Origin of the sequence: Streptomyces sp. NBC_00503 (genome assembly GCF_036346895.1) — a bacterium.
In the GTDB taxonomy this organism is placed as follows: domain Bacteria; phylum Actinomycetota; class Actinomycetes; order Streptomycetales; family Streptomycetaceae; genus Streptomyces.
Window position 1 is genome coordinate 338846 of sequence record NZ_CP107856.1, and the last position, 57671, is coordinate 396516.

A 57671-nucleotide genomic window follows, 5' to 3' on the forward strand; every position below is an offset into this window, starting at 1 on the left:
CCGGCCACGGTCGGGGCGGCCGGCACGGCCGTTCCGCTGGCCGGCTGAGCGACCCGCCGAGCACCACAGCCCCGGAAGGAGAGCTCACCACCATGCGGTTCGAAAACCTGTACCTCGCGGGCATCGCCAGCTGGCTGCCGGAGGTCGTCGACACCGATCAGGCGGTCAAGGAGGGTCTTCTGGACCCGGCCGTCCGAGAGGCGTCCGGCATCGAGTCGGTCGCCGTCGCCGGGAACGTCGCGGCGCCGGACATGGCCGTCACGGCGGCGGAGGCGGCCGTGCGCCGCTCCGGCCGGCGGCCCGAGGAGTTCGCCGCCCTGCTGCACAGCAGCGCGCACTTCCAGGGTCCGGACGGCTGGTCCGCCCAGCACTACATCCTGCGCAAGACCCTGGACCGGCCGATCCCGGCGATCGAGGTCCGCCAGGGCTGCCTCGGGATGCTGGCCGCGCTGGAGCTGGCCGCCCACCGGCTCATCGCCGACCCGTCACGGCCCGCGGTGCTGATCACGGCCGCCGACAACTTCGGTACGCCGATGGTCGACCGCTGGCGGGCGTCCGGCCTGTTCCTGCTGGCCGACGGGGCCGCCGCGGCGGTCGTCTCCTCGGACGGGGGCTTCGCCCGGGTGCTGGCCGCCGGATCGCTCTCGAACCCGGAGATGGAGGAGTTCAACCGGGGCGGCGAGGTGCTCTTCCCGCCGCCGGTGACCCTGGGGCAGCCCCTCAACCTGGAGGCCCGCCGCCAGTACTGGCGGGACCAGTGGGCCAAGGGCGTGCTGCCCCCGATGGGGAACCTGGGGGAGCTGGTCGCGGACGTCGCGGAGCGCACCCTCGAGGAAGCGGGCGTGGCCATGGACCAGGTCCGGCGCGTCGTCCACATCGGGTTCTCCAAGGGGCCGCTGGACGACACCTTCCTGGACCCGCTGGACATCGACGGGGACCGCGGCGTGTGGGAGTTCACCCGCCGCACCGGCCACGCCGGCGCCGTCGACCCGTTCGCCGGGCTCGAGTACCTGCTCACGACCGGCCAGCTGACCACCGGGGACCACGTGATGCTCATCGGCGCCGCCCCGGGCGCCGAGGTGACCTGCGCGGTCATCGAGATCACCGCGCCGATGCCCGACTAGGCCCGCTCCGGGCCCGCACCATCCCGCAAGCGAAGCAGAAGCAGAAGCAGAAGGAGACCTGACAACCATGCTCGACGGCTGCACTCCGCCCGATGCGCGGATCGCCGCGGCCTACCGCGCGAACGGCTACTGGCTGGGCGAGAACCTCTCGGCCCTGCTGCGTTCGTGGGCGCGGCGCCACGACGGCAAGACCGCCCTGGTGCAGGGCGCCACCCGCCTCTCCTACCGCGACCTGGACGCCCGGGTCGACCGGCTGGCCGCCGGCTTCCTGCAGCACGGCATCGCACCGGGCGACCGCGTGGTCGTACAGCTGCCCAACTCCGTCGAGTTCCCGGCGGTCTGCTTCGCCCTCTTCCGGCTCGGCGCGGTGCCGGTGTTCTCACTGACCTCGCACCGCGCCAGCGAGATCCGCCACCTGTGCGAGATCTCGGGCGCCGCCGCGTATGTCTTGCCAGCCCAACACCGCGGGTTCGACCACCTGACGGCGGCGCTGGCACTGCGCGAGGAACTGCCTTCCCTGAACCGGCTGTTCGTCCTCGGCGAGGTGCCGCAGGGCGTCGACGCCACACCGCTGGCGGCGGTGGACGCCGATCCGGTGGAGCTCCCGGAGCCGGAAGCCTCCGATGTGGCGTTCTTCCTGCTGTCGGGCGGTACGACCGCACTGCCCAAGCTGATCCCCCGTACCCACAACGACTACGCGTACCAGACGCGGACCGCCGCCCAGGTCAACGGCCTCACCGACCAGGACGTCTACCTGGCGGCCCTCCCCGTCGAGTTCAACTTCACCTGGGGCTGCCCCGGAGTGATCGGCACCCTGCGGGCGGGCGGCACCGTGGTCCTCGCCGAGGGCCCCACGGCCGACGACTGCTTCCGGCTGATCGAGGAGGAGGGCGTCACCTTCACCTCGCTCGTCCCGACCGTGGCCCAGCTGTGGCTGGAGACCGCGGAATGGTCGGACCACGACCTGAGCACCCTGCGCACGGTCCAGATCGGCGGCGCCCCGCTGTCGCCGGAGCTCGCGGCACGGGTCGGTCCGGGCCTGGGGGTGCGGCTGCAGCAGGTCTTCGGCATGGCGGAGGGGCTGATCTCCTTCACCCGCGCCGACGACCCGCTGGAGGCCGTGGTCGCCACCCAGGGCCGGCCGATCTCGCCGGGGGACGAGGTGCGGATCGTCGGCGAGGACGGGGCGGAACTCCCGCTGGGCGCCACCGGCGAGCTGCACACCCGCGGCCCGTACACGCTCCACGGCTACTACCGGGCCGAGGAGCACAACAAGGTCGCCTTCACCGCCGACGGGTTCTACCGCACCGGCGATCTGGCACGGCTGACCGCCGAAGGGCGCCTGGTCATCGAGGGCCGGATCAAGGACGTCATCGTGCGGGGCGGCGACAAGGTCTCGGCCGGCGAGGTCGAGGGGCACCTCCTCACGCATCCGGCGGTCGCCCGCGCGGCTGTGATCGGGGTGCCGGACGAGTACCTCGGCGAGCGCATCTGCGCCTTCGTCGTCGCCGACGGGCAGCCGCCGAGCCTGCGCGACCTCAAGGAGGCGCTCCAGATCCGGGGCCTGGCCGAGTACAAGCTCCCGGACCGGCTCGAACTCGTCGACGCCTTCCCGCTCACCGGGCTCGGCAAGGTCGACAAGAAGGTGCTGGCCGCGGGCCTCGTCACCGTGGGCTGACCGCCCCCCGTACCCGCCGATCACGACGACGGTGCCGACCGGCGCCGGCCCCCCTGCCCCTGACGCTAGGAGAGCTCTGATGACAGTCCAGTCGGCCGAAGCGGTGACCCAGGTCCTGGGGAAGATCACCGCCCGGTACATGAAGGTCGACCCCGAGACCCTGCTGCCGCAGACCAATCTGGTCCAGCGCGACCTCGGTTCGCTGGAGATCATGCGGATCGTCGGCCACCTGCGCAAGGCGGGGATCCGGGCCGAGGTCATGGAACTGGCGGCGAAGCCCACCCTGGAGGACTGGACGCAGCACCTGCTCGGCATCCTCCCGGCGGACGAGCTCGTGACGAGGCTCAGATGAATGCCGCACTCCCGGGCGACCTGCCCGGACACCTGCCCGCCCGGCCCCCGGCGCTCCTGGTCCGCGGCGGCTGCGTCTACACCGCCGACGCCGACCACGACGGCCGGATGCTGCCCGTCGGCTCGGTCCTGGTCGTGGGGGACACCGTCGCCGCCGTGGGCACCACCGCCGAGGTGGACGCCGCGGCCGAGGCGCTGCCCGCCGCGATCCGGGAGGGGCTGCGGACGATCGACGGCAGCCGCCACATGGTGCTGCCCGGCTTCGTCAACGCCCACTGGCACGAGATGTTCGCCATGCGGCTGCCGTTCAAGGGGGCGCTGCGCGACCCGCGGGACGTCACCGACGAGCCCGGCATCATGGCGCGGGGCGGCGACGCCCGGAAGATCTCCATGCTCTTCGACAACTTCCAGAACCTCTCCGACGGCCTGACCCCCGACGAGGCCGAGGCCGTGGCCGCCTACTCCCTGTGGACGCAGCTGCGTTCGGGGACCACCGCGCTCGGCGACGTCGGCTCCTTCAACCGCCCGGAGGCGCTCGCCGCCGCCGCCCGCCGGATCGGCATCCGGGCCTCCGTCAGCTACTGGACGGGGGACTCGGTCTGCGCCCCCGGCGAGAGCCGCTACCGCCGCACCCGCGACACCGACGCCGTACTGGCCCGGCTGGAGGGCCTGCTCGCCGACTGCGCGCGGGACACCTCGGGACTGGTACGGGCCCAGGTGAGCGCCTCCTACATCACCAATGTCAGCGACGAGCTCGGCGAGGGTCTGGGCAAACTGGCCCTGGCCTACGACGTCCCGTTCGCCACCCATGTCGGCGCGCTGCGCGACGAGGTGGACGTCGTACGGGCGTACTACGGCACCACTCCGGTGCGCCGGCTCGCGGAACTCGGCCTGCTGACGGACCGGCTGATGGCGGTGCACTGCGCCTTCCTGGACGAGCACGAGCGCTCCCTGCTGCTGGCCGCGAAGGCCCACATCAGCCACTCCCCCGCCAAGTACGGGCCCACGGGCGAGTCCACGGTCACCGAGACCCGGGCCATCCCGGAGCTGCGCCGGGCGGGGCTCGACGTATCGCTGTCCACGGACGGCGGTTCCCTGCCGATCGGCGGGATGCCGGAGGCGATGCGCGCCGCCTGGCAGTCGCACACGGAGCTGTTCGCCGACAACACGGCGCTGCTCCCGACCGACGCGCTGGCCATGGCCACCCGGATCGCGGCCCGCGGGCTGCGGTGGGACGGGATCGGCTCCCTGGCCGCCGGTCAGCAGGCCGACATGGTGCTGGTGCCGGTCGACGACTGGCGCTACCTGCTCAATCCGCGGCCGCTGGAGGGTTTCTTGAACCTCGGCGGGTCCACGGACGTGGAGACCGTGATCGTGGCGGGCCGGGTCCTGATCGAGGACGGGCGCAGCGTCCACCTCGACGAGGAACAGCTGTGCACCGACTACCTGGACGCCCTGGCCTCCTTCTCGACGCGGACGCTGGGCATATCCGGCGAGGTCGTCGCGGGTGTGCTCGGGGCCTCCCGGCGCCGAGGAGGGACGATATGAGCGAGTACGCGCACAAGACCGCCCTGGTCAGCGGTGCGGCCGGCGGGATCGGCGCGGCGGTGGCCACGGCCCTGGCCGAGCAGGGCCGCGCGGTGGCCCTGCTGGACCGCGACGCCGCGGCGCTGGAGCCGCTGGTCAAGCGCCTGGCCGCGGAAGGCCACCGGGTCCTCCCCGTCCCCGCGGACGTCACCTCGCCCGAGGGGGTCACCGCGGCAGTGGACCGCATCGAGGCCGTATTCGGCCCCGTGGACGAACTGGTCAACTGCGCCGGGGTGCTGCGGATGGGGGCGGTGCTCGACCTCTCCGACGAGGACTGGGAGACCACCTTCGCGGTCAACGCCACCGGTGTCTTCCGGCTCTCCCGCACGGTCGGCCGCCGCATGGCGGCCCGCGGCAGCGGCTCGGTCGTCACGGTGGCCTCCAACGCGGCGGGCACCCCGCGGATGAACATGGCGGCGTACGCGGCGTCCAAGGCCGCGGCGACCATGCTCACCAAATGCCTGGGGCTGGAGCTGGCCCGGTACGGGATCCGCTGCAACACGGTGGCGCCCGGCTCGACCGACACCCCCATGCTCAGCGGGATGTACGACCCGGCCGAGGTCGCCCGCAGCTCGATCGAGGGCCTCCCGGAGAACTTCCGCACCGGCATCCCGCTGCGGCGCATCGCCCGGCCCGAGGACATCGCCGACGCTGTGCTCTTCCTGCTCTCCGACCGCGCCCGGCACATCACGATGCACGACCTCGTGGTCGACGGCGGCGCGACCCTCGGCGTCTGAGACCCCGCCGCCGGAAATCCGCCGTCGGAACCGCGCCGCCCGAACCCCCCGCCGTCCGAAACCCCCGCCGTCCCGACCCAGAAAGGAGATCGTCATGGGCATCCCGGCGATCGCACCGTATTCCATGCCCTCCGGCGGTTCCCTGCCCGTGAACACCGCACGGTGGGACCTCGACCCCCGACGGGCCATGCTGCTCATCCACGACATGCAGGAATTCTTCCTGCAGCCGTTCGGCTCCGGCCAGGAGCCGCTGACCGGCCTGATGGCCAACAGCGCGGCGCTGCGCGACGGTTGTGCCGAGCTGGGCATCCCGGTCGCCTACACGGCGCAGCCCGGCGACATGACCGAGGCCGACCGCGGTCTACTGAAGGACTTCTGGGGGCCCGGCATGACGGTGGCCCCCGCCGACCGGGCCATCACCGCCGCCCTGGCCCCGGCCGGCCAGGACACCGTACTGACCAAGTGGCGACCCAGCGCGTTCTTCCGTACGGACCTGCTGGAGCGGCTGCGCGCCGACGGGCGCGACCAGCTGATCGTCTGCGGGGTCTACGCCCACATAGGGATCCTGACCACCGCAAACGAGGCGTTCGCCCACGACATCCAGACCTTCGTGGTGGCCGACGCGGTGGCCGACTTCTCTCCGGAGTTCCACCGGATGACGGTGGACTACGTGGCCACCCGCTGCGGCATGGCCGTGACCACGCGGGACGTGCTGACGCAGCTGGCGGCCGCGCCCAAGCCGGAGCCGGTCCGTTGACCGGGTACGAGAGCCCGCTGCTGAGCCGGGTGCTGGCGGCCGGCGCACCGCACTTCGCGCTGATCCACCGCCCGGAGTCCGGCCGCGACCGGGTCGACCTGCTCGTCGGCGAGGCCACCGAGGTCCCGGACGCCGCGGGGCTGGACGGCCTGCCGCTCCCGGCGGCCGGCGCCCGCTCGCAGCACGAGCTGCTGGCCCTGCTGCCGTACCGGCAGATCCGCGAGCGCGGCTTCGAGTTCCCCGACGACGGTACGCCGCTGGTCGCCCTGGAGATCCACGACCAGGCGGTGGTGCCCCTGGAGGAGGTGCTGCGGCGCCTTCCCGCGCTGCCGCTGACCACCACGGGCGGCACGTTCGACATCGACGACGAGCAGTACGCGGCGCGGGCGGCCCGGGTGCTGGCCGAGGAGATCGGCCGGGGCGAGGGCGCCAACTTCGTCCTGCAGCGTTCGTACACGGCCACCGTCGAGAACTGGAGCGCCGCCACCGCGCTGTCCTTCTTCCGCAGGATGCTGCTGGGCGAGCCGTCCGCGTACTGGACCTTCGTCGTGCACCTGGGCGACCGCACGCTGATCGGCGCCACGCCGGAGCGCCACGTCAGCCTCTCGGGCGGCGCCGCGGTCATGAACCCGATCAGCGGCACGTACCGCTATCCCCCGTCGGGCCCCACCGTCACCGGGCTGCTCGACTTCCTCGCCGACCCGAAGGAGGCCGACGAGCTGTACATGGTCCTCGACGAGGAACTGAAGATGATGGGCCGGGTCTGCTCCGAGGGCGGGCGGGTGGTGGGCCCGTACCTGAAGGAGATGTCCCGCCTGGCCCACACGGAGTACCTGATCGAGGGCACGACCGATCTGGACGTCGTGGACGTACTGCGCGAGACGATGTTCGCGCCGACCGTGGTGGGCAGCCCGCTGGAGAGCGCCTGCAAGGTGGTCAAGCGGTACGAGCCCGAGGGCCGCGGGTACTACAGCGGCGTCGCCGCGCTGATCGGCCGGGACGCGGCCGGCGAGCGCACCCTGGACTCCGCGATCATGATCCGTACCGCGGACGTGGACCGCTCGGGCGGACTGCGGCTGTCGGTGGGCGCCACGCTCGTACGGGACTCCTCGCCGGAGTCCGAGGTCGCGGAGACCCGGGCGAAGGCGGCGGGACTGCTGTCGGCGCTGGACGGCGCGCCGCAGCCGGCCGCGGCGGCCCCGTCCTTCGCCGGCCATCCGGAGGTCCGCCGGGCCCTGGAGTCGCGCAACGCCCCGCTCGGCCAGTTCTGGCTGCTCGACCCGCGCTCGCGGGCCGAGCCCCGGCGCCACCTGGAGGGCCTGCGGGTCCTCGTGCTGGACGCGGAGGACACCTTCACCGCGATGGCGCAGCACCAGCTGACCGCGCTGGGCCTGCGGGTGTCGATCCGCCGCTACGACGAGGTGTCGGACCTGACCGCCCACGACCTGGTCATCGTGGGGCCGGGTCCCGGCGACCCGCGCGAATCGGGCCACCCCAAGATCGCCGCGATGCGGTCGGCCACGGAGACCCTGCTGCGCAGCGGTACCCCGTTCGTGTCGGTGTGCCTGGGCCACCAGGTGCTGAGCACGGTCCTCGGCCTCGAGGTGCACCGCCGCCCGGTCCCCAACCAGGGCGTCCAACAGAAGATCGACTTCTTCGGCCGGCCCGAACTGGTCGGTTTCTACAACACGTTCGCCGCCCGCTCGCAGACCGCCGCGTTCCCCTGCCCGGTCCGCCCCGGCACGGTGGAGACCTGCCGCGACGACCTCACGGGCGAGGTGCACGCCCTGAGGGGCCCGGGATTCGCCTCGGCCCAGTTCCACCCGGCGTCGGTGCTGACCCAGAACGCCACGGCCATCCTCGCCGACCTGCTCGACGCCGCGCTCGCCCACCGACCCACTGACTGACCCACCGACCGACCCACCGACTGACCGACCCACCGACCGACCGACTCACAGATGGGAGAACGCCCATGTCCCCCGTAGCCACCCAGGACATCACCCGCCAGGACCATCAGGTGGTGGAGCTGGACGCCACCATCATCGACCTGGTCCGGCGCCGCACGGAACTCGTGACGGAGCTCCAGCAGGCCAAGAGCCGCGTGGGCCTGCCCCGGACCCAGCTCGTGCAGGAGACCGAGATGCTGAACAAGTACCGCTCGGCCCTCGGTGCCCAGGGCACGAACCTGGCCCTGCTCCTGCTGAAACTGGGCAACAAGCCGGAGCTCCTGCCCCAGGCCTGGTAAGGACCGACCGCCGCACGGTCCCGAATGACGCGAAAGCACCCTCCCGGGTCCCGGGTGGGTGCTTTCGTCGTATCCGGCACGCCCGTTCGAATAGTCCGGTTCGGCTCGGTTCGGGCGAGTTGCCGCTTGACGAGAACTCAACACCCTCTCGAGATCGCAACGCATATCCCCAGGAGGGCCCGCTTTGGGTTGCAACGCCCTTCACAACCGGCCTAGTGTGCTGAATAAGGGCGTAGGCAGGGTGCAGGGGAAATCCTTATTCGGATTTCGCGCCGATGGGGTTTGCGACATCCTTGCAATTTCACTCCAGTGAATTAAGTGCGATTCTCCGTTTCTCCGTTCTCCTGACCGCATCGGGCCCGCGCAAGGAAGCGCATGGCCGCTGCTTCCGAGCCCTCGCCCATCTGGACACACTGAACCGGGCTCTCCGGATTCAGGAATAGGGAGGATCAACGTGCTCGTTGTGACGGCGCCAGAAGCCCAGCAGTGGCTTATCGAGAAGATCGCCCACAAGCTCGGCGTGGAGCAGAGCGAAGTATCACCGGAGCTGTATTTCGACGAGCTCGATCTCGACTCCACCGAGGCTCTGATTCTCGCCGGAGAAATGGAGAACTGGCTCGGATTCGAACTCGGCACCACCACCCTGTGGTACCACCCGACCATCAAGGACCTCGCCGCCTTCATCGCGGAGGAGTCCGCGACCCGAGCCAAGGAACAGCATGCGGCTGCGTCCTGACCGGACTCCACAGGTCGTACGCCGTCTTCGCGTCGCCACCGGCGACGCGGGCACGGTGTACGTGGTGCACCCCGGGGCGCTGGACGCCGCCGTGCACCAGTCCCTCGCCGAAGCGCTGCCCGACGGCGCGGGACTCACCGTGCTCGACCTGTCCGCCCTCCCCGAGTACTGGCAGGCGGCACTGACCGGCGGCCACGCCGCCACCACGGTCGAGGAACTCGCCGGGCGGCTCGCCACGGAGCTGACGGCCGCCCTCGACGAGCACCCGTACTCCCTCGCCGGCTGGTCCTTCGGCGGAGTCATCGCCCAGTCGCTGGTCGAGCAGCTCCCGGCCGACCGGCGCCCGCGCAGGCTCGTCCTGCTGGACAGCATCGCACCGACCGACGTGTACAAGCCGTCCGACGACGAGCTGGACCCCACCCTGCTCCTCGGATGGTTCGCGCTGTACCTCGGGGCGAAGCGCGGCGCTCCGGTGACCCCGGACGCGGAGCGGCTCGCCGGGGCGAGCATCGAGGACGGCCTACCGGTCGTCCTGGAAGCCGCCGTCACGAGCGGGGCCCTGAAGGCGGACACCCCCATCTTCGGGCTGCGCAAGCTCTACGACACCTACGTGGACGGCCTGCTGCGCAACAACCGCCTGACCGCCCCGTACCAGGCCGCACCGTCAAGCGTGCCGCTGGTCCTGGTCACGGCCGAGGGCAGCCTCATCCCGGACGACCCCACGCTCGGCTGGGAGCCGCTGGCACCCCTGGGGCTCACCACCCACCGGAGCCCCGGCGACCACTACACCATGCTCAGCCGCCCGGACGCAGCCGCCGTAATCGCACAGCTGGTGCACGCCACATAAGCCCGCTCCTGGCAGGCCCCTTCTCCACGATGACCGGCGGATCCCGGCACACAGTGCCGATCGCCCCGAGACCCTGAGAGCTCTGTCGTGAACACTCCGCAGCCCGTCAAGCCACCGTCTGACAGCCACCTTGACCGCCGGCTCGCCAACAGCCCGATCGCCATCGTCGGTCTCTCCGCGCTGTACCCCAAGTCGCCCAACCTCCGTGATTTCTGGGCCAACGTGGTCTCGGCGGCCGACTGCATCGAGGACGTGCCGGACACCCACTGGGACGTGTCCGAGCACTACGACCCGGACCCGTCGGTGCCCGACAAGACGTACTCCACGCGCGGCGGGTTCATTCCGGACGTGCCGTTCAACCCCCTGGAGTTCGGCCTGCCCCCGAACACCCTGGAGGTCACCGACGTCCTCCAGCTCCTCAGCCTCGTCGTCGCGCGCGACCTGCTCAAGGACGCCGGCGCCGACAAGCCCTGGTACGACGCCTCCCGCACGGGCGTGGTCCTCGGCATCACCGGCGCCAACCAGCTGACCCAGCCGCTGACCGCGCGCCTGCAGACCCCGGTCATCAAGGAGGTCGTCCGCAGCTGCGGGCTCTCCGAGAAGGACGCCGAGGAGATAGCCGCCAAGTTCGTCCTCAAGTACGCGCCGTGGGAGGAGAACTCCTTCCCGGGCATGCTCGGCAACGTCGTCGCCGGCCGCGTGGCCAACCGGCTCGACCTCGGCGGCATGAACATGACCGTCGACGCCGCCTGCGCCAGCTCCCTGGGCGCGATCCGCACGGCCGTCAGCGAGCTGCTCGAGGGCCGTTCCGACACGATGCTGGTGGGCGGCTGCGACGCCGAGAACACCATCTTCATGTACCTCTGCTTCAGCAAGACCCCGGCGCTGTCCAAGTCCGGCAACATCCGGCCGTTCGACAAGGGCGCCGACGGCACGCTGATCGGCGAGGGCATCGGCATGCTCGCCCTGCGCCGCCTCTCGGACGCCGAGCGCGACGGCAACCGCATCTACGCGGTGCTGCGCGGCCTGGGCACCTCCAGCGACGGCCGCTTCAAGTCCATCTACGCTCCGCGCGCCGAAGGCCAGATGGTCGCCCTGCGCCGCGCGTACGAGGACGCCGACTGCTCGCCCTCGAGCATCGAGCTCTTCGAGGCCCACGGCACCGGCACCGCCGTCGGCGACGCCACCGAGATCACCGCGCTCACCGCCGTCGTCTCCGAGGCCTCCGACGACCTCGGCTACGCGGCCGTCGGCAGCGTGAAGTCGCAGATCGGCCACACCAAGGCCGCGGCCGGCGCGGCCGGCATGATCAAGCTGGCGCTCGCGCTGCACCACAAGGTGCTGCCGCCCACCATCAACGTGGAGACGCCCAACGCGGCTCTGGCGCCCGGCGCCGGCCCGCTGTACGTCAACTCCGAGGCGCGGCCGTGGATCCGCCACCCGGAGCGGCCCAAGCGCCGGGCCGCCATCTCCTCGTTCGGCTTCGGCGGCACCAACTTCCACTTCGTCCTGGAAGAGCACGGTGACGGTGACGACGTGCAGGTCACCCACACGGTCGCCAAGGTCCACCTGTGGCACGCGCAGGACACCGCCGCGCTGACCGAGGCCCTGGCCGAGGGTGCGCCCGCGACCGGCGGCCCCGCCCCCGAGGGCAGTGCCCGCGTCGCGCTCGTCGCCCGCGGCGGTGAGGAGCTGGCGGCGCTGCGCGAGATCGCGCTCGGCCAGCTGCGCGCCCGCCCCTCCGAGGACGCCTGGTCGCACCCCAAGGGCATCTACTTCCGCCGCCGCGCGGCAGCGCCCGGCAAGGTCGCGGCGCTCTTCTCCGGCCAGGGCAGCCAGTACGTCGACCCCGGCAAGTCGGCCGTCATGGCGGTACCGGCGCTGCGCTCCGCCTTCGACCGCGCCAACCAGCACTTCGAGGGCGTCCAGGCGCTCTCCGCGATCGCCTTCCCGCCCCCGGCGTTCGACCAGGCCGGCCGGACGGCGCAGGACACGGCGCTGCGGGCGACCGCGTACGCCCAGCCCGCCATCGGCGCGCTGTCGGCGGGTCAGTTCCGCTACCTGTCCGACCTCGGCTTCGCCGCCGAGGGCTTCCTCGGCCACAGCTTCGGTGAGCTGACGGCCCTGTGGGCGGCCGGCTCGCTCGACGACGACGCGTTCTTCGCCCTCGCCCGGGCCCGCGGCAACGCGATGGCGCCGCCGGCCGAGGAGGGCTTCGAGGCCGGTTCGATGGCCGCGATATCCGCCCCGGAGGAGCGGGTGGCCGAGCTGCTCGCCGCCCGCGACGGGGTCGTCGTCTGCAACCGCAACGCCCCGGACCAGATCGTGGTCGGAGGCGCCACCGCCGAGGTGGAGCTGCTGATCACGGCGGCCAAGGACGCGGGCCTGCGGGCCAGTCTCCTTCCGGTGTCCGCCGCGTTCCACACCCCGTTCGTCGGCCACGCGGTCGAGGCGTTCCGCGGCAGCGTGGACGCGGTCGAGGTGCGCCGGCCCACCGGTCCGGTCTTCGCCAACACCCGTGGTGCGGTGTACGGGGAAGACGTCGCCGCCAACCGCAAGATCCTCACCGAGCAGCTCATCAACCCGGTGGACTTCGCCGCCCGCGTGGAGGAGATGTACGCGGCCGGGTTCCGGACCTTCGTGGAGTTCGGCCCCAAGGACGTGCTGACCAAGCTCGTGCGCCGGATCCTCGGCGACCGGGAGCACACCGTGGTCGCCCTGGACGCCGGTCCGGGCAAGGACGCGGACGCCGCGCTGAAGCAGGGCGTGGCCCAGCTCTCGGTGCTCGGTCTGCAGCTGGCCTCCACGGACCGCTACGCGGTGGCCGAGGAGGAGGCGGCGCCCGCGAAGAAGGGCATGTCGATCCTGCTCAACGGCATCAACTACGTGTCCCCCGAGCGCAAGGCCGCGTACGACAACGCCCTGGAGAACGGGTACCGCATCGCCCTGCCGACCCTGCCGGCGCCCGCCGCCGCGAGGCCGGTTCCGTCCGCCGCACCCGCCCCGGTGGCTCCGGCCGCTCCCGCGCCCGTGGCTCCGGCCGCTCCCAAGCCGTCTCCGGTTCCGGTGGCGGCGGTGGCCCGGGTCTCCGCGCCCGTCGCGGCCGGGACGGCACTCGCCGTCAAGACCGCTCCGGCCCCGGCCCCCGTCGCGGCTTCGGCGGCTCCCGTCCCAGCCCCCGTCCCAGCTCCCGCCGTCATGGAGACAGCCCACGTGGACAATGACCGCCTGGCCGATCTTGTGGCCGACCACCTTTCCCTGCACGACGACTACCTGAGCGGCCAGTTGCAGAGCGCCGAGCGTCTCGCCGGCCTGCTGGAGCGCGCCGCCGACCAGGGGCAGCTGCCCGAGGTGCTCGACGCGGTCAACGCCGTCAAGGAGCACGGCCTGGACATCGGCCGCAGCCACCTGCGGGCCAACGAGATCCTGCGGGACCTGGCGGGTCTGGAACTGGGTTCCGCCGCGGCCCCCGCCCAGCGGACCACGCTGTCCCGGCAGACCACCTCGGCTCCGCGCCGGGCGGTGGCCCCCGTGCGGGCCCCTGCCGCGCTGCAGGCGGCTCCGGCCGCTCCGGCTCCGCAGGCCCTCGCCCCGGCGCCGGCCCCCGCGCCCGCCCCGGTCCTGGTGTCGGCTTCGGTCGCGGCCCCGGCCGCCGCCCAGGCGCCGACCGCCCTGGCACCGGCCCCGGCTCCCGCACCGGCTCCCGCGGCTCCGGCCCCGGCCCCCGCGGCCCCGGCGCCGCAGCCGGTGGCACCCGCCGCCCCCGCAGCCCCCTCCGGTGCGGCTGTGGAAGCGGTGCTGCTGGAGGTCGTGAGCGAAAAGACCGGCTACCCGGCCGACATGCTCGAGCTCGACATGGACATCGAAGCCGACCTCGGCATCGACTCCATCAAGCGCGTCGAGATCATGGGCGTCCTCCAGGAGCGCGCCAACGCCACCGTTTCGGCAGGCCCGGAGCAGCTGGCGGAACTGCGCACCCTGCGCGACATCGTCGAGATCCTGGCCGGCGCCGACGCCGGTGCGGGCTCCGTCGCCGTCGCTGTCGCCGCTCCCGCCGCGGCTCCCGCGGCCGGTCCGGACGCCGCAAGCGTCCAGGCCGTCCTGCTGGAGGTCGTCAGCGAGAAGACCGGCTACCCGGCCGACATGCTCGAACTCGACATGGACATCGAAGCCGACCTCGGCATCGACTCCATCAAGCGCGTCGAAATCATGGGCGTCCTCCAGGAGCGCGCCAACGCCACCGTTTCGGCAGGCCCGGAGCAGCTGGCGGAACTGCGCACCCTGCGCGACATCGTCGAGATCATCGCCGGTTCCGGTGCGAGCACGGCTCCCGCCACTGCCGCCGCCACCGCCCCCGTCGCCGCCCCCGCGGCCGGTCCGGACGCCGCAAGCGTCCAGGCCGTGCTCCTGGAGGTCGTCAGCGAGAAGACCGGCTACCCCGCCGACATGCTCGAACTCGACATGGACATCGAAGCCGACCTCGGCATCGACTCCATCAAGCGCGTCGAAATCATGGGCGTCCTCCAGGAACGCGCCAACGCCACCGTCACCGCAGGCCCCGAGCAGCTCGCGGAACTGCGCACCCTGCGCGACATCATCGAGCTCATCGCCGGCGCCGGCGGCGATTCCGCCCCCGCCGCTCCCGCTGCTGCCGCCGCTCCCGTCGCCGCTCCCGCGGCCGGTCCGGACGCCGCAAGCGTCCAGGCCGTCCTGCTGGAGGTCGTCAGCGAGAAGACCGGCTACCCCGCCGACATGCTCGAACTCGACATGGACATCGAAGCCGACCTCGGCATCGACTCCATCAAGCGCGTCGAAATCATGGGCGTCCTGCAAGAGCGCGCCAACGCCACCGTCACCGCAGGCCCCGAGCAGCTCGCCGAACTGCGCACCCTGCGCGACATCATCGAGCTCATCGCCGGCGCCTCCGAGCCCGCGGCACCCGTGGCGCAGGCCACCGCCGCCCCCGCGGCGGTCAAGCCGAAGGCCGGCATCGGCCGGGCGCAGGCGGCCCTGGTCACCCTCGCCACGCCCGACCTGCTGGTCGACGCGTACGCGCAGGGTACGGGCGCACTCGTCGTCGACGACGGCTCCGAGCTGGCTCCGGCCCTCGTCGGCCGCCTCACCGCCTCCGGCTGGCGCGTGCACGTGCTGCGCCTCCCCGGTGTGGCCGAGCGGATCACCGGCGTCACGAACCACGCCCTCTCCAGCTGGGGCGTGACCGAACTCGCCGAGCGGGCGGACGAGATCCTGGCCGACCGGGTCGGCCTCGTCATCGACCTCTCCACGGCGCACTACGGCGACTGGTCCGAGGGCGTCCGCCGCCTGGCGCACACCCTGCTCGTCGCCAAGCACGCGGTGGAGCCGCTGGGCACCGCCGCCACCACCGGCCGCGCCACGTTCCTCACCGCCACCCGGCTCGACGGCCGCTTCGGCCTCGGCGGAGTCGCCGAGGAGCTGACCCCCGCCGGTGGTGTCGCCGGTCTGGTCAAGACCCTGGCCGTGGAGGCGCCGGCAGTGTTCTGCCGCGCGGTCGACCTGGCCCCCGGGCTCGACGCCCAGAGCGCCGCGGCCCTCGTCCTCGACGAGGCGTACGACGCCGCCACCGACATCGTGCAGGTCGGCCACGACGGCACGCAGCGCGTCGGCCTCACCCTCGCCGAGCAGCCGCTGACGGCTTCGGGCGCCGAGGTCGCGCAGCTCACCTCCGACGACCTGCTGGTGGTCACCGGTGGCGGCCGCGGCATCACGGCGGCCTGTGTCATCGAGCTGGCCCAGCAGTACCGGACGGGACTGCTGCTCCTGGGCCGTACGCCGCTGGGCGAGGAGCCCGAGTGGGCGCGCGGCATCCAGGACGCGGCCCTGAAGGGCGCGGCCGCCGTGCACCTGAAGGCCACGGGTGAGAAGCCCACCCCCAAGCGGGTCGAGCAGCTCAGCCAGTCCGTGGTGGGGGCCCGCGAGATCCGCGGCACCCTCGAGCAGGTGCGCGCCGCCGGCAGCCAGGTCGAGTACCTGGCGGCGGACATCACCGACACGGCCGCCACCGCGGCCGCCCTGGCCCCGTACCGGGAGCGCATCACCGGTCTGGTGCACGGTGCCGGTGTGCTGGCCGACCAGTTCATCGCCAACAAGAAGGCGTCCGAGATCGAGCGGGTCTTCGCGCCCAAGCTCGCCGGACTGCGCGCGGTGACCGCCGCGCTGCCCGCCGAGGCCCTGCGCCACGTCGTGCTCTTCTCCTCGGTCGCCGGATTCTTCGGCAACCAGGGCCAGTCGGACTACGCGATGGCCAACGAGGTGCTCAACGCCTGGGCGTCCTCGTGGAAGCAGAGCCACCCCGCCGCGCACGTCACCTCCCTCAACTGGGGTGCCTGGGACAGCGGGATGGTCTCCCCGCAGGTCAAGGCCATCTTCGAGGAGCGCGGCATCGTCCTGATCCCGGTGGACACCGGGGCCAAGCTGTTCGCGGAGCAGTTCGCCGCCGACCGTTCGGACGACGTCGTCACCGTGCTCGGCCCGACGACCCCGCTGTCGGAGCCGGAGCGGACCTCCAGCGACGCGCCGGTCACCGTGCGGCGTTCCCTGGCCGCCCTGGCGGGCGACCCGCTGGTGACGGACCACGTGATCGGCGAGTCGGCGGTGCTGCCGGCCGCGGCCGCCATCGGCTGGGCGATCGGCGCGGTCGAGCGCACCACCGGTACCGAGGTGCGCCAGGTGCGCGACTTCACGGTCCAGAAGGGCATCGTCTTCGACGGCAGCCAGCCGCAGGAGATCAGCCTGACGCTGACGCCGGGCGGGGACGTCCTGAAGGCGGCCATCCGCTCGACCGACGCCCAGGGCGCCGTACGGCCCCACTACGGGCTCGCGATCGCCACGGACGCCACGCCCGCCGAGGCCGTCGTCGCCGGACTTCCGGCGCCGGGCACCGGCCGGGACGCAGCGGAGTTCTACACGGACGGCACGCTCTTCCACGGCCCGTCCCTGCGCGGTGTGCGCCGGGTGCTGGCCGAGACGGAGTCCCGGCTGGTCCTGGAGGCCTCGCTGGCCGAACACCGGCCCGACGGAGGCGCCTTCGGCGGCTCCCGCTACGCGCCGGGCACGGCCGACCTGCTCCTCCAGGCGGCTCTGGTCTGGGTGAAGCTGTTCCGCGGCACCGCCGGACTGCCCCTCTCGGTGGGCCGGGCCGATCTGCACCACCCGCTGCCCGACGGCGAGCCCTTCCTGATCGTCGTCGAGCCCGCGGCCGCCGGAAACGGGTCGAGTGCCTCCCTCACGGTCACCGCGACGGCGCCCGACGGACGGGTCCTGACCCGCTTCGACGGTGTCTCGGTCGTCTCGGCTCCCCAGCTGGCAGCCAAGTTCGCCGGCCAGCACGGACTCAGCGGCTGATTCCGCTTCGTATCTGACGCAAGCGGTCGTGTCGGCCCGGACGGTACTCGTCCCACGCGAGCCGTCCGGGCCGGCCGCCCCTCAGAAGGGACCCCAAAGCTCTCATGAGCAAGTACGCGATCGTCGGCCTCTCCTGCCTGTTCCCGGGAGCTGAGACCCCTGCCGAGTTCTGGCAGAACCTCAGCTCCGGGGTGGACAGCCGCAGCGAAGGCGGGGAGGAGGTCTTCGGCCCCGCCCTCGACAACCGGGACACCGACCCCCAGCACGAGATCTACTGCCGTCGGGGCGGCTTCATCACCGACTTCGACTTCGACCCCTCCGGCTACCTCCTCGACCCCGGCCACCTGTCGGGGCTCGACCGGATCTTCCACTGGTCCATGCACGTGGCCAGGGAGGCGCTGCGCGACAGCGGACACGCGGACCGCCCCGAGATACTGGCGCGCACCGGTCTGATCCTGGGCAACTACTCCTTCCCCACCCTCGCTTCGGCCGAGGTCAGCGTGCCGCTGGTGCAGGAGGCCGTACTGGAGGGCCTGCGCCAGGGCGGCCACCCGGCCCTCGGCGCCCTCGCGCCGGGCGGCTCGCAGATCGACGCCAAGGCGCTGAACCCCGAGGACCTGCGTCCCAGCGGCTCCCCGGTCGGTGTGACCGCGACCGCGCTCGGTCTCGGCGGCCCCCGTTACGCCCTCGACGCTGCCTGCTCCTCCGCCCTGTACGCACTGAAGCTGGCCTGCGACCACCTCGCGGCCGGTCAGGCCGACCTGGTCCTGGCCGGCGGCGTCTGCGCGCCGGACCCCACCCTGATCCACCTGTCCTTCTCGGACCTGCAGGCGTACCCGCGCGACGGGTTCAGCCAGCCCTTCGACTCCCGCTCCGGCGGCATCCTCACCGGCCAGGGCGCGGGCATGGTCGCGGTCAAGCGGCTGGCGGACGCCCAGCGCGACGGCGACCGGGTCTACGCCGTGATCGACGGCATCGGCCTGACGAACGACGGCGCCGGACGCCACCTGCTGGTCCCGCAGGGCGGCGGCCAACTGCAGTCGTACGAACTCGCGTACGCGCAGGCCGGCATCGACCCGGCCGGCATCGACTACCTGGAGTGCCACGCCACCGGCACGCCCATCGGCGACGTCACCGAGGCCGGATCGGTGGCCGAGTTCTTCGGCGCCGCCGGCCGGGTGCCGCTGATCGGCTCGGTCAAGGGCAACATCGGCCACCTGCTCACCGTGGCCGGGCTCAGCAGCATGCTCAAGGTCATCCTCTCGATGGGCAACGGCCGCATCCCGCCGACGATCGGCGTGGAGCAGCTGGTCTCCTCCAAGGACGGCGCGGTCGGCGAGGGCACGCTGGTGCGCTCGGCCCGCGACTGGCCCGAGGGCGAGGGCCCGCGCCGCGGTGCGGTCTCCGCCTTCGGCTTCGGCGGCACGAACGCGCACGTGATCCTCTCCGAGCAGGACCCGCAGGCGGCCGCGGCCGAGGCGGGGGCCGAGGCCCACCTGCCCGCCCTCGACGTCGTGGGGCTCGGCGCGCACTTCGGTGCGCTGGGCTCCGTAGAAGAGTTCGAGCGGGCCGTGCACCACGGCTCCGACGCGCTGGTCCCGCTGCCCGAGCGCCGCTGGCGCGGGCTGGACCAGACCCGGGGCGGCTCGCTGGAAACCGCGACCGGGGTGTCGCCCGACGCGCTGCCGCAGGGCGCCTTCGTCGACGGGGTCGGCATCGACCCGGTCGACCAGAAGATCCCGCCGGCGGACCTGCGTACGTACAACCTGCAGCACGCGCTGGCCACCAAGGTCGCCGACGAGGCGCTGCGGGACGCCGGCTACAGCCGTGCCGTCCCGGCCGGGCGCACCTCGCCCGAGCCGCGCCGGGTCGCGGTGGTGGTGGCGATGGAGATGGAGCCCACCACCCACCTGCGGCTGTCCCGCTACACGCTCGGGCCGTTCCTGCGCCAGGAGTTCGAGCGGGCCGGGGTGCCCGTCGACGAGGAGCAGCTGGCCGCGCTGACGGCCGTGGGCCGCGACGCGGTGGTCGACCCGATCACCGCCAACGAGGTCCTGAGCTACATCGGCAACGTCATGGCCAGCCGGATCTCCTCCCTGTGGAACCTGACCGGCCCCTCCTTCACCGTCTCCTCCGACGGTTCGGGCACCGCCGAGGCGCTGGAGGTCGCGCGGCTGCTGCTGCTCGACCCGAGCATCGAGTCGGTCCTGGTCGGCGCGGTGGACCTGGCGGGATCGGCGGAGAACCTGCTGCTGACGCCCGAGGTGGTGGCCGAAGCCGGCCTGACCTTCGGCGAGGGCAGCCGGGGCCGCCGCATCGGCGAGGGCGCGGGTGCCATCGTCGTCACCCGTCCCGGCGAGTCGAAGTCGACGGTGTACGCACGCCTCGAATCGATCGCCATCCGGCACGCGGCCCCGGTCGACGGCGCCCTGCCCGAGGCCGACGCCGCCACCCTGACGGCCGCGGCCGAGGCCGCGCTGACGGCGGCGGGCGTCACGGCCGCCGACATCGGCTACCTGGAGGCCCACGCGGGCGGTACGGCGGCCGCGGACCGGGCCGAGATCTCGGCGCTGTCCCGGGTGTACCCCGCCGAGAACGCCAGTGTGGCCCTCGGCAGCGCCAAGGCGCAGATCGGCGACGCCGGTTCGGCGGCGGGCATGGCCGGGCTGATCCGGTCCGTGCTGAGCCTGCACCACGGCTATCTGCCGGGTACCCGCGGCTGGAGCCGTCCGGCCGAGGAACTGGCCGGGGACTTCGCCGCTTCGGCGCTGTACGTTCCCGACGCCTCGCGTCCCTGGCTGCGGGCGGCGAAGAACGACCGCCGGTACGCGGCCATGAGCTTCATCGGCGGCAGCGGCGCCCACGGGCACCTGGTGCTCTCGGCGGACACCACCCGCGGCTCGGTCGCGGTCTCCGACTGGCGGCGCGCGGACGGACCGGTGCTGCTGCCGCTCGCCGCGGACAGCCTGGACGACCTGCTCACCCTGATCGCACTCCACCGCGACCTGCTCCAAGAGGGCCGCGATCCCTACGAGTTGGGCCACGCGGCGGCCGCCAACCTGCGGGGCAGGGCGCTGCGCGTGGTGCTGGTCGGCAAGGACGCCGACGAGCTGCGGGCCCAGCTGGACCTGGCCTCGCGCGACCTGCCGGGGGTGTACGCCAAGGAAGGCGAGTGGGCCACCCCGGTCGGCAGCTTCTTCACCGCCCGCCCGATCGGCCCGGACGGCAAGGTCGCGCTGGTCTACCCCGGCGCGTTCAACTCGTACCCGGGGCTCGGCCAGGACTTCTTCCGGGCCTTCCCGGGTCTGCTGGACCGCTTCGAGGGCCAGACGGACGAGCCGGCCCGGCTGATCCGCGCCGCGCAGCTGTACCCGCGCACCCAGGTCACGCCCGGGCGCCGGGAGCTGATGGGCATCGAGGCGGGGCTGGGCGAGGACATCCCCTTCATGCTCGCCACCGGCACCAGCTTCTCGATCCTCTACACGGACCTGCTCCGTGAAGTGCTGGGCATCACCGCGCACGGCGGATTCGGCTACAGCCTGGGCGAGTCGAGCATGCTGTTCGCCACGGGCGGCTGGCGTCCGGAGGGCCGTACCGACGGCCTGATCAGCAACACGCCGATCTTCAAGGACCGGCTGTGCGGTCCGCGCCGCACCGTGCGCGAACTGTGGGGACTGCCCGAGGACACCCCGGACGCGGACGTGTGGGCCAGCCATGTGCTGCTCACCGACGCGGCCACCGTGCGCGAGGCGCTGACCCGCTACGACCGGGTGTACCTGACGCACGTCAACACGCACACCGAACTGGTGATCGCCGGCGAGCCGGCCCAGTGCCGCGCCCTGATCAAGGAGCTGGGCTGCCCCTCGGCGCGCTCCCCCGTCAACGTCGTGATGCACTGCCCGGCCGTGGACGCGGAACTGGAGGGCCTCGCCGGTCTCAACGACTACCCGACGGGTTCGACCGGCGATCTGGAGCTGTTCAGCGCGTACGACTACGAGGCGCTGTCCGGCATCGACCGCCAGGAGATCTCCCGGCGCATCGCACACACGCTGCGCTCCGAGATCGACTTCCCCCGTCTGGTGCAGGGCGCCTACGACCGCGGTTTCCGCTACTTCCTGGAGGTCGGCCCGAGCTCGACCTGCTCGCGGTGGGTCAAGGACACGCTCGGCGACTCCGCACACGTGGCCGTGTCGGTGGACCGGCGCGGAGTGCCCGCCGCCAAGTCGATCGCCCAGCTCGTGGCGCGGCTGGTCGGCCACGGTCTCGACGTCGATCTGACGCCGCTGCTGGGGACCCCGCGGGCCACTGCCTCGGTCTCCTCCGCCCGTGCCTCCCGGTTCAAGGTCGGCGGTGCCCGGCCCGTCCCGGCGCGCATCGCCGCAGAACTCGCCGCTCTCGCTTCCGGCGCGTCCTCCGCGTCGCCCGCCACCGCTCCCGTGCCCGTGTCCGCCACCACTCCGGCGCCCGCCGCCACCGCTCCGGTAGCAGCCACCGCCCCCGTCACCCCCGCACCCGTCCCGTCCGTACCGCCGGAGGACCCAAGCCTCATGCCTGCCGACCCGACCTTGGCCGACCCGGAGGTCATCGCCTTCGACGGCGAACCGATCTCCTTCCTTCCGTGGGCGCCTCCGGTGCCCTCCGCCGTCCAGCCGGCCGCCGACCCGGCGCCCCCGGTCCCCGCGGCATCCACGGCTCCCGACGCCGAACTCACGGTCCGTCCGGCTCCGGCCGCCCAGGCCCCGGTCCGCGCCGCTGCCGCCGCTCCGTCCGGCGCCACCGCTCCCTCCGACTCGGCCTCGCCCGCCGCCGATCTGGTCCGTGACATCCGGCGGCAGATGGTCGCCACCCACTCCGTGGTCATGGAGACCCAGCGGATCCTCCAGGACGCCACGCTCAGCCGGGCGGAGGCGCTCCTGGGCGTCCCCTCCGCGGTGCCGGCCGCCCTGCGCGGCGGCTCGGCGCCCGCACTGCCGCAGGCCGCCCCGCAGGCCCTGACCCAGGCCGCGCCGCCGGCCGCCGCACCGGCGCCCGCCGCCGTCCAGGCCCCGGCTCCTGCCCCGGCCGCTCCCGCGGCGCCCCGGATCGTGGAGGCGTCCGCCGTTCTCCCGCCCGCCGCTCCCTCCGCGCCCGCCGCCAAGGCGGACGGGGTGATCTGGGACGAGGCGGACCTGCTGGAGTTCGCCGTCGGCTCCGTCGCCAAGGTGTTCGGCCCCGAGTTCGGTGTGATCGACGGATACGCCCAGCGCGTCCGGCTGCCCGCGCCGCCGTACCACTTCGTCACCCGCGTCACCGAACTCAGCGGCACCACCCACGAGTTCAAGCCCGCGACGATCACCACCGAGTACGACGTCCCCGAGGACGCCTGGTACGCGGTCGACGGCGCCGTGCCGCCGGCCGTCACCGTCGAGGCCGGCCAGTGCGACCTGCTGCTGGTCAGCTACCTCGGGATCGACTTCAAGAACAAGGGCGACCGCGTCTACCGGCTGCTCGACAGCACGCTGATCTTCCGCGGCGAGCTGCCCAAGGTCGGCCAGACCCTGCGCTACGACATCTCGATCGACCGGTTCGTGCACAACGGCGACACCACGCTCTTCTTCTTCAGCTACAAGTGCTACGCCGACGGCGAGCTGATCCTCGAACTCCACAACGCCTGCGCCGGCTTCTTCAGCGCCGCCGAGCTGGAGACCCCGATCGGCGTCGTCATGACCGACAAGGAGAAGGCCCAGCGGGCCGCGCTCCCCCGCGGCTACTTCAAGCCCCTCGCCTACACCGACAAGAACCACCTGGACGCCGCCGACCTCGAGCTGCTCGCCCAGGGCCGCCCCGGTGACGTCTTCGGCCCCGACCACGCCCAGGACCCCGGCATCAACCCGGCGCTGCGGCTGCCGGACGAGAAGCTCCGGATGGTCGACGACGTCACGATCGACCGCAAGGGCGGTCCCCGCGGCCTCGGCAAGATCAGCGCGACCAAGCAGCTCCAGGCCGACGCCTGGTACTTCGAGTGCCACTTCCCGGACGACCCGGTCCTCGCCGGCTCCCTGGTGGCCGAGGGCGCGGTCCAGCTGCTCCAGGTCTACCTGCTGCACCAGGGCATGCACCTGACGCTGCCGGACGCCCGATTCCAGTGCGTCACGGACGTGCCGATCGAGGTCCAGGTCCGCGGCCAGATCACCCAGCAGCACACCGAGATCCGCTACGAGGTCGAGGTCATGGAGCTCACGCTCCTGCCCCGCGCCACGGTCATCGCGGACGTGCTGATCTACCTGGGCGACCTGCCCGTCATCCGGATGAAGGGCCTCGGCCTACAGGTCCTGGAGAAGAAGGGCACCCCGTACCGCCCGGAGGCCGGCGGCATCCCGAAGTTCCTCGGCCGCCGCAACCGCAGCGGCGAAGCCGCGATGATCAACGAGATGCACCTGGCGCACGCCGCCAAGGGCGAGCTGGACATCGCGATGGGACCGGAGTTCGAGGTCTACCGCACCAGCCGGGCGCCGTTCATCCCCAACGGCGCCTTCCAGTTCGTCGACCGCGTCATGTCCCTCAAGGGCACCCGCGGCAACCTGGGCCCCGGCTCGGAGATGGTCACGGAGTACGACTCCCCGCCGGACGCCTGGTACTACGAGCAGAACTCCTACCCCCACATGCCCAACGCCGTGTACATGGAGAGCTCCCTCCAGGCGGCCATCTTCCTCGGCTACTACCTCGGCGCCACCCTCAAGCGTCCCGAGGAGCAGTACGCGATCCGCAACCTCGACGGCCGGGCCACCCTGGTCAAGGACATCGACCTGCGCGGCAAGACCATCCGCCACCACTCCAAGCTGCTGATGACCAGCGCCGTCACCGGCGCCGTCCTGCAGAACTTCTCCTACGAGCTGTCCGCCGACGGAGAGGTCTTCTACACCGGCGAATCGCTCTTCGGCTACTTCAGCGACGCGGCCCTCTCCAACCAGGTGGGCCTGGACAACGGCAAGTACGTCGCCCCGTGGATCGAGACGGAGCAGGTCGCCCCGGACCGGATCCGCCGCATCGAGCTCCCGGCGGGCGCGCCGGCCTTCACCGACCCCACCGGCGGCCACCTGCACCTGCCCGGTGAGCGGTACGCGCTGGTCGACCGGGTCGACCTGGTCGAGGACGGCGGCCGGCACGGCAAGGGCTACCTGCACGGCCACCGCGAGATCCGCCCCGACGAGTGGTACTTCGAGTGCCACTTCCACCGCGACCCGGTGATGCCCGGCTCGCTCGGCGTCGAGGCGATCCTGCAGGCCATGCGGCTGTACGTGATGGAGGAGAACCTCGCGGAGGGCATCGAGAGGCCCCGGTTCGCGATGGCCACCGACGTGGAGATGGCCTGGAAGTACCGCGGCCAGATCCTGCGCCACGACAAGGAGCTCAACTTCGACGTGCACATCAAGGAGGTGCGCCGCGAAGAGGGGCGCCTGCTGCTCATCGCCGACGCGGAGCTTTCCAAGCCGGGCCTGCGCATCTACGAACTCACCGACGTGGCCATCGAGGTCCGTTCCACCGAGGCCTGACGGCCCGCCAGCTGAGCCCTAGGAGCTTCGTTCCCCATGGACACTCTCGAGACCCCTCTCCGGTGGTACGGAGAGCGCAACCCGAGCATCGACCCGGCCGGTATCTACCAAGTGCTGGCCGACCTCGAACACCCGTGTTTCATCACCGTCACCCGTGAGGGCATCGGTGCCGCCGCCGGCGGTTTCGCCACCGCCGACGGCGACGGCCTGCCGCTGCTCGCCGCCGCGCAGCCGCTCCCCCCGGAGCGGCTGGGCTCGGCCTCCTTCCTCGCCGCGCACGGCGTGCGCTACGCCTACATGGCCGGTGCGATGGCCGGCGGCATCGCGTCCGCCGACATGGTGATCGCCCTGGCCAAGGAGGGGTTCCTGGCCTCCTTCGGGGCCGCCGGACTGCTGCCCGAGCACATCGAGAAGGCACTGACCCGGTTCGCCGCCGAGATCCCCGGACTGCCCTTCGCCGTCAACCTGATCCACAGCCCCAGTGAGGACCGGCTGGAGCGGGAGGCCGTCGAGCTCTTCCTGCGCCACGGGGTGCGCTGCGTGGAGGCGTCCGCCTACATGGACCTCACCCCGCACGTGGTGCGCTACCGGCTGGCCGGCCTGCGCCGGGACGTCGACGGCCGGGTCGTCGCCGACAACCGGCTGATCGCCAAGATCTCCCGGACCGAGACGGCCAGCCTGTTCATGCGCCCGGCCCCGGCGGCCCTCGTCAACGCGCTGGTGCAGCAGGGCCTGGTCACCTCCGAGCAGGCCGAGCTGTCCCGCCATCTGCCGCTGGCCGACGACATCACCGTGGAGGCGGACTCCGGCGGCCACACCGACCGGCGCCCGCTGCCCGCGCTGCTGCCGACGATCCTGCGGCTGCGCGACACCATGCAGCGCGAGTACCACTACGCCACCGCGATCCGGGTCGGCGCGGGCGGCGGGCTGGGCACGCCCGTGGCGATCGCCGCGGCCTACGCGATGGGCGCCGCCTACGCGGTCACCGGCTCCGTCAACCAGTCCTGCCTGGAGTCGGGTGCCTCCACGGCGGCCAAGGCGATGCTCGCCGAGGCCGGGATCGCGGACTGCGAGATGGCTCCGGCGGCCGACATGTTCGAGATGGGCGTGGACCTCCAGGTCCTCAAGAAGGGCACCTTCTTCCCAATGCGGGCCCGCCGGCTGTACGAGCTGTACCAGGCGTACGACGGGCTGGAGTCGATCCCCGAGGCCGACCGGACCAAGCTGGAGACGCAGGTCTTCCGCCGTCCCCTGGAGGACGTCTGGCAGGAGTGCGTCAGCTACTTCTCGCGCCGCGACCCGGAGCAGCTGGAGCGCGCGGCCGGCAACCCCAAGCGCCGGATGGCCCTGGTCTTCCGGTGGTACCTGGGGATGGCCTCGCGCTGGGCGGTCACCGGTGACCCGGACCGCGCCATGGACTACCAGGTCTGGTGCGGTCCGGCGATGGGCTCCTTCAACGACTGGGTGACCGGCAGCTACCTCAAGACCCCCGGCAACCGCCGGGTGGCCGAAGTGGCCCACCACCTGATGCGGGGCGCCGCCTTCCACACCCGGCTGGCGCAGCTGCGCAACGCGGGCGTGCACATTCCGGCCACCGCCGCGGACTACCGCCCGGTGCCGCTGGAGACCTCGCCGGAGATGCCATGAGCCTTCTGACCCCGGAGGAACTGGAGGCGCTGCTCGGCGACCCCGCCGACGACGCCAACCCGTACGGGTTCGCCGCGGCCGTCGGCCGTGACGAGCGCGAGGAGTTCCCGGCCGAGTTCTGTGCGGAGCTGGCCGGGGCGGGGTTCCACCTCAACTACCTGCCCAAGGAATGGGGCGGGGCGTTCGAGTCGTTCGACCGCAGTCTGACCCTCGTGCGGTCGGCGGCCCGGCGGGACGTCAACATCATGCCCGGCACGATGTTCAGCATCATCGCGGCGACCTGCCTCCAGCTGCACGGGACGGTGGAACAGCAGCAGCTGGCCGCCGAAATCCTGCGCGGCGGGGGCGCCGTGGGCTTCGCGCTCACGGAGGCGGAGCACGGCAGCGATCTGCTGACCAACCAGGTGCGGCTGAGCCCCGAGGGGCTGCTGGACGGCGAGAAGTGGATGGTCGGGCTCGGCATGCGGTGCGAGGCGGTCTACGTGATCGCCCGCACCGGCGAGCGCGGCCCCGGCGCCTTCTCGGCGGTCCTGCTGGACCTCCGGGAGGTGCCCGAGGGGCGCCTCGAGCGCGTTCCCGCCGCCCGTACCAACGGAATGCGCGGGATCGACCTGGCCCGGCTGCGCTTCACCGGGTTCCCGGTGCCGGACGGCGCCCGGGTCGGCAAGGAGGGCGAAGGACTGGAGGCGGCCGTCAAGGCGCAGCAGGCGGTCCGCCTGATGAGCATGGCCGGCAGCCTGGGCATCGCGGACAGCGCCGTCCGCCTCGCCCTGGACTTCGCCGTGGAGCGCAAGGTGGGCCGTACGGTGCTGACCGCCTCGCCGTGGCCGCGCCGCGAGCTGTCGGTCGCCACGGCCGCGCTCCTCGCCGCGGACGTGGCCTCGCTGACCGCGGCGCGCGGGGTGCACGTGGTGCCGGAGGCCTTCTCGGTCTGGGCCCTCGCCGCCAAGCACGTGGTGGCGGAGGCCTCGGACGAGCTGATCCGGCGGGCCGGAGCGGTGCTGGCCACCCGGTCGGTGCTGCGGGAGGGCGAGGGCGGGGCGGGCCTGTTCCAGAAGCTCCAGCGGGACTCGGCGGTGGTCCGCGTGATCGACGCGAGCACGCTGGCCAACCTGAAGTCCTACGCCGGCCAGGTGCCCACCCTCACCGAGGGTGCGGCCCCGGCCGATCCGGCGGCGGTGGCCACCGTGTTCACCCTGGACGCGGTACTGCCCCCGTACGAGCCCTCCCGGCTCGACATGTTCGCCCGCGGCGTGGACCCCGTCCTCGCCGCGCTCCCGGAGGCGGCCGCGGCCGTCTCCGAGGCCCTGGCCGGGGACGAGGACGGCACCCCCGTGGCCGCCCTGGTGGCGGAGCTCGCCGCGGCCGTCGCCGGCCTCGGCGAGCTGACCCGGGCGGCCCGGCTGCCCGGCGCGGACCCGAACGCCCTGGTGGACGCGGCCGAGCGGTACGCGTGGCTGCACACCGCCGGCTGCGCCGTCCACCTGTGGGCGGCCAACCGCGACCGGTCGCTGTACGGAACGGAGCCCGGCAGCGCCGGCTGGCTGGGCGCGGTGCTCGGCTATCTGCTGGCGCGCGCCGACGGCACGGACCCGCGCGGGCGGGGCGCCGTACTGGCGCCCGGGCTCGACGCGGTCCTCGCGCTGCGGGCGTCGGGCCGGCTGTTCACCGCCCTGCCCGTCCGGCTGGCCACCACGACCCGACAGGAAGAGTCCTGATGTCCAAGTCCGATCTGACCGCACTGGCCGCGGAACTGGAGGAGTACCTCGGCGACCCGCACGACCCGGGCAGCCGGATCTCCTTCAACAGGGTGCTGGACCACGACGAGCACGAGGAGTACCCGTTCGGGTTCGTCAGCCAGCTCCGGCGCTGGGGCGTGCACGAGTACTCACTGCCCGCCGAGCAGGGCGGCCGGGCCGGCAACGTGGAGACCGGGTTCAACCTGATGCGGCTGGTCGCGCGCCGCGACTCGACCACCGCCACCGCGCTGGTGATCACCAACCTCAGCTTCATGCCGGTGTGGATCGCGGGCACCGACGAGCAGAAGAGCCGGCTGATCGCGCACATGAAGCGGGGCGGCGGGCTCTCCTGGGGGCTGACCGAACGCGCCCACGGCAGCGACCTGATCGCGAACGAGATGGTCGCCGAGAAGACCGAGGGGGGCTGGCTGCTCACCGGCGAGAAGTGGCTGATCGGCAACGCCACGGTCGCCGACACGATGGTCCTGTGCGCCCGTACCGGCAAGCGCAACGGCCCCGGGGCGTACTCCCTCTTCATCCTGGACAAGTGGCAGGTGAAGGCCGATGCGGTCGAAGAGCTGCCGGTCGAGAAGCTGCACGGGCTACGGGCGCTCGACCTCAGCGGCCTGAAGCTCAAGGGCGCCTTCGTGCCCGACTCCGCGCTGGTCGGTGGCGAGGGCCAGGGGCTGGAGATCGCGCTGAAGTCCACGCAGGTGGCACGCGCCGTGATCAGCAGCCTGTCGATGTCGGCCGTCGACACCGGGCTGCGGCTCACCCTCGACTTCACCGAGCAGCGGGTGCTGTTCGGCGGAGTGGTCAGCGACGTCCCCTACAGCCGCCGCCAGCTGTGCGAGGCGTTCGCCGACCTGATGATCGCGGACGCGCTGAGCCTGGGCGCGGTCCGCAGCATCCAGGCCGCGCCGGAGCAGCTGAGCATCTGGTCGTCGGTGGTCAAGTACCTGGCGCCGACGCTGCTGGAGAAGACCATGTCGCAGCTGAACGTGGTCCTGGGGGCGCGCTACTTCCTGCGCGCCCACCCGCACTACGGGCCGTACCAGAAGATGCTGCGCGATCTCCTGGTCGCCAACATCGCGGACGGCAACACCGTGGTGAACCTGCGCAACATCGGGCAGCAGCTGGAGGGCCTGCTGGCCACGGCCGGCAGCGCGACGCAGGAGGTCCGCGACGGAGCGGCCGAGCGTGCCGCCACGCTGTTCGGCATGGACCGCGAGCTGCCGGTCTACGACGGTTCCCGGCAGGAGCTGTTCAGCCGTGGCGGCCTGGACGACGCGGTGCTGGCCGGCCCCGACGGGGTGCGCCGGCTCCGGGAGATCGCGAAGGACGCGAAGGAGGCGGACCGCGAGCGACTGCTGGCCGCGGCGGACGTCGCCGAGGAGATGATCGGCCGGATCGGTGTGCTGGCCTCGAAGGCCGCCGAGCTCAAGGCCCGGCTGGGCCGCGGCTTCGGGCAGTCGGCGGAGCTGTTCGACCTGTCCAAGGAGTACTGCCTGGTGCACGCCGCAGCGGCGGTCGTGCTCACCTACGTTCACTCGCACGAGGCGCTCGAGGACCCGCTTCCCAGCGCCGCTCTACTGCTGCTCCAGTTGGAGCGCGTACGCAGGGAGTTGTACCCGCACGAGGCGGTCACGGACCAGTCCGTGATCGACGACGTGATGCAGGTGCTGCGGCATCTGCACCGGGAGAACCGGCTGTTCTCGCACTGGCAGTTCCCGCTTGCAGAGCGCGTCACCGACCTCTCCGCCGCCCGCACCTGACACCGCCGTTGAACCTGACTGTGAAGGACTCTCCCATGTCGCAGAATCCCACTCCCCGCGTCGCGGTCGTCGGCGCAGGCGTCGCCGGGATCTCCGCCGCCTACCACCTGCGGGACCACGCCCAGATCACGATCTTCGAACGGGAGGACCGGCTCGGCGGCCACGCCAACACCGTCGAGGTGGAGGAGAACGGCAAGGTCCTCGGGATCGACACGGCCTTCGTCGTCTTCAACCGTCCCGCGTACCCGAACCTGTTCGGCTTCTTCGACGAGCTGGGCGTGGAGGCGGTCGAGCACCTCGGCGGCTTCAACTTCTTCGACCTGAACAGCGGGCTGGAGTACGGCACCGAGGAGCTCGACCTGAGCGAGGAGGAGGTCACCGCCCGCTACTCGGAGGAGTTCGTCACCATCTGGCACGAGGCCCGCCGCTTCCACGAGGAGGGCCGCCGCGACTTCCTGCGCAAGAAGGCGGACATCCCCCTCGGCGAGTACCTCGACCGCGGGAACTACAGCCAGGCCTTCCGCTACTCCTACGTGATCCTGCTCTGCTCGGCCGTGTGGTCGGTACCGGCCGAGCTGATCTGGGAGATCCCCGCCTCGACCGTGATCGCGTTCTACCTGGGCCACGACGAGGGCGGCCTCGGCGGGCGCCGCGTGGACTGGCGCACCGTCGGCGGCGGCTCCATCTCCTACGTCCGCAAGGCGATCGCCGCGATCGGCGCCGAGCTGCGCACGGCCGAGCCGGTCACCGCGATCCACCAGGCGGAGGACGGCTCCGGGGCCACCGTCACCACGGCGAACGGCAGCGAGCAGTTCGACTACGTCATCGTGGGCGCCCACGCCGACGAGGCCCTCGCGCTGCTGGCCAACCCGAGCCCGCGCCAGAAGGAGGTGCTGACGCCCGTCCGCTACAGCTCCTCGCGCGTGGTGCTGCACACCGACCCGTCGGTGATGCCTCCGACCAAGGACCGCTGGGAGGCGTGGAACTACGGCCAGGTCGAGGCGGGCGGCGAGGCGCGCCAGTACGTCGCCTACTACATGAACAAGCTGCACGGCTTCACCGCCGAGAAGGACTACTTCGTCACCCTCGACTACCCGCTGGAGGTCGACCAGGAGACGGTGATCGCGGAGTTCCCGTACACCCACCCGATCATCGACATCAACGTCCGCAACCTCCAGGCGGACATATACAACGTCAACGAGGGCACGCGGGTGAAGCTGGCCGGCTCCTACTTCCACTCCAAGAAGCTGGGCTGGGACCAGATCGGCTCGCACGAGGCCGGGTTCTCCTCGGGCGCCGAGGCCGCGGCCCAGCTGATCAAGGAGCTGCGGGGCTGATGTCCGCGGAAGGGCCGCGGCGGCGGACGGCCGACTGGTGTTCCTGCGCGAGCCGGCGCAGGGCCATCAGCACCGGTTCCAGGAGGAACGTCAGCACCAGGGCGCGCTCGGCCTGTTCGAGCGGGTCCGCCAGGTCCTGGATCCCGTCGAGGTCCACGGAGGCGATCTGCCCGGCGAGTTCCGCGTACGGGACCAGTTTCTTCCAGTCGTACTCGATACCGAGGTCGCCCAGCGTCTCCAGAGTCTCGGCGATGACCCCCTTGGTGGGGGCGTTGTCCGAGACCTCCCACCCCAGGGAGTCCAGGAGGGCGTCGACCTCGGCCATGCGGGGCCGCGGCGGCTCCGCCCCGGCCTGCGCGGCCGCGGCGGCGCCCGCCGTTCCCGCGGAGCCGAGGACGATGCCGAGGAGCTGGTGGACATCCCCCTCGTGTTCACCGATCCCGCCGAGTACGTCCTTGGCGGCGCTGACGCTCAGCCCCCGGACCCCGACCAGGGCCCGGACGAGCCGGAGCCGCCGGGCGTGCGACTCGTCGTAGTCCGCCTGGTTCGCGGCCGTGGGACGGCCGGGCGGAAGCAATCCCTCGCGGAGGTAGTACTTGATGGTCGTGACCGGCACCCCGCTGCGGCGGCTCAACTCGGAGATGCGCATCTCATCCTGCTCTCGACTAGCTATTGGTCAGTTCCACTCTCTACTATGGATACTGCCACTCCCCAATACTGAAGGCGAGAGTTACGGTGCCGAAACTTTCCTGGAAGAGCAGCAAGCCGCTCCCCACCGACACCCGGGTGTACGTCATGGCCTCGCGCTTCGAGGTGAAGTCCGGCTCCGACGTCCCGCGCTTCTTCCTGCGCGCCCTCTCCGCCTGGGCCCAGCTGAAGACCTCCCCGGGAGCGGTCGAGGCCTCGCTGATCGCCCAGCCCCTCAAGCGCACCTTCTGGACGCTGTCCGCCTGGGAGAGCCGCGACGCGGTCTACGCCTACGCCAGGGCGGAACCGCACCGCAGCATCATGGGCGAGCTCCGCTCCACCATGCGCACCTCCGTCTTCACCTTCTGGGAGCTTCCGCCGGGCGGCCTTCCGCTCGACTGGACCGATGCCAGGAAGCGCCTCGACGAGCAGTTCCTCGCGGACTCCGCCAAGACCGACTCGTGACCCGCACGTCCCGATTCCCGGTCGCGCCCCCCACTCCTGGCCGCGTCCCCCTCAACACTCCCGGCCCGGGGAACCCCCGCCCCGGGCCGGGCTCCCACAGCCGCGCCGCCCAGTGCCTCCGATCGCCCTCCCACCCCGCGGGGACCCCGCGGGTGACCCCTTCTCTTCTGGAGAACCCCTTATGAGCACGCTAGATGGCGGCGCGACTCGCCGCGTCCCGCTGTGGCTGTCGATCGTGGCGGCCAGCGTCCCGATGTTCATGGTCGCGCTTGACAACCTCGTGGTGTCCACCGCCCTGCCCACCCTCGCCCGTGAACTGAAGGCGGACACGCAGGACCTGCAGTGGTTCGTCAACGCCTACGTGCTGGCGTTCGCCTGTCTGCTGCTCACCGGAGCCGCCCTCGGCGACCGCTTCGGCCGCCGCAAGGTGTTCGTCCTGGGCATCACGATCTTCACGCTGTCCTCCATCTACTGCGGCCTCTCCGACTCCACCACCGAGCTGATCACCGGCCGCGCCCTCCAGGGCATCGGCGCAGCCGCCGTCATGCCCCTGTCGATGACCCTGCTCGCGCAGGCGGTCCCCGCCAAGAAGCGCAGCCTGGCCCTCGGCCTGTGGTCCGCGTTCAGCGGCCTCGCCGTGGCCTTCGGCCCGGTCGTCGGCGGCGCCGTGGTCGACGGCATCGCCTGGCAGTGGATCTTCTGGATCAACGTCCCCGTCTGCGTGATCGCCATTCCGCTGGTGCTCAAGGTCCTCGACGAGAGCAAGCTGGCCGGAGCCCGGCTGGACCCGCTGGGCATGGTGCTGGCCACCGGCGGCCTGACCGCCGTGGTCTGGGCGATCGTCAACGGCTCGGAGGACGGCTGGAGCGACGGCCGCATCCTGAGCGCGTTCGCCGGCGGCGCCGTGCTGCTCGTGGCCTTCGTGCTCTGGGAGGCCCGCGCCGCCCAGCCGGTGCTGCCGCTGGGCCTCTACCGACTCCGCGCCTTCGTCATGACCAACATCGTCTCCGCGACGATGTACTTCGGCGTCTTCGGCTCGATCTTCCTGCTGTCCCAGTACCTCCAGATCGCCCCGCACCGCACCCCGTTCCACGCCGGCCTGCTGACCCTGGCCTGGACCCTGATGCCGATGTTCATCGCCCCGCTGGCGGGCGCGTTCACCGACCGGGTCGGCGGCGGCCGCCTCATGGCGCTCGGCCTCTTCCTCCAGGCGGCGGGCCTCGCCTGGATCAACCTGGTGGCCACCGACAACACCCCGTACTCCCACATGTTCGCGGCCATGATGCTCGGCGGCGCCGGCATGGGCTTCGCCTTCGCCCCGACCGCCGCGGTCGTCCTCGGCTCGGTCTCGCAGGACATGCAGGGCAAGGCCTCGGGCGCGAACACCACCTTCCGGGAGATCGGCGGCGCGCTCGGCATCGCCGTGCTCTCCACGGTCTTCGTGCGCAACGGAAGCGCCGCCAGTGCTCAGCAGTTCGTGGACGGAATGCACCCGGCCGTCTGGGTCGGCGTGGTCGTGGTCTTCGTCGGCGGCCTGTTCGCCCTGGCCATCCCGCGCAATGTGGCGCCGCCCGCCGACGCGCAGGACTCCGACGCTTCCGAAGCCGGGAGCGAGGAGGCCCGTACCCCGGCCGTGAGCACGGTCTGACAGCCCCGCCGCGGACCCCGCACCCCGCACGTCACGAGCCCGGCCGACGATCCGTCGGCCGGGCTCGTACGCGTCCCCGCGCGCGGCGGGTCAGCCCGTGAAGAGGGCGTCCTCCACCGCGTCCATGAAGGCCCCGTCCAGCATCGTGTGCACGGTGGTGTCCTTGGCCGTGTCCAGTCCGGTGTCGTGGCAGGCGGTGCTGAGCAGGTAGCGGCCACCGAGCACTTGGTGGGTGGAGAAGGCCCATTCCCCTTGGGCGGCCGGGGTCCCGTCCGGGCCGAGGAGGCCTCCGCTCTCCAGCCCGAAGCCGAATTCGGTGAAGCCCAGTTGCAGCCCCTGGCCCAGAGCCTTGGTGTACGCCTCCTTCAGGGTCCACAGGCGCAGCAGTTCGGAGGCCTGCCGGTCCTGGGACATCCGCTCCAGCTCGGCGTGTTCGGCGGGGGTGCACATGTGCCCGCGCAGCAGTTCGTAGGACATCCTGCGGTCGGCCGGCTCCACGTCCACGCCGATCCGGCCGGTGCGGCCGACGCCGACCGCGATCAGGTCGTCCGTGTGGCTGAGGCTGACGTCGATCTGGTCGAGGCCCCGGATGAAGGGGCGGCCTCCGAGCTTGTACGCGAGGTCGAGTCCGGCGGGCGCGGTGCGCAGCGCGGCGGCGGCCGTGTACTTGATGATCATCCGGGACGTGACGAAGCGGTAGCGGACGGCGGTGTCCGCCGTGTTGCGGTAGCGCTGCCAGTCGCGGCCCAGCAGCGGGCGCAGCTCCGGGTCGGCCAGGGCCGAGGTCAGCCATTCCCCCCAGGTGGCGTACACGACGGCGCTGCCGTTGTTGTCCAGGGCCTCGTGCACCGCGTCCCACGGGCCGTCGGGCCCGGGGACGTGCACGGGCGGCGCGATACGGGGCGGATCCGGCTGGTCCTGCATGGGGAATCGTTCCTCCTGAGCGTTGTGCCGAAGGTCGTGGGGCGCGGTCACCGCACCAGCTCTCGGCCGTCGAGGTCGCAGCTGAAGCCCCCGCGGTAGCGGCGGACGAGTTCGTCCAGCACCTGCTCCAGGCAGCCGTCGGGCAGTTCGGGTACGGCGATGCCCAGTCGTCGGCCGAGCCGGGTCAGGGCCAGGACCGCCCAGGCGGGCTCGGCGAGGAACGGGTCCGAGCCGTCCTGGGCCTCCCAGACGCCGAGCACCGAGGCCGCGGCCAGGACCAGGGCGAAGCGGTCGCTGAGGACGACCACGGCGGGGTCGGTCAGCGCGGCCCGGCCGTCCGGGATGCGCAGGCACCGGGCCCGCAGGTCGCGCAGCTCGTTGACGAAGGTCTCGGCGAGCTCGCCGAGCACGGCCAGGTGGCCGCCGACGGCACGGCTGCCCGCGAGGCGGGCGGCCGAGCCGACCAGCGAGGCGGAGAGGAAGTCGTCACCGCTGGCGATGCCGAGCAACCGGTAGTCGAGCGCCGGCAGTTCGGCTCCGGCGCGGAACAGCTCCGGCGGCGCCTCCTCGGCGCGGAACCAGGAGCGCTCCGCCATGCTGCGCAGCTGGGGCACGATGACGGCCTGGCAGGCCGCCGTGCCCGCGTGGCCGAGCCCGGCCACCGGCAGGTCGCGCATCAGCTTGTCCAGGGACCCGTACTGCGGGCTGCCGTGCTCGTAGCCGTGCGAGCCGAGCACGGAGGACAGCGCCTCCAGGTCCTCGCGCAGCAGGTCCGGGACGACGTACTTGACGGCGGCGGCCAGCACGTGGGCGCGCTCGGGCAGCAGGCTGAGCGCGCGCAGCGCGACCGTGGCCATGCTGTCGCAGGCCAGCAGGTCGGCGAAGACCCCGGTGAGGGGCTTCTGCCAGCGGCGGACGGTACGCCCGTCGCGCCCGGCCGAAACCGCCCGGACCGCGGAGTGCAGGACGGTGTCGGCGGCCGCGACGGCGAGTCCGGGAATCAGGCAGCGGTTGACCTGGAAGGTCCGCAGGGCCAGGGCCACGCCTTCCCCGGGGCGACCGACCAGGGCGCCGGAAGGCACCGGGCAGCCGTTGAACTCCAGGCCGGAGAACAGCCCGCCGCGCATGCCGGGAGTGGGCACCCGGGGCAGCTGCTCCACCCCGCCGGCAGGCAGCTCGTCGGGGCGCAGCAGCAGTACGGAGTGGCTGCGGGGGCCGCGTTCGGGCGAAGTGCGGGCGTAGACGACGTACGCACCCGCACGGGACGCGTTCATGATGACGTCCTTGCGGCCGCTGAGGGTGTAGCCGACCGCGCCGGGGGTGGCGGTGAACTCGTCGCGCAGGATGGCGTTCGCGTGCGCGACCTCGTGGTGCAGGATCGAGACCCGCCCGCCGTCGAGCAGCAGCGCGGCCGTGTCGGCGCGCTGCCGGGGGGTCCCTGCGGCCCAGACGGCGGCGGTGCTGAAGAGCGAGGTGATGCCGTAGCCGAAGCCGAGGGCGACATCGCGGCGGAACACCGGACGCAGGGCCTTGACGAGCAGGTCGGCCCGGGTCAGCCGGCCGCCGAACTCGGCGGGGACGAACTCCGCGCCCAGCCCGCTCGCGGCGAGCAGCCGCTCGGTCGCGGCGGGCGGCTCGCACCGCTTGTCGGCGGCGAGGAGCTCGGCGATGCCGTGCGGGTTGGCCGGGTCGTACGGGTCTCCCAGGAGGGCGTCGAGCCGGGCGGCGCGCCGCAGGGCGGCTCTCTCCTCCTCGAGGGGACCGGCGGCCGGGCCTGCGGCGGCCCGCGTGCTGTGGATGGTCTCGGTGACCTCGGTGGTGGCCATGTGGCGTGGATCAGCTCCTTCGTCACGGGGCTCGGGCCGGGCGGAGCCACGGAGCGGGTCCGTGCCTGTGTACGGGCACCCGTCGTGGCGACGCGCGCTCGACCAGCGTGTCGGGACCGGCTCGACGTCCGGTCGAGCCCGCGTACAGCCCTGACCGGGGAACACCGGACGCGGCGGGCGCGCGAGCCCGTTCTCCCACTGGTCCGGTTCGAGGCGGCTTCGAAGCCCACTCGATCCGCGCGGGAGAAGCTGCGCGGATCAGCACCGGGCGAGTACGGGGAGCGAGCATGGGGACGACGACCGCGACCGGCACCTGGTTGCGCAGGTTCCATCCGGCCGACGACGCGACGGTCCGCATGGTGTGCTTCCCGCACTCGGGCGGCTCGGCCGCCTACTTCTTCCCGGTGTCCCGGGGGCTGTCACCCGACGTGGACGTCCTCAGCGTGCAGTACCCGGGCCGCGCCGAACGGCGCGCCGAGCCCTGTGTCACGGACGTCCGCGCGATGGCCGACCTGGTCGTCGACGAACTGCTGCCGTGGTGCGACCGGCCACTGGCCCTGTTCGGGCACAGCCTGGGCGGGATGGTCGCCTTCGAGGTGGCGCTGCGGCTCCAGGAACTGGGCACCCCGCCGGTGGCGCTGTTCGCGTCCGGCCGGCGCGCCCCCTCGGCGCACCGGGAGGAGCCGTACATGCACCTCGCGGCCGAGGACCACCTGATGGAGGTGGTCCTGGACCTCGGCGGAACGGGCGGAGCGAGCCGGAACCCGGCCGCCGAGCAACTGCTGCGCCTGGCCCTGCCCGCCCTGCGCGGCGACCTCCAGGCCGCCGAAACCTACCGCTACCGCCCGGGACCGCTGCTGACCTGCCCGGTGACGGTGCTCAACGGGGACGTGGACTCCCGGGTCACCCTGCGGGAGGCCACCGCCTGGCGCAAGCACACCGCGGCGGCCACCGAGTTCCGCTGGTTCCCGGGCGGCCACTTCTACCTCGACTCCCACCGGCCGGCCCTGCTCGACCTGCTGCGCGCCGCCCTGCTGCCCGCCCGCTGACCGGGGGGCCGTCAGCGGCGGCCCTCCCTCACGCGCGGCGCGGCTCGGACTCGCCGGTCAGCTGCGCCGAGGCGTCCGAAATCCGCGGGAGAGCCGGTACGGAGCCCCTGGCGCCCCGGATGTGCCGGACCTCCGCCAGCAGCCCCAGCGGCGCCAGCGCCCGCTCCAGGCCGAGCCGGGTCAGCCCCGACCCGCCCGCGGCCACGTAGCCGTCCGGCCTGATCAGCAGCCAGCCGCACGGCTCCAGCCCCAGCGAACGCCTCAACTGCCCGCTGGGGTCGGCCAGCGGTCCGGGCCCGCCCTCGCCGTCGCCCACGGTCCGTACCGACAGCCAGCGGCCGTACGAGGCCGCCGCGGACGCCGCGACGATCGACGCCTCGCCCGGACCTGCCTGCGCCCACACCAGCGACCAGCGGGTGTCGCGCAGTTCGGCGCGCAGCTCCGTAGAGCCCGGGTCGTCCGGGTGGAGGGCCGCGGCCGCGGCCGCCCGGGAACCCGCGGGCAGCCCCGTGCCCTCGCCGGGTGTGGTCAGCGGGCTCTCCGGATAGGCCAGGCGCAGTCCGGACATCCCGCCGAGGACCTTGCGCTGGATGGCGCGGCGCAGCGGCCGCACGTTGCGCACGACGGTGAAGACCACGGGCAGGGCCAGGCCGGCCAGGGCGTCCTTGAAGCGGTGCAGTTTGAACTGGACGAGGAAGGTGGCCTTGCGGGTCGAGCCGAGCAGCGCCTTGCCGACCGGCACGCGTTCCTGCCCGTAGGTGGCGAGGAGTTCGGCCCCCGCCTGGCCGCGGTCCACCATGGCGAGCTTCCAGGCGAGGTTGTACGCCTCCTGGACACCGGTGTTCATGCCCTGCCCGGAGGCGGGGCTGTGCACGTGGGCGGCGTCCCCGGCCACGAAGCAGCGGCCCTCGTCCATGCGCGGCACCATGCGCTGCTGGAAGGTGAAGACGGAGGTCCACTCGGGTTCCCCGACGTGCACCGGCCGGCCGAGCCCGGCACTGAGCTTCTCGGAGAAGCGGCGGGACACCTCCGCGCCGGACCCCGCCGGGTCGCCGGGGCGGCGTACGGGGGCGGTGTCGAGCAGACGCCACCGGCCGTCCTCGCGGTAGGGAACCATCATCAGGGCCTGTCCGCCGGTGTGCACCCAGTAGATGGTGTCGGGCGCCAAGTCCATCTCCACGGACGCGTCCGCGAGTTCCCAGGTCTCGCTGGACTCGCCGATCAGCGGCAGCTTCAGCTGTTTGCGCACGGTGCTGTGGCCGCCGTCGCACCCCACCAGCCAGGGCACCTCGTACTCCTCCACGGAGCCGTCGGGGTGCTCCAGGCTGGCCCGTACGCCGTCGCGGTCCTGTTCGAGGCCGGTCAGCCGCACGCCCCATTCGACGGTGACGCCGAGCCGGCCGACGGCCTCGCGCAGCAGCCCCTCGGTCCGGGTCTGCCCGATGACGACGGTGTACGGGAACCGGGTCGGCATCGACTCGTAGTCCGCTTCGAGGCGGACCAGGCGCCGGCCGCCGGCGTACATCGTGAAGGCCGCGTTCCTGCGGCCCTCGGCGAGCACCCCGTCCACGATGCCCATCTGGTCGAAGGTCTCCAGGGTGCGCGGGTGGACGGCCACGGCCCGGCTGGTGCGGGCCGGTCCCGGGGCGGCGTCGACCACGCGCACGCGCAGGCCGCGGCGGGCGAGTTCGTGGGCGGCGGTCAGGCCGACGGGGCCCGCCCCGACCACGAGCACCCGCTCCTTCCCGGGCTCGGACGGTGCGGCGGCGAAGGTTCGCATGGAGACTGCTCCTCTGGTGTGTGTCGGAAAGCTGGTCGGGTCGCTCACGCGCCGGCTTCCGCCGAGGCCCGGCCGCGGATGCCTCGGCGCAGCTCGCGGCGGTCGGGCTTGCCGACGTGGTTGCGCGGGACCGCGTCGATCACCTCGACGCGGCGGATCTGCTCGAAGGGGGCCAGCCGCCCGTTGGCGGCGTCGACGACGGAGTCGAGCACGTCGAGCAGGCCCTCGGCGGCGGGGTCGCGCAGCACGATGCCGAGCCACACGACCGCCCCGTGCACCGCGTCGGGCCAGCCGGCGACGATGCACTCCGCGACCCGCGGGTCGTCGGAGACGACCGCTTCGACGGCGCTGGGCGAGACGAGCTCGTTGTCGTACTTGAAGACGTCGCCGAGCCGGTCCACCAGGAACAGCACGCCGTCCTCGGTCTGGTAGCCGACGTCCCCGGTGGAGAACCAGCCGTCGGCGTCGACCGGCGAGGGCCCGGCTGCGCCGCTGCCGTCGTCGAGGTAGCCGGCCATCACCTGCGGCCCGCGGACCTGGACCTCCCCGGTGGCGAACACCTCGAGCGGCCGGCGCGATTCCAGGTCGACGACGCGGCATTCGGTGCCGGGCACCACCGGGCCCACGGAGCCGCTCTTGGGGCTGCGCGGGTCCTGGCAGTGCGAGAGCGGGGAGAGTTCCGCCATCCCGTAGCCCTGGACCACGGGCACGCCGAGGCGGTCCGTCAGGGCCCGCGCGGCGGCGGGGGCCAGCGCGGTGCCGCCGGAGAGGACCGCGGTGAGGCTGCGCGGGACCGGGCCGACCGGCCTCCGGTCCCGGGCCAGGGCGTGCAGGCGCGCCGGCAGCCCGTAGTAGTGGGTGGCCGCCGTCTCGGCGGCCAGCGCCAGCGAGGCCACCGGGTCGGGGTCGGTGGCCAGCACCTGGCAGGCGCCCGCGTACACCGCCGAGTTGAGGTGCATCACGTGGTAGAGCGGCAGGTGGTTGAGGGTGACCGAATCCCCGTCGAGGCGGTGTGCGGCGGCGATCTGGGCGGCGTTCGCCACCAGGTTGCGGTGGGTGAGCCGGACGCCCTTGGGACGGCCGGTGGTGCCGGTCGTGAACTGGATGCACACGTCCTCGTCGAGACCGAGGCCGGGGCCGAGATCGAGGCCGGGGCCGGGGCCGAGATCGAGGCCGGGGCCGGGGCCGGGGCCGGGGCCGGGGCCGGTGTCCAGCAGCCGGGCGGCCGGTACGGGCGCCCGGTCGAGGACGGCGGCCAGCGGCAGGCAGTCGCCCGGGACCACCGCGTCGGGCGCGTCGGTGACGACGACGGTGGTCAGGGCGGGCAGCCGGTCGCGCAGCTTGACCAGCAGTTCGGCGGTGGCGGCCGGTACGAACGCCACTTCCACGGCGGCGGCCGCGAAGACGTGGGCCAGCCCGGCCTCCTTGATGAGCGGGTTGACCAGCACCACGGTGTTCCCGCTCCGCGCGGTCCCGTAGTAGGCGGCCGCGAAGACCGGGGTCAGGGTGTTGGCTGTCCCGACCCGGGCGCCGCGGCGGCCGCAGGCGTGCTCCAGGTACCCGGCGAAGCGGTCGGCCTCGGCGTCCAGTTCCGCGAAGGTGACGCTCCGGCCGCCCGGCCCCGCACCGGTGCGCAGCGCGCACCCGGAGGGGTTGCGGACCGCCGCACGGCGCAGCAGGCCGTCCAACGGGAGTTGCGGGTACACGAGTCTCGCCATGGTGCCGTCCTCCTGGCTCCCGAAGGGGCGGCCGCGGCTGCGGCAGGACCCTCACCCTGGCCAGGAACGCTTGAGGAGTCTTCGAAGGCCGCTCGATCCGCGCCGCAGAGACTGTGCAGATCCGACGGAATGGAGCCCGCCATGACGAACGCCCAGATGCTCGCCCACCCCCCGCAGGAGCGTGATTTCAGCCTGGTGTACGCCGAGGTCCAGCAGTTCTACGCGCACCAGATGCAGCTCTTCGACTCCTTCGAGGCGGAGCCGTGGGCGGGTACGTTCACCGAGAACGCCGTCTTCGACGTGCCGACCCTGCCGGCGCCGGTGCGCGGCCGCGCCGAACTCGCGGCGAACGTGCGGCGCAACCGGGAACTGCAGGCCAAGACCGGTGAGCAGCTGCGGCACTGGCTGGGCATGCTCGATGTGCAGCGGCAGGCGAACGGCACGCTGCGCACCCGCTGCTACGCGCTGGTGTACATGACGCCGCGCGGCGGCGAGTCACGGGTGCACCGGGTGTGCGTGATGGAGGACGACCTGGTCCTGTGCCGCGGCCGGTGGCGGGTCAGCCACCGCCTGGTGACGCGGGACGACCTGGCCTGACCGGGCCCGGCGGCCGTGGCCGGCGCTGACTCCGTCGCGCAAGACCCGCAGAACGCACGCGGAAGGCACGCAGAACGCACGCAGCCGCCCGGGAGGACCGGGCGGCGCTGCGGTACAGGGCTGTGCGGAACGTACGGGGGAAGGACTCGGGGGCGCGGATCGGCCTCAGACCGCGGTCCGGGCGGCCAGCACGCGGTTGACCATGTCGAGGTAGCGCCGCGGGGTGTCGGCCTCCTCGAACGCCTCCTCGTCGAGCACGATGGAGAACTCCCGCTCGATGTAGCCGGTGGTCTGCAGGATCGCGAGGGAGTCGTAGCCGAGCTCCACCCAGTACAGGTCCAGGACATCGCCTTCGAGGTCGACGCCCTCCTCCTCACCGGCGCACTCCCGCAGGATGCGGGTCAGTACGCCGAGTTCCAGCCGGTCCATCGTCTACCTCTTTCTCTTCGGGTGGGTCGAGGGGGATCAAGCGCCCGGGGCGCGGACGACGACGGCGGAGTTGAACCCGCCGCGGCCGCGGGCCAGTACCAGGGCGGTACGCAGCCTCGTGCCGGTCCGGGGGGCCCCGGACACCAGGTCGACCGGGCAGTCGGCGGCGGGCGCCGCGGTGCCCGTGGTCGGCGGGATCACCTGGTCGCGCAGGGCGAGGAGGGCCGCCGCGAGGTCGAGGGCGGCGCCTCCCGCGGAGAGCCGGCCGGTCATGGTCTTGGGCGCGGTGACGGGCACCGCGCCGGGGCCGAACAGCGCGGCGATGGCCTCGGCCTCGAGACGGTCGGCCGTGCGGCTGCCCGCGGCGTCCGCGAAGACCACGTCGACCTCGTCGGGCCGGACGCGGGCGTCGGCGAGCGCGAGTTCGGCGGCGGCTCCGAGCCGGGAGGTGCCCCCGCCCGAGCCGGCGCCGGGGCCGGCCGGGTCGAAGGTGGCCGCGTGCCCGGCGATCGTCCCGTACACCCGGGCACCTCGCAGCCGCGCCTCCTCGGCGTCCTCCAGGACGAGGTGGGCGCCGCCCTCGCCGGTGACGTGCCCGCTCGCCTCCTCGTCGAAGGGCAGGTAGGCGCGGGCCGGATCCCCACAGGTGCTGAGTTCGCCGCCCGCGATGTGGGCGGCCCAGCCCCAGGGGCAGATGGCGGAGTCGATGCCGCCGCTCACCACGAGCCGGGCGCCCTTGCGGATCTGGCGGCGGGCGTGCGCCACCGCGTCGAGCCCGCCGGCCTGTTCCGAGACGATGACGCCGCTGGCGCCGCGCAGTCCGTGCCGGATGGAGATCTGACCGCTGTTGACGGCGTAGAACCAGGCGAAGGACTGGTACGCGCTGACGTACTTGCCGCCCTTGCTCCACAGCGCCTGCAGCTCGCGCTGTCCGAACTCGAACCCGCCGTAGGAGTTCGCCGTGACCACGCCCGCCGCGTAGGGCGGCATCGAGGCGGGGTCGGCGCCGGAGTCGTCCAGGGCCTCCTTGGCGGCGGCCAGCGACAGCCGGGTGACCCGGTCGGTCTGCTGGAGCAGCCGGCTGGGCACGTGGTCCTCGTCGACGAATCCGGGCACCTCACCGGCCAGTTTGACGGGGTACGAGGAGGCGTCGAAGCGGGTGACGGGGCGGATGCCGCTCTCGCCGCGCAGGACGGCGGCCCACCAGGCCGCGGTGCCCAGCCCGTTGGGGGCGGCCACACCGATCCCGGTGACGACGGGGGCCGCGGTGGCGGTGGCAGTGGCAGTACTCATCGTGCCGCCTTCACATTCGGACTCGTCAGGATCATCGCGCTCTGGAAGCCGCCGAACCCGCTGCCGACGGTCAGCACCGCGTCGGTGCGCTGCGCGCGGGCGGTGAGCGGGGTGTAGTCGAGGTCGCAGGCCGGGTCGGGCTCGTGCAGGTTCGCCGTCGGCGGCACCGTGTCGTGCTCGATGGCCAGGGCGCAGGCGGCCACTTCGAGGGCGCCGATCGCGCCGAGCGAGTGCCCGATCATCGACTTGATGGAGCTGACCGGCACTTCGCGGGCCCGCTGCCCGAGGCTCTGCTTGAACGCCTCGGTCTCGTGCTTGTCGTTCTGCTTGGTGCCCGAGCCGTGCGCGTTGATGTAGTCGATCCTCCCGGGGGCCAGCCCCGCCTCGCCGAGGGCGGCGGTGATGGCCTCGGCCATCTCCGCACCGTCCGGGCGCAGGCCGGTCATGTGGTAGGCGTTGCTGCGCGAGGCGAACCCGGCGATCTCGGCGTAGATGTGCGCGCCGCGGCGGCGGGCGTGCTCGTACTCCTCGATGACGAGGACGGCGGAGCCCTCGCCGAGCACGAAGCCGTTGCGGGTGGCGTCGAAGGGCCGCGAAGCGGTCGCCGGATCGTCGTTGCGCGTGGAGGTGGCACGGATGGCGTCGAAGCAGGCGGCGGTGATCGGAGTGATGGGCGCCTCGGTGGCGCCGGTCACCATCACGTCGGCGCTGCCCTCGCGGACCAGGTCGGTGGCGTGCCCGATCGCGTCGAGTCCCGAGGTGCAGCCGGTGGAGACCAGGGACACCGGGCCCTGCGCTCCGACGGTACGGGCCACCTCGGCCGCCATCGAGCTGGGCACGAAGTAGTCGTAGAGGTGGGGCGCGGCCTTGGTGTGGTCGACCAGGGCCCGGGTGCCCCGGTCGCTGACGACCCCGTACTCGGCGTCCAGTCCGGTGGTGCAGCCGAGCGCGCTGCCGAGGGTGACCCCGGTCCGCGCGGGGTCGAGGGCCCCGCGGATCCCGCTGTCCGCCAGAGCCTCGCGGGCGCTGACCACGGCGAACTGCGCGGCCCGGTCCAGGCGGGTGCTCTCCTCGGGCGTCAGCCCGTTCTCGAGCGGGTCGAAGTCGGCCTCGGCGGCGATCCGCGAGCGGAAGGTGGAGGCGTCGAAGAGGGTGATGGCGCGGGTGGCCGTACGCCCCTCGGTCAGCAACGACCAGAACTCCTTGGTCCCCGGGCGGCCGGGGGCCACGACCCCGATCCCCGTGATGACGACTCGTCTCATCGCCCTTCTCCCTGTTCTGTGTTCCGGCGCAGCACGATCCGGGCGGCGCGGCCCAGCAGCCGCGGCAGTTGTGGGTCCCGTACGAAGAAGTGGTCGCCCGGCAGCGTCCGGCGGACCAGCCGCCCGGTGGTCCATCCGCCCCACGCGTCGAGCGCCCGGGCGTCCGCGAGGAGGTCCTCGGTACCGTTGACGGCGAGCACCGGGACGGTCAGCTTGCCGGTGGCGGTGTCACGCAGGTCCAGGGCCAGGCGCAGGTCGTCCCGGAGTACGGGCAGTACGCACCGGTGCCACAGGTCGCCGGGGCGCAGCCCGGCCGGGGCCGCGCCGAAGGCCTCCATGACCTGTACCAGTTCGAGGTCGGGCAGTTCCGCCGCACCGGCGAGCGCGGCGGGGGCGTCGGGCGTCGGGCAGGCGCCGATGGCGAGCAGCGAGGGCTGCGGCAGCCCGGCCTGTTCCAGTGCGCGCGCGACGGTGTAGGCGACCAGCCCGCCGAGGCTGTGCCCGTACAGCACGTACGGCACGCCGGGCTCGTCGGCCACCTGGTCGATCAGCGGCTTGAGGTCGGCGAGCAGCTCGCCGCGGGTGGTGACGCGCGCCTCGCGCCGCCGCCGGTCGCGCCCGGGCAGCGGCCAGGCCAGGACCTCGACCCCGTTCCCGGCGGAGGTGCTCCACCGCCGGAACGCGGACACGCCGGCCCCGGCGTGCGCGAAGCAGTGCAGCCGTATGTCCATCGCCGTCCTCCCCCAAACCTCGCTTCGTCGTCCCGACTCTCCCCAACCCCGCTGGAGAGCCGCTGGACCCGCACTCCTACGCGGTGTGTACGAAGCCCTCCGCGTACTGCTTGGCGAGGTTGAGGGTGGCCGTGCTGTTGCGGCCGAGCGCCTCGCGCACGTAGCGGCGGCACTCGGGGATGCCGGCGTCCGCGCCGAGCACCCGGGTGATGTTCTCGGGACGCAGCAGCACGCCGTGGTGCGAGGTGACCCGCACCCCGCTCCCGTCCTCCTCGACCGACCACTCGCCGGTGTGCGCCGCCATCAGCAGCGGCGTCGCCGTCTGCTTGTAGACGATGCGTCCGGCGTGCGGGAAGCAGACCCGGACCGACTCGGTGGTGTGGGACGCGCCGTCCGCGGTGAGGGTGTCCATGGACATCACCTGGATGCCGGGCTCGTCCTCGGTGACGTCGAGGCGGGAGACGTGGGGGACCAGGCGCGGCCAGTCGCGGACCCGGTGGAGGAACTCGTAGACCAGTTCGGCCGGACCGTCGACGCGCACCGAGTCCTTGAAGGAGAGCACCAGGCCGTCCAGGAGCGTCCAGCCCTCGGCGAGCTTCTTCAGATGGGCCAGCTCGGCGCGGCTGTTGGTGTCGGTGGCGCGCTCGACCCAGGCCACGTCCGCGGCGTCGTCGCCGGCGACCGTGAAGTCGTGCAGCAGCGTCAGCCTGGACTGCGAGGGGCTCAGCGCTTCGACCGTCCAGGTGCCCGCCATCGAGGTCAGCGGCTCGGCCGGCACCTCCTGGCGGAAGTCGATGCGGCGTGCCGCCGCGTCCAGGACCCGCCGTGAGGTCCAGGACCTGACGCTGCCGTTGGCCGTGGCCCACATGCGCAGGTGCTGGCGGGTGCCGTCGAAGTCCAGCTGCTCGACGTGGACGTTGGGCGGGAAGTACAGCGGCCACTGGGACGCGTCGGCGATCAGGCCGTAGACCACCCCGGCGGGCGCGGCCACGGTCACCTCGTGCGTGGTGTGGTGGAGTGGACCGGCAGACATCGTGGAGTCCTCTTTCGGGGTCAGAAGTTGCCCAGACCGCCGCAGACGTTGAGTGCCTGCGAGGTGATGGACGAGGCGAGTTCGGTGGTGAGGTAGCCGACCAGCGCGGCGACCTCTTCGGGGGTGGAGTAGCGGCCGAGGGGGATCTTCGCGGTGAATTTCCGCATGACCTCTTCCTCGGAGCTGTCGTACGCGGCCGCGTAGCCCGCCCGTACCCGCTCGGCCATCGGCGTCTCGACGTAGCCGGGGCAGACCGCGTTGACGGTGACGCCGGTCGGTGCCAGCTCGTTGCCGAGGGCCTTGGTGAAGCCGACGACTCCGTGCTTGGACGCCGAGTACGGGGCGCCGAGGACGACGCCCTGCTTGCCCGCCGTGGAGGCGATGTTGATGATCCGGCCGTACGGGGCTCCCTCCAGCCCGCCGTTCTTGAGCACCTCGCGCGTCATCAGGAAGACGCTGTTGAGGTTCGTGTCAATAACGTCGTACCACAGCTCGTCGCTGATGTCGGAGGTCGGTCCGCCGCCGCTGCGCCCGGCGTTGTTGACCAGGACGCCGATCGGGCCGAACGCATCGACCGCCGCGCGGACCAGGGCGGCCACCGACGCGCGGTCGCGCACGTCGGCCGCGGCGCCGTCGACGTCGAAGCCCTCGCCGCGCAGCTCGGCGACGGTCTTCTCGACCTGCTCCTCGGTACGGGCGCACAGGAAGACGCGGTGGCCGCGGGCGGCCAGGTCCCGGACCACGGCGAGACCGATCCCGCTGGTGCCCCCGGTGACCAGGGCGGCCGGCTTCTTCTGTGCACTCATCGGTGTCCCTCCGCAGCGTTGATGCCCTGACCGTGTCCTGGACGCCTCGACGGCGGCACGAACAGGCCTTGAGGACCGCTCGACCCGGGTGGGCGACGGTGGCGGCACGCAGCAGAAGGGAGTCGCACATGAGCGTCCAGGTCGAGGCCACCACCACGGAGATCGCGGACGGGGTGTACGCCTACGTGCAGCCCCACGGCGGCTGGTGCCTGAACAACGCGGGCCTCGTGGTCGGCGCGAACGGGCAGGCCCTGCTCGTCGACACCGTCGCCACGGAGCGGCGCGCACGGCTGCTGCGCGAGGAGGTCCTCAAGCGCGCGGCGCCGCCGCGCGCCCTGGTCAACACCCACTTCCACGGCGACCACACCTTCGGCAACTACCTGTTCCCCGAGGCCGTGCTCTTCGCCCACGAGGAAGCCCGCACGATGATGTCCGCCACCGGGCTCGGCCTGACCGGCCTGTGGCCCGACGTGTGCTGGGGCGAGCTGGAGGTCGCGCTGCCCGATGTCACCTACCGGGACGCGCTGACCCTGCGCATCGGCGGGGTACGGGCCGAGCTGCTGCACCTGGGACCGGCCGCGCACACCACCGGGGACACCGCCGTCTGGCTGCCCGAGCAGCGCGTGCTGTTCGCCGGTGACCTGCTGATGTCCGGGGCCGCCCCGTTCTGCCTGATGGGGTCCGTCTCCGGATCGCTCGCGGCGATGGAGCGGCTGCGGGACCTCGGCGCCGAGACCGTCGTCCCGGGCCACGGACCGGTCGGCGGCCCTGATCTGATCGAGTCCAACGCGGCGTACTTCCGCTGGCTCGCCGAGCAGGCGCGGCTAGGCGTCGCGGCGGGTCTGACCCCGCTCCAGCTGGCCCGCGAGCTCGGCGACGGGCCGTTCTGCGCACTGCTCGACGCCGAACGCCTCGTACCGAACCTGCACCGGGCCTACGCCGAACTGGCCGGTGCGGCGCCCGGCGACCCGCTGGACGTGGGCGCCCTCTTCCAGGAGATGGCCGAATTCAACGGCGGAGTACCTGCCTGCCACGCCTGACGGGTCAGTGGGCCGCACGGGACCGAGCCGCGGATCCAAGGGCCAGGGCCAGCTCACGGGCCGCATCGGCGCTGCCGTCGCCGCGGCCGGCGACCGCGACGGCCGGCGGGTCCCAGCCGTGCGCGGCGATGCGGTCGGCGACCTCGTACGCGACGCCGCCCGTGCCCAGGAAGCAGCCCAGCAGCAGCGGTTCGCCGGTCGCCAGGACGGGGCGCAGCGCCCGTAGGCACGCGGAGGCGTCGGCCGGGGCCGCCACCGTGGTCAGCGCCTCGGGCCCCGGGTAGGAGGCGGCGAGCCGGTCGTAGCAGCCGGGCGGCGCGTCCGCCGGGGGGAGCAGGCAGACCGTGCCCGCCCCGGGGTGGGCCCCCTGGCGCAGGGTGGTCAGGAGGTCGGCCGGGCGGGCCGCCATCGCGGGGACGCCGTCGCCGTCCAGCAGGGCGAGCGCGTCGGCCACGGTCGCGGACCGGCCGGCGGCGGGCAGTCCGCGCAGCAGCCGGGCGGTCTGGGCGAGGACCGCGGCCGCGTCCTCGTCGGCGATCCGGGTGCGGTCGTGGACCGCGGTCAGGACCAGCTCGCCGAGGGTGTCGTAGTGCGCGGCGAGCGTGAGGGGCGCCGCGGTGTGCGGTCCGACGGCCTCGGGCCGCTCCACCCGGATGCCCTGCGCGGCGAGTTCCTGGTGCAGGGCGCCGCGTCCGGGGCGGCCCGGCCGCAACTGTGGCGGAGCCTCGAAGGAGAGCACCGACTCGGTGAGCCCGTCCTCGTACGGGGAGCGGCCCGCCCAGGTGTGGATCTGCCCGGCGGAGACCCACTCGTAGGACGCCATGTCCAGGGCCCGGCCGCCCAGCGCGGCGAGCAGCTGCGCGACGGTGGCGGCCGGATCCACGTCCACGGACAGGGGCAAGGGGTTCCGCAGCGGCGCGGGGAGCGAGGCGACGCCTTCGAGGGGGATGCCGCGGCCCGACACCGCCACGGAGAACGCGACGGGGGTGGGGCCGGGGTCGGGGCCCGCGGCCGCCCGGTGCAGCAGGAGGGCCCAGGCGGCGTGCAGGACCGTGCTCTCGGCGGCGCCGCACCCGACGGCCCACTCCCGGAGCCGCAACGCCTCGTGGGAACGGAGCCGTTCACGGGTGCGGCCGTGGCCGGGCCGGGCGGTGAGGCGGCCGGCGAGGCGGCCCGTGAGGCGGGCGGGCAGGGTCACCGCACGGCGCGGGGGCGCGGCGGCGGACCAGAACGAGCGGGCGGGGCCCAGGTCCTGGGCGGACAGCCAGTTCCGGTGGTCGCGCAGGTCGGGGCGGCGTTCGCCGCCGTGGGGGCGGCCGTCGGCGAGGTAGGCGCGGTAGAAGGCACTGAGGAGGATGTCGAGGCTGCGGCGGTCCAGCAGGGCCTGGTGGTAGGTGATCAGAACCCGGGCGACCGGCCCGATGGCGGGGCCCTCGTCGAGGACGGCGATGCGCAGCGGGCCCGGCCGGCGCAGGTCGAACTCGCGCCTGCGCTCGCTGACGAGCAGGGCCTGCCAGTCGACCGCACCCCGGGTGTGCCGGGTGATGTGCGGGGCGGCGTGGGGATGCACCGCGATCCGGGGCCAGGTGCCCCGCAGGGGGTCGGCCACGGCCGCGCGCAGCACCGACTCGCGGTCGAACACCGACTGCCAGGCGGCGGTGAACCGGTGCGGGTCCAGGGGCCCGTACCAGCGCCAGTGCAGCTGCTCGATGTGGAGTGCGGCCGCGGGGCCGGCGAGGGCGTCCAGCAGGACGTCGCGCTGGAGCGGGGTGGCCTGGACGGCCACGGGCGCGGGAACGGGCGCGGGCGCGGCCATCGACTCCCTCCCTTGGGCTTGTGTGCGCGAGTGGGTGAACGCGATGGGGTAAAGGGAAACGAGCGTGGGGGACGGTGCCCACACGGCGCTGACACGCCGCTGACACGCCGTGCCCCGCCGGGCACCGACAGCGGCCGCCCTCCCCGGGCGCCACCCTCCTGCACGGAAACCGTGCAGGTCAAAGGGGTTTCAGGGCCGCGTCGGCGTTCCAGGGGTTCTGGACGGGAGCACGAGCCGGGGCGGCCGCGTCCTTGAGGTCGCTCCGCGTCACAGGGTCCTGATGGCGGATTCCGCGTGCTGCTTGGCGAGGTTCAAGGTGGTGGTGCTGGTGCGGCCGAGGGCTTCCCGGACGTACGCCCGCGCCCGGTCGGTGTCCGCGCCGCGGCCGAGCACGTGCTCGACGGCCTCCTCGCGGAGCAGCACGCTGTGGCGCGAGACGACGGTGGTGCCGGTCTCGTCGGGGGTCACCGCCCATTCGCCGGTGTGCGCGGCGAACAGGATCGGCGTCTTCGTCTGTTTGTAGACGATCCGGCCGGCGTACGGGAAACAGACCCGGACCGACTCGGTGGTGTGGGTGGAGCCGTCAGCGGCCAGCGTGTCGGTGCTGACGAGCTGGACGCCCGGTACGTCCTCGGTGACGTCCAGGCGCAGGACGTGCGGAACCCTGCCGGGCCAGTCGGCGACCCCGTGGAGGAAGTCGTAGACGAGTTCGGCGGGACCCTTGATCCGTACCTCGTCCTCGAACGTCAGCAGCAGCTCGTCGAGCCGCTTCCAGCGCTCGGCGGTCTCCTTGAGCTGGGCGAGTTCGGCGCGGCTGTTGGTGTCGGTGGCTCGGCGGACCCAGTCGGCGTCCCCGGGGCGGTCCGCGGCGACGGCGAACTCGTGGACCAGGGTCAGCCGGGAGCGCTCCGGGCCCCGGGAGTCCACCGTCCAGGTGCCGCCCATGGACAGCGCGGGGGCCGCCGGGGTCTCCTGGCGGAAGTCGATGCGGCGGGACTGCGCGTCCAGCGTGCGGCGGGACAGCCAGGACCTGACGGCCCCGTTGGCGGTGACCCACATGTGGAACCGGTCCAGGGTCCCGTCGAAATCGAGCCGTTCGACGTGCAGGCTCGGCGGCATGAACAACGGCCACTGGGTCGTGTCCGCGATCAGCCCGTAGACCACGCCCGCGGGCGCGGCCACGTCCACCGTGTACGACGTGCGGTGCGTCCGCTCACCTGACATCGGCTCCTCGCCTCCCTCGCCCTCGATCATGAGAGAGTGCCGGGCCGGGCCGGAGGAACGCTCGATACCCCCTCGGCCGCGGGTGTACGAACGCGCGGGACACGCACGGGACCTGCGTGGGAACGGACCGCGGTCACCGGCCGCGGTCCGCGCGCGGACCTCAGGCCGCGTAGAGGTCGAAGGTGGAACCGCGCCGCGGACCCGCCACCACGTCCAGCGCGGGGTCGACCGTCAGCATCGCCTGGTGCAGGCGCTGGAGCTGGGGCGAGGGCTCGACGCCGAGGTCGTCGATCAGCCGGATGCGCATCCTGCGGTAGACGTCGAGCGCGGTGGCCTGACGGCCGGACCGGTAGAGCGCCACCATCGCCTGCGCGTGCAGGCCCTCGTGCTGCGGGTGCCGGGCGATCAGCTCGGTGAGCTCGGCGATGACCTCCGTGTGCCGCCCCAGCCGCAGGTCGACGTCGATGCGCCGCTCCACGGTCACCAGCCGGCTCTCCTCCAGCCGCATCACCTCGATCGAGAGGATCGGCCCCACGCGTACGTCGACCAGCGCGGGCCCCTCCCACAGCGCGAGCGCCTGCCTCAGCAGGCTCGCGGCGAGGTCGTCGTCGCCCTCGCCGAACGCGCTCTGACCGGCCGTCACCAGCCGTTCGTACTCGTGCACGTCCACGGCCTCGGGGCCGATCTGCAGCAGGTAGCCGCCGTGCCGGGTCGCGAGCACCTCCTTGGCACCCGGGGCGCCGGGTCCCATGGCCGTGCCGAGCCTTCTACGCAGTTGCAGGATGTACGTCTGCATCGTGGTGAGCGCGCTCTGCGGCAGGTTCGTCCCCCAGATCTCCTCCATGAGGGTCGGTACGGGCATCACCCGCCCCGGGTAGAGCGCGAGCAGCGCCAGGATCTGGCGCGGCTTGCTGGCCGTCGGAACAATCGATCCCCCGTTGACTTCGGCACTCAACGGACCCAAGATCTGAATCTTCACGGTTTCCTCCGTACGTCGTCGAGTTCCCATCGATTTCAAGCCTTCGACTCGAGCACGTTAGCGGGGCGCAGGACGACATCCCCACAATCTCGAGCACCTGTTGAGCGCATCTCCAAGAGCTGGATTTCCGTAGCTTGATTCAGCTGCTAGATTTCCCCGCAGGGACGAAAACGGGCACCCATTTCCCCATGTCCGGCCCGCAGTCTTTCCGTGAGTCCCGCCGGATCGCCGGAAGGAGTCGCCACCATGGAATCCAGCGCACGCGACGACACGGGCGCACGGCGCCTCGACTTCCGCATCCTGGGCCCCGTCGAGGTGCACGACCTGGGAACGGGTGCGCGGATCGTGCCCTCCGGTGCCAAGCAGCGCGCCCTGCTGGCCGCACTCGTGGTGCGGGCCGGCGAAGTGCTCTCCGTCGACCGGCTCGTCGCCGAACTGTGGGGCGACGCTCCGCCCACGGCCGCGGCCAACGCGCTCCAGGCCCATGTCGCGCGGCTGCGCAGGCTGCTGGGGAGCGGAGCGGGCCGCAGCGGCCGGCAGTGGATCGACACCTACCCCGTGGGCTACCTGCTGCGCCTCGGCCGCGCCACCACCGACGCCCAGCGCTTCCACCGGCTGTCGGCCGAGGGCCGTGCGGTCTCCGCCTCCGACCCGGACCACGCCGCCGAACTGCTGCGCACGGCCCTGGAGCTGTGGCGGGGCCCCGCACTGGAGGGCAGCGGCCACGGGCCGATCTGCCTGGTCGAGGCGGACCGGCTGGAGGAGACCCGGCTGAGGGCACTGGAGGCCCGCTACGAGGCTGCGCTGAGGGGCACGGCGAACGGCGGGACCATCGACGAGCTGGAGCGGCTGACGGCCGCCCACCCACTGCGCGAGCGCTTCCACGAGCTCCTGATGGCGGCCCTGTACCGGTCCGGCCGCCATACCGAGGCCCTGGGCGTGTACGAGCGGGCCCGCCGGCAGCTGAGGGACGAACTCGGTGCGGAGCCGGGGCCCGCCCTGCGCGGCCGCATGGAGTCGATCCTCCACCACTCCCCCGCGGCCGTCGGACAGGAGACGGCCCTCCTGGATCTCGGCGCCGAAATCACCCGGCTGCGTGCTCAGGTCGAACACCTCACCCGGGAGCAGGAGGCGTTGGTACGCCGGTTCGATCTCCTGAATACTCCTTCGACGGCCGCGACCGTCTGAACACCCGAGTAATTACCTGAACCCCGCAGCAGCCGCATTCCAAGAATTCCCGCAACCATTCGAAAACGAGATCATTTCCCGAGCGCGACAGAATTCCCGGCCGAATCCGGCATCACCGGATCTCGAGCCCACGGGGACCGGCCCGACCCCACGGAAATCCGCGGCGGAGCCGGACCGGGGAATGCACCGGCCGACCGGGACTCGGCCGGGGCGGCCGGTCCCGGTCACCGCACTAGTCGGTCCCGGCCACCGCACTAGGCACTGTTTCTCGGATCTCCTGACGTGAGTGGGGTGTTGGGGTCAGGCTTGCCGTATGGGCCGTGGGGATCTGACGAACGCTGAGTGGGACCGGCTGGAGTCGTTCCTGCCTCCTGGTGGTGCTCGTGGAGGCCGGTGGAGTGATCACCGCCGGGTCATCAACGGGGTGCTCTACCGGGTCCGGACCGGTGTGCAGTGGCGGGATCTGCCGGAGCGGTTCGGGCCGTGGGAAACCGTCTATAAACGCCATCGCCGCTGGTCAGCGGATGGAACGTGGGCGATGCTGCTCTCTCGGATTCAGGCAGCCGAGGATGCCGCGGGCCGGATCGACTGGGAGGTGTCGGTGGACTCGACAGCAGTGCGGGCCCACCAGCACGCTGCCGGCGCGAGGAAGACACCGGCGGCATCCGGTCCTCAAAGGGGGACGTTCGGGGGACGAACCAGGTCGATCCGGTGTTGCGGAAACTGGAGGTCCGGCTCGAAGAAGTGGTCAGATCGGCGAGTGCCTGGGACGCTCCCGCGGCGGATTCACGACCAAGATCCACCTCGTCGCGGACGGCCGATGCCGGCCTCTCGCCCTCCTCCTGACACCCGGACACTACGGCGACGGGCCCCAGTTCGAGCGGGTGCTGGAGCAGGTTTCCGTACCCCGCATCGGCGTCGGAAGGCCCCGCACTCGCCCCGACCATGTCCTGGCCGACAAGGCCTACACATCCCGAAGGAACCGCTGCTACCTGCGACGACGCGGAATCCGGCACACAATCCCCGAACGCCTCGACCAGCAAAGACACCGCAAGAACCGAGGTTCCCGAGGCGGCCGTCCCACCGGCTTCGACAGCGAGCGATACAAGAAACGCAACACCGTCGAACGAGCCATCAACCGGCTCAAGGGCTTCCGCGCCGTCGCCACCCGCTACGAGAAACGCGCCTACATCTACCTCGGCACCGTCACCCTCGCAGCCCTCATCATCTGCTCCGCACATGATCCAAGAAACAGTGCCTAGTCGGTCCCGGCCCCCGTCAGCCACAGGGGCGTGCGCAAGAAGGCGGACGCGGGCAGCGGCACCGCGACGGCCCCGTTGCCCGGCGCCCTGTGCAGCGCCGCCCAGTCGATGTCCAGTCCCGACAGCCACAGCGCACGCAGCTGGTGCAGGTGCCCGGCCTGCCACAGCGCCGCGAGGTACCCCTCGGTCTCGGGTACGGAGCCCAGGCCCAGCGGGTCCGCGGAGCCGTCCCGCAGATCGGCGCAGGGCAACCGGCCCTGGACCAACTCCTCCAGGGCGCGCGCCAGCTGGGACGGGTCCGAGACGACCACCGCGAACCGGCAGTCCATGGCGGCCCGGCCGGCGCGCAGGGAGCGGGCGAGCACATCGAGCGGGGGCGCCTGACCGGGGACGCCGAGCAGCGCTGCGAACCGCTCGGCGGTGGCGGCCAGATGGGCGGGTGTCGGGGCGGACAGCACGAAGAGATCCTCCCCGACGTCACCGCCCGCCCGACCGCCCGCGTAAGCCCCAGACCGGTCCTGGGCCCGGCCCTGCGCCCGGTCCAGGCCCCGGTCCAGTCCCCTGTCCTGACCCCCGTCCTCGACCCCGGGCAGGTACTCCTCCAGGATCACCTGCGCGTCCACCCCGCCCGCTCCGCGCACCCCGGCCGAGACCCGGCGGGGCGGGCCCGCGTCGGCGGGCCAGCTCTTCGGCTCCTGGCGTCCGGGCCCGGGCAGGAGCATCCGGTGGCGCAGTTGGAGCAGCGCCCGGGTCACCACAGCGACGCCGGTCGCGGCGCCGGCGTCGCCGGTCACCGCACGGACGGACGCGGGGTCCACACCGGCTCCCACGCTGTCCGCAGGGACCGCGGCCGCCCGCAGCGCCTCCCGCAGCACCCGCGCGCCGGGCAGGCCCGCCCGGCCCTGCGAGCCGGTGTGGGCGACGGCGCTGCCTCGGATGACGGCATGGACCGTGTCTCCGTCGGCCACCGCCCGTTCCAGCGGCTTGAGCAGCAGCGCCCCGACGCCCTCGCCCGCCCCCGGGCGGCGGCTGGAGGAGTGCAGACGCAGCTGGACCCCGCCGACCAGCGCGGCCGCGCATTCGGCGCGGCGCAGGGCGCCGAGGGCGAGGTGGAGGGCGACGTGCACGGAGGACTCGGCCGTGTCGACGCACTGGCTGGGACCGGTCAGTCCCAACAGCCCCGAGAGCCGGTTGGGCAGGCTCCACGTGCCGCCGCGGGGCATCCGCCCGGGCTTGCCGAGCGCCCGCGCCTCGGCGGCGAGCAACGCGTAGTCGCCCGCTCCCGCACCGACGAACACCCCGACGCTGCGCGGCGTTCCGTCGGGCGCGGTGAGCGCGTCGAGCCTGCCGCCGGTGCATCCCGCGTCCTCGAGGGCCTCCCAGGCCGTCTCCAGGAAGAGCCGCTCCTGCGGGTCCATCAGCGCAGCCTCGTCCGCGCCGATCCCGAAGAACTCGGCGTCGAAGTCCTGTACGCGCTCCAGGTAGTGACCCGTCTCGGTGCCCGGGCGCCCCGGCGGCGGTACGGAGGCGGTGCCGCGGCCGCTGACCAGCCGCTGCCAGAAGGCGTCCAGGTCCGGGGCGCCGGGATAACGCCCGGCGATCCCCACCACGGCGACGGGCTCCCCGGCGGGGGCGGGGGCCTCGGCGGCAGGGACAGCCGGCGCGGCAGGGACAGCCGGCGCGGGAAGGACAGCCGGTGCGGGAGGGGCCTCCGACGCAGGTGGGGCATCCAACTCCGGTGGGGCATCCGACGAGAGGGGGGCCGCGGTCTCCACGATCCCCCGGGTGCGCATGAGCAGCGCAGCCGCCTGGGCCCGGTCCAGGGTGCCGTTCTTGAACCGGGTCAGAATCTCCTTCTCTTCCATTATCCGCGGCGGGCCAGCAGCACGACCGCCTGGTCCACGGTGAGCCGCTCCTCCCGCACCGCGTCGAGCAGGACGTCGAGTTCCGGGTTCCGCGGAAGGGGTGCGTCCGCCACGACCCCCGTCCGCGCCGCGATGTAGGCGGCCAGCGCGGCGATGTCCGGGTGGTCGTAGAGCGAGACGGCCCGCTCGGAAAGGCCGAAGGTGCGGTTGATCACCGCGATGAACTCCGCCCCGAGGATGGAGTCCAGGCCCAGCCGGTCGAAGGCGGTGGCGGGGTCGATGTCCCAGACGTCGCAGCACAGGATCCCGGCGAGCTGCTCGCGCAGCACCTCGGTGATGTCCCCGCGCACGACCATCGGAGCCGCCGCCGGGGGCGGTGCCATGACACCGGCGCCGCCTTGGCCCAGCTCCCGCGCGATCTGCTGCGCGAATTCCGCCGGAGTCGGATGCTCGTGCAGGTCGGTGGGGAGCGCCCGGGTCCCGTAGCGGGCGTTGATCACGGCGACGAACTCGACGGTGAGCAGCGAGTCGAGCCCGAGCGTGTAGAAGGTCTGCTCCGGGTCGATCTTCTCCG

40 protein-coding genes (2 of these 40 running past the window's edge) are annotated in these 57671 nt (G+C 72.8%); 24 read left to right on the forward strand and 16 right to left on the reverse strand.

What is annotated here, in order from left to right:
* From OG490_RS38800 to OG490_RS38880, 17 genes are all read left to right on the forward strand, one after another.
* A protein-coding gene (locus OG490_RS38800) for a salicylate synthase (protein WP_330301455.1) crosses the window boundary here: on the forward strand, positions 1 to 48 show its 3' end. 1335 nt of this gene lie to the left of the window's left edge; the window shows 48 of its 1383 coding nt (coding positions 1336–1383); the start codon falls outside the window, past its left edge; the stop codon is at positions 46 to 48.
* Between the two features lie 44 nt (positions 49 to 92).
* Positions 93 to 1124: a ketoacyl-ACP synthase III family protein gene (locus OG490_RS38805; RefSeq protein ID WP_330301456.1), complete on the forward strand. Its 1032-nt coding sequence runs from the start codon at positions 93 to 95 to the stop codon at positions 1122 to 1124.
* A gap of 67 nt (positions 1125 to 1191) precedes the next feature.
* On the forward strand, positions 1192 to 2802 hold the full coding sequence (locus tag OG490_RS38810; protein WP_330301457.1) for a (2,3-dihydroxybenzoyl)adenylate synthase: 1611 nt from the start codon (positions 1192 to 1194) through the stop codon (positions 2800 to 2802).
* Between the two features lie 79 nt (positions 2803 to 2881).
* Positions 2882 to 3154: a phosphopantetheine-binding protein gene (locus OG490_RS38815; protein ID WP_330301458.1), complete on the forward strand. Its 273-nt coding sequence runs from the start codon at positions 2882 to 2884 to the stop codon at positions 3152 to 3154.
* A complete protein-coding gene (locus tag OG490_RS38820) occupies positions 3151 to 4701 on the forward strand; it encodes an amidohydrolase family protein (RefSeq protein WP_330301459.1) in 1551 nt (516 codons plus the stop codon). The genes OG490_RS38815 and OG490_RS38820 overlap by 4 nt, the downstream gene beginning before the upstream one ends.
* Positions 4698 to 5477 carry a 2,3-dihydro-2,3-dihydroxybenzoate dehydrogenase gene (locus OG490_RS38825; RefSeq protein ID WP_330301460.1) on the forward strand — a complete coding sequence of 260 codons (780 nt, stop codon included), beginning with the start codon at positions 4698 to 4700 and terminating at the stop codon, positions 5475 to 5477. Before OG490_RS38820 ends, OG490_RS38825 begins: the two co-directional genes overlap by 4 nt.
* A 94-nt stretch (positions 5478 to 5571) precedes the next feature.
* Positions 5572 to 6234, forward strand: coding sequence for an isochorismatase family protein (locus OG490_RS38830; RefSeq protein ID WP_330301461.1), 663 nt, complete (start codon positions 5572 to 5574; stop codon positions 6232 to 6234).
* Positions 6231 to 8141 (forward strand): anthranilate synthase family protein, encoded by a 1911-nt coding sequence (locus tag OG490_RS38835; RefSeq protein ID WP_330301462.1) that lies wholly within the window; start codon positions 6231 to 6233, stop codon positions 8139 to 8141. Before OG490_RS38830 ends, OG490_RS38835 begins: the two co-directional genes overlap by 4 nt.
* 65 nt (positions 8142 to 8206) lie before the next feature.
* Positions 8207 to 8479, forward strand: a complete 273-nt coding sequence (locus OG490_RS38840; RefSeq protein ID WP_330301463.1) for a chorismate mutase — start codon at positions 8207 to 8209, stop codon at positions 8477 to 8479.
* Positions 8480 to 8933: 454 nt separating this feature from the next.
* On the forward strand, positions 8934 to 9215 hold the full coding sequence (locus OG490_RS38845; protein WP_330301464.1) for an acyl carrier protein: 282 nt from the start codon (positions 8934 to 8936) through the stop codon (positions 9213 to 9215).
* The gene (locus OG490_RS38850) at positions 9199 to 10062 is read left to right on the forward strand and encodes a thioesterase domain-containing protein (RefSeq protein WP_330301465.1); all 864 of its coding nucleotides are present in this window, start codon (positions 9199 to 9201) and stop codon (positions 10060 to 10062) included. Before OG490_RS38845 ends, OG490_RS38850 begins: the two co-directional genes overlap by 17 nt.
* 87 nt (positions 10063 to 10149) lie before the next feature.
* Complete coding sequence (locus tag OG490_RS38855) at positions 10150 to 17445, forward strand: SDR family NAD(P)-dependent oxidoreductase (protein ID WP_330301466.1); 7296 nt, start codon at positions 10150 to 10152, stop codon at positions 17443 to 17445.
* A 104-nt stretch (positions 17446 to 17549) separates the two neighbouring features.
* Entirely contained in the window at positions 17550 to 24977 is a 7428-nt protein-coding gene (locus OG490_RS38860; RefSeq protein WP_330301467.1) for a beta-ketoacyl synthase N-terminal-like domain-containing protein, read from the forward strand.
* Between the two features lie 36 nt (positions 24978 to 25013).
* Positions 25014 to 26624, forward strand: coding sequence for a PfaD family polyunsaturated fatty acid/polyketide biosynthesis protein (locus OG490_RS38865; RefSeq protein WP_330301468.1), 1611 nt, complete (start codon positions 25014 to 25016; stop codon positions 26622 to 26624).
* Complete coding sequence (locus tag OG490_RS38870) at positions 26621 to 28342, forward strand: acyl-CoA dehydrogenase family protein (RefSeq protein ID WP_330301469.1); 1722 nt, start codon at positions 26621 to 26623, stop codon at positions 28340 to 28342. Before OG490_RS38865 ends, OG490_RS38870 begins: the two co-directional genes overlap by 4 nt.
* Positions 28342 to 30138: an acyl-CoA dehydrogenase family protein gene (locus tag OG490_RS38875; RefSeq protein ID WP_330301470.1), complete on the forward strand. Its 1797-nt coding sequence runs from the start codon at positions 28342 to 28344 to the stop codon at positions 30136 to 30138. The genes OG490_RS38870 and OG490_RS38875 overlap by 1 nt, the downstream gene beginning before the upstream one ends.
* Before the next feature lie 35 nt (positions 30139 to 30173).
* On the forward strand, positions 30174 to 31475 hold the full coding sequence (locus OG490_RS38880) for an NAD(P)/FAD-dependent oxidoreductase (RefSeq protein ID WP_330301471.1): 1302 nt from the start codon (positions 30174 to 30176) through the stop codon (positions 31473 to 31475).
* Here the strand turns inward: OG490_RS38880 and OG490_RS38885 are convergent.
* Complete coding sequence (locus OG490_RS38885) at positions 31456 to 32124, reverse strand: MerR family transcriptional regulator (protein WP_330301472.1); 669 nt, start codon at positions 32122 to 32124, stop codon at positions 31456 to 31458. The two genes, OG490_RS38880 and OG490_RS38885, sit on opposite strands and share 20 nt — an antisense overlap.
* A gap of 86 nt (positions 32125 to 32210) precedes the next feature.
* Between OG490_RS38885 and OG490_RS38890 the strand changes: the two genes are divergently transcribed.
* Both OG490_RS38890 and OG490_RS38895 read left to right on the forward strand, forming a co-directional pair.
* Complete coding sequence (locus tag OG490_RS38890) at positions 32211 to 32627, forward strand: DUF3291 domain-containing protein (protein WP_443066023.1); 417 nt, start codon at positions 32211 to 32213, stop codon at positions 32625 to 32627.
* Between the two features lie 181 nt (positions 32628 to 32808).
* Positions 32809 to 34275, forward strand: a complete 1467-nt coding sequence (locus OG490_RS38895; protein WP_330301473.1) for an MFS transporter — start codon at positions 32809 to 32811, stop codon at positions 34273 to 34275.
* A 90-nt stretch (positions 34276 to 34365) separates the two neighbouring features.
* On the opposite strand, the gene OG490_RS38900 is transcribed toward OG490_RS38895, so the two are convergent.
* Positions 34366 to 35199 (reverse strand): 4'-phosphopantetheinyl transferase family protein, encoded by an 834-nt coding sequence (locus OG490_RS38900; protein ID WP_330301474.1) that lies wholly within the window; start codon positions 35197 to 35199, stop codon positions 34366 to 34368.
* Between the two features lie 47 nt (positions 35200 to 35246).
* A complete protein-coding gene (locus OG490_RS38905; RefSeq protein ID WP_330301475.1) occupies positions 35247 to 37025 on the reverse strand; it encodes an acyl-CoA dehydrogenase in 1779 nt (592 codons plus the stop codon).
* 287 nt (positions 37026 to 37312) lie between these two features.
* Between OG490_RS38905 and OG490_RS38910 the strand changes: the two genes are divergently transcribed.
* The gene (locus tag OG490_RS38910; protein ID WP_330301476.1) at positions 37313 to 38074 is read left to right on the forward strand and encodes a thioesterase II family protein; all 762 of its coding nucleotides are present in this window, start codon (positions 37313 to 37315) and stop codon (positions 38072 to 38074) included.
* Between the two features lie 28 nt (positions 38075 to 38102).
* On the opposite strand, the gene OG490_RS38915 is transcribed toward OG490_RS38910, so the two are convergent.
* Together OG490_RS38915 and OG490_RS38920 are read right to left on the reverse strand one after the other, a co-directional pair.
* On the reverse strand, positions 38103 to 39854 hold the full coding sequence (locus OG490_RS38915; RefSeq protein ID WP_330301477.1) for an FAD-dependent oxidoreductase: 1752 nt from the start codon (positions 39852 to 39854) through the stop codon (positions 38103 to 38105).
* 44 nt (positions 39855 to 39898) lie between these two features.
* The gene (locus OG490_RS38920) at positions 39899 to 41572 is read right to left on the reverse strand and encodes a class I adenylate-forming enzyme family protein (protein WP_330301478.1); all 1674 of its coding nucleotides are present in this window, start codon (positions 41570 to 41572) and stop codon (positions 39899 to 39901) included.
* Between the two features lie 141 nt (positions 41573 to 41713).
* Here OG490_RS38920 and OG490_RS38925 point away from each other — a divergent pair, with 141 nt between their 5' ends.
* Positions 41714 to 42169 carry a nuclear transport factor 2 family protein gene (locus OG490_RS38925; RefSeq protein ID WP_330301479.1) on the forward strand — a complete coding sequence of 152 codons (456 nt, stop codon included), beginning with the start codon at positions 41714 to 41716 and terminating at the stop codon, positions 42167 to 42169.
* 165 nt (positions 42170 to 42334) lie between these two features.
* On the opposite strand, the gene OG490_RS38930 is transcribed toward OG490_RS38925, so the two are convergent.
* The 6 genes from OG490_RS38930 to fabG form a co-directional block, all read right to left on the reverse strand.
* Positions 42335 to 42598 (reverse strand): acyl carrier protein, encoded by a 264-nt coding sequence (locus OG490_RS38930; protein WP_330301480.1) that lies wholly within the window; start codon positions 42596 to 42598, stop codon positions 42335 to 42337.
* Between the two features lie 36 nt (positions 42599 to 42634).
* Positions 42635 to 43891 carry a ketosynthase chain-length factor gene (locus OG490_RS38935; protein ID WP_330301481.1) on the reverse strand — a complete coding sequence of 419 codons (1257 nt, stop codon included), beginning with the start codon at positions 43889 to 43891 and terminating at the stop codon, positions 42635 to 42637.
* Complete coding sequence (locus OG490_RS38940; protein WP_330301482.1) at positions 43888 to 45153, reverse strand: beta-ketoacyl-[acyl-carrier-protein] synthase family protein; 1266 nt, start codon at positions 45151 to 45153, stop codon at positions 43888 to 43890. The genes OG490_RS38935 and OG490_RS38940 overlap by 4 nt, the downstream gene beginning before the upstream one ends.
* Positions 45150 to 45884, reverse strand: a complete 735-nt coding sequence (locus tag OG490_RS38945; RefSeq protein WP_330301483.1) for a thioesterase II family protein — start codon at positions 45882 to 45884, stop codon at positions 45150 to 45152. Before OG490_RS38945 ends, OG490_RS38940 begins: the two co-directional genes overlap by 4 nt.
* Positions 45885 to 45960: 76 nt before the next feature.
* Positions 45961 to 46917, reverse strand: a complete 957-nt coding sequence (locus tag OG490_RS38950) for an aromatase/cyclase (RefSeq protein WP_330301484.1) — start codon at positions 46915 to 46917, stop codon at positions 45961 to 45963.
* Between the two features lie 20 nt (positions 46918 to 46937).
* Positions 46938 to 47723, reverse strand: coding sequence for a 3-oxoacyl-ACP reductase FabG (gene fabG, locus OG490_RS38955; RefSeq protein WP_330301485.1), 786 nt, complete (start codon positions 47721 to 47723; stop codon positions 46938 to 46940).
* A gap of 128 nt (positions 47724 to 47851) precedes the next feature.
* On the opposite strand from fabG, the gene OG490_RS38960 reads away from it, so the two are divergent.
* Positions 47852 to 48763 carry an MBL fold metallo-hydrolase gene (locus OG490_RS38960; RefSeq protein ID WP_330301486.1) on the forward strand — a complete coding sequence of 304 codons (912 nt, stop codon included), beginning with the start codon at positions 47852 to 47854 and terminating at the stop codon, positions 48761 to 48763.
* A 4-nt stretch (positions 48764 to 48767) separates the two neighbouring features.
* On the opposite strand, the gene OG490_RS38965 is transcribed toward OG490_RS38960, so the two are convergent.
* From OG490_RS38965 to OG490_RS38975, 3 genes are all read right to left on the reverse strand, one after another.
* Positions 48768 to 50579, reverse strand: a complete 1812-nt coding sequence (locus tag OG490_RS38965; protein ID WP_330301487.1) for a condensation domain-containing protein — start codon at positions 50577 to 50579, stop codon at positions 48768 to 48770.
* A 267-nt stretch (positions 50580 to 50846) separates the two neighbouring features.
* Positions 50847 to 51803: an aromatase/cyclase gene (locus OG490_RS38970; RefSeq protein WP_330301488.1), complete on the reverse strand. Its 957-nt coding sequence runs from the start codon at positions 51801 to 51803 to the stop codon at positions 50847 to 50849.
* A 160-nt stretch (positions 51804 to 51963) separates the two neighbouring features.
* A complete protein-coding gene (locus OG490_RS38975; protein WP_330301489.1) occupies positions 51964 to 52782 on the reverse strand; it encodes an AfsR/SARP family transcriptional regulator in 819 nt (272 codons plus the stop codon).
* 246 nt (positions 52783 to 53028) lie between these two features.
* On the opposite strand from OG490_RS38975, the gene OG490_RS38980 reads away from it, so the two are divergent.
* Both OG490_RS38980 and OG490_RS38985 read left to right on the forward strand, forming a co-directional pair.
* Positions 53029 to 53970: an AfsR/SARP family transcriptional regulator gene (locus tag OG490_RS38980; RefSeq protein ID WP_330301490.1), complete on the forward strand. Its 942-nt coding sequence runs from the start codon at positions 53029 to 53031 to the stop codon at positions 53968 to 53970.
* Positions 53971 to 54283: 313 nt separating this feature from the next.
* Positions 54284 to 55232 (forward strand): IS5 family transposase gene (locus OG490_RS38985; protein WP_443066027.1). Its coding sequence is split into 2 segments (ribosomal slippage): positions 54284 to 54717 and positions 54716 to 55232, totalling 951 coding nucleotides; the frame shifts between segments, so codons are not numbered across the junction.
* Here the strand turns inward: OG490_RS38985 and OG490_RS38990 are convergent.
* Positions 55229 to 56842: a polyketide synthase gene (locus OG490_RS38990; protein ID WP_330301491.1), complete on the reverse strand. Its 1614-nt coding sequence runs from the start codon at positions 56840 to 56842 to the stop codon at positions 55229 to 55231. The two genes, OG490_RS38985 and OG490_RS38990, sit on opposite strands and share 4 nt — an antisense overlap.
* A 254-nt stretch (positions 56843 to 57096) precedes the next feature.
* Positions 57097 to 57671, reverse strand: the 3' portion of a protein-coding gene (locus OG490_RS38995) for a phosphopantetheine-binding protein (RefSeq protein ID WP_330301492.1). 106 nt of this gene lie beyond the right edge of the window; only the last 575 of its 681 coding nucleotides appear in the window; the start codon falls outside the window, past its right edge; its stop codon occupies positions 57097 to 57099.

Bases quoted from the DNA above. Each gene is read 5' to 3' on its own strand.
- OG490_RS38965 (WP_330301487.1), bottom strand. From the start codon at position 50,579: ATGGCCGCGCCCGCGCCCGTTCCCGCGCCCGTGGCCGTCCAGGCCACC.
- OG490_RS38915 (WP_330301477.1), bottom strand. From the start codon at position 39,854: ATGCGAACCTTCGCCGCCGCACCGTCCGAGCCCGGGAAGGAGCGGGTG.
- OG490_RS38815 (WP_330301458.1), top strand. From the start codon at position 2,882: ATGACAGTCCAGTCGGCCGAAGCGGTGACCCAGGTCCTGGGGAAGATC.
- fabG (WP_330301485.1), bottom strand. From the start codon at position 47,723: ATGAGTGCACAGAAGAAGCCGGCCGCCCTGGTCACCGGGGGCACCAGC.
- OG490_RS38830 (WP_330301461.1), top strand. From the start codon at position 5,572: ATGGGCATCCCGGCGATCGCACCGTATTCCATGCCCTCCGGCGGTTCC.
- OG490_RS38970 (WP_330301488.1), bottom strand. From the start codon at position 51,803: ATGTCAGGTGAGCGGACGCACCGCACGTCGTACACGGTGGACGTGGCC.
- OG490_RS38825 (WP_330301460.1), top strand. From the start codon at position 4,698: ATGAGCGAGTACGCGCACAAGACCGCCCTGGTCAGCGGTGCGGCCGGC.
- OG490_RS38875 (WP_330301470.1), top strand. From the start codon at position 28,342: ATGTCCAAGTCCGATCTGACCGCACTGGCCGCGGAACTGGAGGAGTAC.
- OG490_RS38925 (WP_330301479.1), top strand. From the start codon at position 41,714: ATGACGAACGCCCAGATGCTCGCCCACCCCCCGCAGGAGCGTGATTTC.
- OG490_RS38980 (WP_330301490.1), top strand. From the start codon at position 53,029: ATGGAATCCAGCGCACGCGACGACACGGGCGCACGGCGCCTCGACTTC.
- OG490_RS38930 (WP_330301480.1), bottom strand. From the start codon at position 42,598: ATGGACCGGCTGGAACTCGGCGTACTGACCCGCATCCTGCGGGAGTGC.
- OG490_RS38850 (WP_330301465.1), top strand. From the start codon at position 9,199: ATGCGGCTGCGTCCTGACCGGACTCCACAGGTCGTACGCCGTCTTCGC.
- OG490_RS38865 (WP_330301468.1), top strand. From the start codon at position 25,014: ATGGACACTCTCGAGACCCCTCTCCGGTGGTACGGAGAGCGCAACCCG.
- OG490_RS38960 (WP_330301486.1), top strand. From the start codon at position 47,852: ATGAGCGTCCAGGTCGAGGCCACCACCACGGAGATCGCGGACGGGGTG.
- OG490_RS38940 (WP_330301482.1), bottom strand. From the start codon at position 45,153: ATGAGACGAGTCGTCATCACGGGGATCGGGGTCGTGGCCCCCGGCCGC.
- OG490_RS38810 (WP_330301457.1), top strand. From the start codon at position 1,192: ATGCTCGACGGCTGCACTCCGCCCGATGCGCGGATCGCCGCGGCCTAC.
- OG490_RS38870 (WP_330301469.1), top strand. From the start codon at position 26,621: ATGAGCCTTCTGACCCCGGAGGAACTGGAGGCGCTGCTCGGCGACCCC.
- OG490_RS38840 (WP_330301463.1), top strand. From the start codon at position 8,207: ATGTCCCCCGTAGCCACCCAGGACATCACCCGCCAGGACCATCAGGTG.
- OG490_RS38885 (WP_330301472.1), bottom strand. From the start codon at position 32,124: ATGCGCATCTCCGAGTTGAGCCGCCGCAGCGGGGTGCCGGTCACGACC.
- OG490_RS38945 (WP_330301483.1), bottom strand. From the start codon at position 45,884: ATGGACATACGGCTGCACTGCTTCGCGCACGCCGGGGCCGGCGTGTCC.
- OG490_RS38805 (WP_330301456.1), top strand. From the start codon at position 93: ATGCGGTTCGAAAACCTGTACCTCGCGGGCATCGCCAGCTGGCTGCCG.
- OG490_RS38920 (WP_330301478.1), bottom strand. From the start codon at position 41,572: ATGGCGAGACTCGTGTACCCGCAACTCCCGTTGGACGGCCTGCTGCGC.
- OG490_RS38950 (WP_330301484.1), bottom strand. From the start codon at position 46,917: ATGTCTGCCGGTCCACTCCACCACACCACGCACGAGGTGACCGTGGCC.
- OG490_RS38895 (WP_330301473.1), top strand. From the start codon at position 32,809: ATGAGCACGCTAGATGGCGGCGCGACTCGCCGCGTCCCGCTGTGGCTG.
- OG490_RS38860 (WP_330301467.1), top strand. From the start codon at position 17,550: ATGAGCAAGTACGCGATCGTCGGCCTCTCCTGCCTGTTCCCGGGAGCT.
- OG490_RS38910 (WP_330301476.1), top strand. From the start codon at position 37,313: ATGGGGACGACGACCGCGACCGGCACCTGGTTGCGCAGGTTCCATCCG.
- OG490_RS38880 (WP_330301471.1), top strand. From the start codon at position 30,174: ATGTCGCAGAATCCCACTCCCCGCGTCGCGGTCGTCGGCGCAGGCGTC.
- OG490_RS38935 (WP_330301481.1), bottom strand. From the start codon at position 43,891: ATGAGTACTGCCACTGCCACCGCCACCGCGGCCCCCGTCGTCACCGGG.
- OG490_RS38820 (WP_330301459.1), top strand. From the start codon at position 3,151: ATGAATGCCGCACTCCCGGGCGACCTGCCCGGACACCTGCCCGCCCGG.
- OG490_RS38905 (WP_330301475.1), bottom strand. From the start codon at position 37,025: ATGGCCACCACCGAGGTCACCGAGACCATCCACAGCACGCGGGCCGCC.
- OG490_RS38900 (WP_330301474.1), bottom strand. From the start codon at position 35,199: ATGCAGGACCAGCCGGATCCGCCCCGTATCGCGCCGCCCGTGCACGTC.